Raw genomic sequence first — 57,463 nt, 5'->3', positions numbered from 1 at the left:
GCACTCGTTGCCGAGGCGGTACTTGAACTCGCCGATGCCGTAGCACTGGCGCGACTTGCCAGAGACGCTGGTGGCCGCGGGGCCGCCGCGCATGTAGCCGGTCCAGTCGACCGCGTGGGCGGAGACGCCGACTAGCGCCGCGGCGCAGGCGATGGCCGTGCGAACGACGGCCGGGGTGCGAAGTGTGGTGGTCATGGTTTGTCTCCTGAACGGCTTTTGAAATCGCAAGGCAAGGCTTCGCCCTGCGCGGGAAATACCAACGCAAACTGCGCGCTGTGGACAGCGCTTTCTCAACCAGAAAATGCGGGCGTCCGATCGATGCCGGACGCTCCCCTTATTTGTTCTTGTTGTAGACGTCGACGCAGACGGCGGCCAGCAGGACGATGCCCTTGATCACCTGTTGGTAATCGATGCCGATGCCAAGGATGGACATGCCGTTGTTCATCACACCCATCACGAACGCGCCGATGACAGCGCCGAGAACCTTGCCGACACCGCCGGACGCCGATGCGCCGCCAATGAAGCATGCCGCAATCACGTCCAGTTCGAAACCCACACCTGCCTTCGGCGTTGCGGTATTGAGACGCGCGGCGAAGACCAGCCCCGCGAGCGCGGCCAGCGCGCCCATGTTGACGAAGGTGAGAAACGCGAGCCGCTCCGTCTTGATGCCCGACAGCCGCGCCGCCTTCGCGTTGCCGCCGAGCGCGTAGATGCGCCGGCCGACGGTGGTGCGCCGCGTGACGAAGTCGTACACGAGCATCAGCGCGAACATCACGATCAGCACGTTGGGCAGGCCCTTGTACGACGCCAGCATCCAGCAGAACCAGACGATCACCGCCGCGAACGCGATGTTCTTGGCGAGGAAGAACGCCGCCGGCTCCTCCTCCATCGCGTGCCTGACGTGCCCCGCGCGCTCGCGCAGCTTCAGCACGAACAGCGCGGCCGCGACGATCGCGCCCAGCACCAGCGAGCTGATGCGCAGCGTCTGGCCGTTGAAGAAGTCGGGGATGAAGCCCGAGCTGAGCAGCTGGAAGGCGTCGGGGAAAGGCCCCACCGACTGCCCCTGCAGCAGCGCCAGCGCCAGGCCCTTGAACACGAGCATGCCCGCGAGCGTGACGATGAACGACGGGATCCTGAGATACGCGACGAACCAGCCCTGCGCGCCGCCGATCACGGCGCCCGTGATCATGCACACCGCGGACGCCGCGACGAAGTTCCAGTTGTAGTTGACCATCAGCACCGCGGCCAGGGCGCCGATGAAGCCGCTCACCGAGCCCACCGACAGGTCGATGTGGCCGGCCACGATCACCAGCAGCATGCCCAGCGCCATGATGACGATGTAGCTGTTCTGCAGGATCAGGTTGGTCAGGTTCAGCGGCTTGAGCAGCGTGCCGTCGGTCATGTACTGGAAGAACGCCATGATCGCCACGAGCGACAGCAGCATGCCGTACTCGCGGATGTTGTTCTTCAGGAATCCGCCGTAGCTGCGCGCGGGTGCCGGCGGCGACGCCTCGGGCGTCTGGGGAATCATCTTTTCTTCCATGACAGTCATAGGTTGTCCCTCCGCCTTGCGGCTTCGGGGCGAGCGCCTTCGGGCGGCCGTGCGTCGCTCATGATGCTGCGCGCGCCTCGTTCACGCCAAGCCTTGTTTGACGATCGCCCGCATGATCTTCTCCTGCGACGCCTCGGCCGCCGCGAATTCGCCGACGAAGCGGCCCTCGTTCATGACGTAGATGCGGTCGCACATGCCCAGCAGTTCAGGCATCTCCGACGAAATCATCAGGATGCATTTGCCCTCGTCGGCCAGCGCCGCCATGATCGAGTAGATCTCGAACTTCGCGCCGACGTCGATGCCGCGCGTCGGCTCGTCCAGGATCAGCAGCTCGGGCCTGGAGAACAGCCACTTGCCCAGCACCACCTTCTGCTGGTTGCCGCCCGACAGGTTGACCGTCTGCTGCATCACGCTGGCGCAGCGGATGTTCAACTTGCGCCGGTAGTCGGCCGCCGCGGCGAACTCGGCGCCGCCGTCGATCACGCCGGCCGAGGACACCGCCTTCAGGTTGGCCAGGCTGATGTTGTGGCGGATGTCGTCCTCCAGCAGCAGCCCGAGGCTCTTGCGATCCTCGGTGACGTAGGCGATGCCATGGCCGATGGCCTTCTGGATCGTCGACACGTCGATGGGCTCGCCGTGCTTGCGCACCTCGCCGCGGATGCGCTGGCCGTAGGCGCGCCCGAACACGCTCATCGCGAGCTCGGTGCGCCCGGCGCCCATCAGCCCCGCGATGCCGACGATCTCGCCGCGCTTGATCTTCAGGTCGACGCCCTTGACGACGTCGCGGTCGGCGTGCGCCGGATGCGCGACATGCCAGTCCTTGACTTCGAACACGGTCTCCCCCGCCCCGGGCGCGAGACGCGTGCGTGGCGGATAGCGGTCGGCCAGCTCGCGGCCGACCATCGCGCGGATGATCTGATCCTCGCTGACCGCATCGGCCTTGCAATCGAGCGACTGCACCGTCGAGCCGTCGCGCAGCACGGTGATCGAATCGGCCACGCGCGAGATCTCGTTCAACTTGTGCGAGATCAGGATGCAGGCGATGCCCTGCGCCCTGAACTCGAGCAGCAGGTCCAGCAGCGCCTGGCTGTCGTGCTCGTTCAGGCTGGCGGTGGGCTCGTCGAGGATCAGCAGCCGCACGCGCTTGGCGAGCGCCTTCGCGATCTCCACGAGCTGCTGCTTGCCGACGCCGAGATTGGTGATCAGCGTGGCCGGCGACTCCTTCAGTCCGACCTTGGCCAGCAGCTCGCGCGTGCGGCGCGTGCCCTCGGCCCAGTCGATGACCCCGAAGCGCTGCGGCTCGTTGCCGAGGAAGATGTTCTCGGCGATCGACAGCAGCGGCACCAGCGCCAGCTCCTGGTGGATGATGATGATGCCGATGGCCTCGCTGTCGGCGATGCCCTTGAAGTGGCGCGGCGCGCCTTCGAAGCGGATCTCGCCGTCGTAGCTGCCGTGCGGATAGACGCCGCTGAGCACCTTCATCAGCGTCGACTTGCCCGCGCCGTTCTCGCCGACGATCGCGTGGATCTCGCCGGCGCGCACCGTCAGGTCGACGTTGTCGAGCGCGACGACGCCGGGGAACGTCTTGCGGATGCCGCGCATCTCGAGGATGGCCGTCCCGGCCGGCGGCGGAGCGGCGGCCGGGACTTCCTCGCGTTGGAGGGTTTCGGTCATGTGGGCCGAAGGGGTCGCGTTACTTGATCTGGCTTTCCTTGTAGTAGCCCGAGTCGATCAGGACGTGGTGCCAGTTCGACTTGTCCACCAGCACCGGCTTGAGCAGGTACGACGGCACGATCTTGATGCCGTTGTTGTAGGTCTTGGTGTCGTTGATCTCGGGCGTCTTGCCGCCCAGCACCGCATCGACCATGCCGGCCGTGACCTTGGCGAGCTCGCGCGTGTCCTTGAAGATCGTCGTGGTCTGCTCGCCCGCGAGGATGGACTTGACCGACGGCACTTCCGCGTCCTGGCCCGTGACCACCGGCATCGCGACGCCGCCCTTGCCGTAGCCGACGCCCTTGAGCGACGACAGGATGCCGATCGACAGGCCGTCGTACGGCGACAGCACCGCGTCGACGTGCGCGCCGTTGTAGTACGCGGACAGCAGGTTGTCCATGCGGGCCTGCGCCACGGCGCCGTCCCAGCGCAGCGTCGAGACCTTGTCCATGCCCAGCTGCTTGGAGCGCACCACCAGCTTGCCGGAATCGATGTACGGCTTGAGCACCGACATCGCGCCGTTGTAGAAGAAGAACGCGTTGTTGTCGTCCGGCGAGCCGCCGAACAGCTCGATGTTGAACGGGCCCTTGGCCGTCTTCAGCTTGAGCGCGTCGACGATCGAATCGGCCTGCAGCACGCCGACCTGGAAGTTGTCGAACGTGGCGTAGTAGTCGACGTTCTTCGAGCCCTTGATCAAGCGGTCGTAGGCGATGATCTTGACGCCCTTGTCGGCTGCCTTCTGCAGCACGTTGGACAGCGTGGTGCCGTCGATCGACGCGATCACCAGCACCTTGTCGCCCTTGGTGACCATGTTCTCGATCTGCGCGAGCTGGTTCGGGATGTCGTCCTCGGCGTACTGCAGGTCGGTCTTGTAGCCGCGCGCCTGCAGCACCTTGACCATGTTGTCGCCGTCGGCGATCCAGCGGGCGGACGACTTCGTCGGCATCGCGATGCCCACGGTGCCCTTGTCCTGCGCCGAGGCACCGAAGGTCACGACGCCCAGGGCCACGGCGGCCAGCACTGTCTTGAGGAATTTCACGTCTTGTCTCCAATAGTCGGCCGTCATCGGCTCGGGTTTTCGATCATCTTCGGCTCGGTCCGCGTCCCGTCCGCGCAAGACCGCGACAGGCGCAGGGACAGCCTTCGATGGCCGCGATGGTACGAATGGCTGGGATAACTGCCTAATAGATTTTTGGCGTCTTGCCATATACATTCGGGCATCGATCAACGCACGATCTCGTGCATCCGCAGACATGTCCACCGCCGACACCCACTGGTTCATCCGCGCCCGCCTGAAGACGCGGCAGCTGCTTCTCCTCGTGGCGATGGAGGAAGAAGGCAACATCCACGGCGCCGCGCAGGTGCTCAACATGACGCAGCCGGCCGCCTCGAAGCTGCTGAAGGACCTCGAGGACATGCTTGAAGTGAAGCTGTTCGACCGGCTCCCGCGTGGCGTCCGCCCAACGTGGTACGGGGAAACCATGATTCGCCACGCGCGCATGGCGCTGGCCAGCCTGAGCCAGGCGCACGAGGAGATCGACGCGCTCAAGGCCGGCCGCTTCGGCTCGGTCAGCATCGGCACGATCACCGCGCCGGCGATCACGCTGCTGCCGGAGGCCGTGTCGCAGGTCAAGGCGGCGCATCCGTCGCTGCGCGTGGGGCTGCAGGTCGAGACCAGCGACGTGCTGATCGACCGCCTCGCCCAGGGCAAGCTGGACATGGTGATCGGCCGCCTGTTCGCCCGCCACGACAAGAGCGACCTGCGCTACGAGGCGCTGGTCGAGGAGCCGATCGCCGCCGTCGTGCGCACCGGCCATCCGCTCATGGAGCACACCAGCCTGACGCTGGCCGATCTCGCGATGGCCGGCTGGATCGTGCCGCCCGCGGGCAGCGTGCTGCGGCATCGCTTCGAGCTGATGTTCCAGGAGGAGGGCCTGCCCGCGCCGAACGACCTGATCGAGACGACCGCGCTGCTGTTCATGACCAAGATGCTGGAGCAGAGCGACCTCATCGGCGTGGTGGCGTCCGACGTCGCCTTGTACTACCAGGAGCACGGCCTGGTCGCGATCCTGCCGGTGGAGCTGCCGTGCAAGATGGACGCGTTCGGCCTGATCACGCGCACCGACCGCCTGCTGGCGCCGGCGGCGCAGGTGATGCTGCGCGCGATCAAGGCGGTCGCGCACGACGTCTACGGCAGCACGCTGACGATCGACGAGCTGGGCTGACGCGCGACCACCAGCCAGCCCCGCACGGGCTGCTTGTTTTCCTCGCGCAGCACCGCCTCGACCGGTTCGTCGACGCGCAGTCCCGCGGCCTCGAACACGCGTCGCGCGTGCGCACCGTCGTGCGCGTAGCGGCCGTGATCCTGCAGCTTGTACGGCACGCCCTCGCCCGCAGCCAGCGCCTCGAGCGTGAACACCAGCGTGCCGCCCGCGCGCAGCGCGCCGTGCACGGCTTGGGCAACCTGGCGCAGCTCGCCGAAGTAGTTCAGCGTGTCGGCGGAGACGACCAGGTCGAACGCGCCCGGATGCTCGCGCAGGAATGCCGTCAGCTCGGCCTTGCACAGCTCGTCGTAGACCTGGCGTGCGCTCGCGCGCTCCAGCATCGCGGCGGACAGGTCGCAGCCGACAAGGCGCGCCGCCCACGGCCGCAGCAGCGGGCCGCACAGGCCGGTGCCGCAGCCGATGTCGGCCACGGCCAGCGTGCCCGCCGGTGCGGGCAGCGCCGCGGCGACCGCGCCGGCGACCACCTGTGGCGCGCGGTAGTGCAGGCTGGCGAGCTTGTCGTCGAAGGTGGCGGCGAAGCCGTCGAAGACCTTCTCGACGTACGCGTCGCTCGCCCGTTCGGGCGCGCCCTCGCCGGTGCACGCGGCCAGGTGATGCTGAACGTACGGGTTGCCGGGCTCCTGCGCGAGCCAGGCGCGCAGGATGGCGACGGCCTGCGCGGTCGCGCCATTCAGGAGCAGCAGCTGCATGTAGATCTGGCGCCGCTGCTGGCCCGGCGGCAGCAGCTGCATCGCGCGCAGCGCCGCTTCGGTGCCGGGCTCGACGCGGCCGTCCAGGATCATTGCGAGCGCGAGGTTGTGCGTCGCCGGGCCGTGATCCGGATCCAGCGCCAGCGCGTTGCGGCAGGCGCGCTCGCTGCCCGCGAGATCGCCGTGCTTGCGCAGGATGCGCGCGAGATTGGACCACGCGTGCGCCGACGGCACGAGCTCGAGGCTGCGCCGGAACGCGTCGCCGGCCTCGTCGATCCGATCCAGGCGCATCAACACGTTGCCGAGGTTGTTCCAGACGCCGTCGGCCTCGGGCTGGAACTCGAGCAGGCGCCGCATCAACTCGGCGGCCTGCGCCAGCTCGCCGCGCTGGTGCTTGAGGATGCCGAGGTAGTTGAGCACCTCGACGCGCTCGGGATGGCGCTGCAGCACCGCCTCGTAGATAGGCTCGGCGCGGTCGAGGTCGCCGGCCTGGTGGCCCTGCACGGCATAGGCCAGCGCCTCCTCCAGCGTCATCGTCACTTCCCGCGCGGCGGTCGTCAGATCGGGCTCGGCGTTCATCGGTGCTCCTGGTTGGGTCGCACTATGCGCGCGGCCGGCGTCCGGCGCCATCCCGAGTGCGCGCGATCAGGCGTCGCCGAAGTGCAGGTAGCCGCGATAGTTCGGGTTCAGCCGCAGCAGCTCCGAGCGCTCGATCACCGTGGGCCGCCACAGCTGCTCGCCGACGGAAGGCGCCGATGCCGGCAGCCGCAGGCCCGAGCCGGCGAGGCGCGCGAGGCCGATCGCCGAGAACACGTTGGCCGGATACAGGCCGCGCACAGCGCCGGCGCGCACGTCCATCTCCGGCACCAGCCAGTCGGCACGGCCGCCGTCGACCTCGATCTCCTTGCCGAAGAAGCCGCGCTGGATCGCCGCTTCGGACACCGGATTGAAGTCGGGTCCCAGCGCACGTGCGTAGCCGTAGTGCATGCGGTGTTGCAGCAGCAGGCGCAGCAGCTTGTCCTGCGCGGCGTCGGAGGCCGGGGGCAGCAGCGCGAAGATCTCGAAGGCCCGCGCGCGGTCGCCCACCGACGCGCCCTCGGCCTCGAAGCTGCAGATCACCTCGCCGGACTCGTCGCGCACCGACAGCGCGTCGAGCTGCGCCGGCTTCATCTTGGCCAGCGCGCGCCGCAGCGAGGACATCTGCTGCGTGTAGCCGTGGTTGATCGAGCCCTCGAGCGGCACGAACGACGTCGACGCGAGCACCTGGTCGACCAGCGCGAGCAGCTCGCCCGCGGGACCATCCTCGCCGAAAGGTGAACACCAGGCACGCACCAGCGTGACGCTGGCCCGTTTCCTGCCAAAGAAAACCATCGAGGCGCCCTCGCGCGGCAGTTGCTGACGCGAGGGATTGTCCCCGACAACGCGGGGTCGCTCGTACAGGCTGGTGACGGCTTGTTCAGGCCCAGCCGGCGTCGACCTTGAATTCCTGCGCCGTGCACATCCGCCCGTCGTCGGCCGCGAGGAACAGCACCATCCGCGCGATGTCCTCGCCCATCAGCTTGTCGGGCAGGCACTGGTTGCGCGCGATGTCCTCCTCGCCGGCGGGCGTCAGCCACTTCGTGACCTGGCGCTCCGTCATCACCCAGCCCGGCGACACGGTGTTGACGCGGATGCGGTGCGCGCCCAGGCTCTTCGCCAGGCCGCGCGTGAGGCCGTTGACCGAGGACTTCGCGATCGCGTAGCACGGGTATTCGCTGGCCTTGGTCTGCCAGCCGGTCGACCCGAGGTTGACGATGGAACCCTGCCCCAGCCGCTTCATGCCGGGCACCACGGCCTGGATCGCGAAGAAAGCGGGGCGCTCGTTGATGGCCATGCGCGTGTCGTAGTACTCGGGCGTCACCGATTCCAGCGTGTGGCGGTCGTCGCTGGCCACGTTGTTGACGAGCGCGTGGAAGTCGCCCAGCGCCGCGGCGGCGTCGGCGATCGCCTGCTGCAGCGCGCCGACGTCGCGCACGTCGCAGGCGCGCCACCACGGCGCGCGCTGGCCGCGGGCCTCGATGCGCGACGCGAGCGCCGCGCTGGCCTCGGCGGCCACGTCGACGAAGGCCACCAGGGCGCCCTGCGCCGCGAAGGCCTCGACCATCGCGGCACCGATGCCCGAGCCGCCGCCGGTGACGAACACGCGGCGGCCGCGCAGGCTCGGAAAGCTCGCGACGTCCATCGGACCCGAGCCATGTTGCATCACGGAAGAACTTGAGGGGTTGGTCATCAATATCTCTTTTGCAATGTCAGATGCGTTTATCGTTATTTTTCCAATATCAGTGTGCGGCGATACGATGCGCCCCGTCAAGTCGAGAAGAGAAGCACATGGAGACAAAGAAGCCCGTCCGCCGCAGCCAGGCCTGGTTCGGCAAGAACGATCGCGACGGGTTCGTCCACCGGAGCTGGATCAAGAACCAGGGGTATCCGCACGATGAACTCGATGGCCGCCCCGTCATCGGCATCTGCAACACCTGGAGCGAGCTGACGCCCTGCAACGGCCACTTCCGCGAGCTCGCCGAGTTCGTCAAGCGCGGCGTCTACGAGGCCGGCGGCTTTCCGCTGGAGTTCCCGGTCATGTCGCTCGGCGAGACGCAGCTGCGGCCCACGGCGATGCTGTTCCGCAACCTCGCGAGCATGGACGTCGAGGAGTCGATCCGCGGCAACCCGATCGACGGCGTCGTGCTGCTGATGGGCTGCGACAAGACGACGCCTGCGCTGCTGATGGGCGCGGCCAGCTGCAACCTGCCGACGATCGGGCTGTCCGGAGGCCCGATGCTCAACGGCAAGTTCCGCGGCCAGGACATCGGCTCGGGCACCGGCGTCTGGAAGATGAGCGAGATGGTGCGCGCCGGCGAGATGACGCAGGAGGACTTCACCGCCGCCGAGAGCTGCATGCACCGCTCCAAGGGCAACTGCATGACGATGGGCACGGCGTCGACGATGGCGTCGATGGTGGAGGCGCTGGGCATGTCGCTGCCCGAGAACGCCGCGATCCCCGCCGCCGACACGCGCCGCAACCGGCTCGCGCAACTCACCGGACGGCGCATCGTCGACATGGTCAAGGACGACCTGACGATGACGAAGATCCTCACGCGCCAGGCCTTCGAGAACGCGATCCGCACCAACGCGGCGATCGGCGGCTCGACGAACGCGGTGATCCACCTGCTCGCGATCGCCGGGCGCATCGGCATCGACCTGAAGCTGGGCGACTTCGACGACCTGGGCCGCCAGGTGCCCTGCCTGCTCGACCTGCAGCCCTCGGGCAAGTTCCTGATGGAGGACTTCTTCTATGCCGGCGGCCTGCCCGCAGTGCTGCGCGAGATCCAGCACCTGCTGCACCTCGAGGCGCCCACCGTCAACGGCAAGACCATCGGCGAGAACATCGCCGCCGCACCGTGCTGGAACCGCGAGGTGATCCGACCGCTCGACCAGCCGTTCATGGCCGACGCCGGCATCGCCGTCGTCAAGGGCAACCTCGCGCCGGACGGCGCCGTGATCAAGCCGTCGGCGGCCTCGGCGCACCTGCTCAAGCATCGCGGACGCGCGGTCGTCTTCGAGACCATCGAGCAATTCCACGCGACGATCGACGACGAGAACCTCGACATCGACGAGCACTGCATCATGGTGCTGAAGAACTGCGGCCCGCGCGGCTATCCGGGCATGGCGGAAGTGGGCAACATGCCGCTGCCGCCCAAGGTGCTGCGCAAGGGCATCACCGACATGGTCCGCATCTCCGACGCCCGCATGAGCGGCACCGCCTACGGCACCGTCGTGCTGCACACGTCGCCCGAGGCCGCGGCCGGCGGCCCGCTGGCGCTGGTACAGAATGGCGACATGATCGAACTCGACGTCCCCGCACGCACGCTGAGGCTGGAGGTCAGTGACGAGGAGCTGGCTCGCCGCAAGGCCCTGTGGAAGCCGCTCGAGGCGCCCAAGCGCGGCTGGCAGAAGCTCTACGTCGAGCACGTGCAGCAGGCGCACCTGGGCGCCGACCTCGACTTCCTCGTCGGTGCGAGCGGCGCCGGCATCCCGCGCGACTCGCATTGATGGGCGATACCCCACCCCGCATCTTTTCCGCGCCGCGGGTCGTCGGCGATGTGCGCGCCACCCTGGGCGAAGGCCTGTGCTGGTCGACGCGCGAGAAGGCGCTGTGGTGGGTCGACATCCTCGAGCACCGCCTCCATCGCGACAGCCTCGCCGGCGCGCACGAGTCCTGGTCGTTCGACGAGACGATCTCCGCCGTCGCGGAACGCGCAACCCAGCCCGGCCTCGCCGTGACGCTACGCCGCGGCCTCGCGCTGTTCGATCCGGCGACGCATGCACTGCAGCGCCTCGACGAGCCCGAACGCGAGCGCGAGGGCAACCGCTTCAACGACGGCAAGTGCGACGCGCGCGGCCGCTTCTGGGGCGGCACGATGGACTTCGCCACCACCGCCGGCACCGGCGCGCTCTACTGCTTCGACGCCGCCGGCCACGCGACGCGCGCGATCGACCTCGGCTGGATCGTCACCAACGGCCCGGCGTGGACGCGGGACGGTCGCACGATGTTCGTCAACGACACGGTGCGCCGCCGCGTCGTGGCCTACGCCTTCGACGCCGCGACCGGCGCGGTCGGCGCGTCGCGCGAATGGCTCGTGCTGGATCCCGCGGACGGCCACCCCGACGGCATGACCACCGACGCCGCCGGCCGCCTCTGGATCGCGCACTGGGGTGGCGCCTGCGTCACCTGCCACGACCCGGCGACCGCCGCCGAACTCGCGCGCATCGAGCTGCCGACGGCCCACATCACCAACGTCGCCTTCGGCGGCCCGGACATGACCACGCTGTTCATCAGCAGCGCGCGCCACGAGTTGACCGAGGCGCAGTTGGCGGCGCAGCCGTTGGCCGGCGCGCTGTTCGCGGTCGAGACCGATGCGATGGGCGTGCCGGCGAACCTCTTCGCGGGCTGAACGCGACGAACCGGCCGCGACGCCCGCGACTTCTCCCACGCTTTTCGCCGCGTCGCGCGCGCCGGCATGCAGCGAGCGACTAGACTCCGTTCCCAAGAGGATGGACGCGCTCCGGGGAGGGCCACGCATGAATCGAATCTCGACGTCGTCGAGCCGCCGGCGCCTGGCCGCGGCCGGCGCCCTGCTCTGCGCGTTGGTCGCCGCGGCGCAGGCGCAATCGGTGGCCTTCAGCGGCATGCTGGGCGACAAGGCCTTGCTGATCATCAACGGACAGGCGCGTGGCGTGGCCGTCGGTGCCACGGTCGAAGGCGTCAAGCTGGTGCGCCTGGACGGCACGCAGGCACAGGTCGAGGCGGGCGGCAAGACGCAGACGCTGCGCCTGGGCGGCACCGCGGTGCTGGCCGGCGACACCGGTGGCCGCGGCAAGGGCACGCGCATCGTGCTGCCGGTCGGCTCCGGCGGCCACTACACCGCGATGGGCGCCATCAACGGCCACTCCGTGCCCTTCCTGGTCGACACCGGCGCCACCACGATCGCGATGGGGGCCGACGTCGCCAACCGGCTCGGCCTCGACCCGGCCGACAGCACGCAGTCCGCCGCGATGACCGCCAACGGCGCCGTCGCGACACGCACGATCACGCTGAGGCAGGTGACGATCGGCGACGTGACCGTCTACAACGTCGAGGCCATGGTGATGCCGCAGGCCATGCCGGTGGTGCTGCTGGGCAACAGCTTCCTCTCGCACTTCCAGATGCACAGCGACAACGACACGCTGGTGTTGGACAAGAAGAACTGACCAGCGCGCGGCGGCCTGTTTCCAAAGGCAAGAGCTGCCACCAGGCACCTGTTCTCGCCGCTGTCGGGCGCGTGACTTGCCGCCCCGGCGGATCACAGGAGACCCGCCATGCAACTTCGCCCCCTCGGCCAGACCGGCCTGCAGATCGCGCCCATCGTCTTCGGCGGCAACGTGTTCGGCTGGACGGCCGACGAGAATCGCAGCTTCGAGCTGCTCGACGCCTTCGTCGACGCCGGCTTCAACGCGATCGACACCGCCGATGTCTATTCGCGCTGGGTGCCCGGCCACCAGGGCGGCGAGTCGGAGACGCTGATCGGCCGCTGGCTGAAGGCCAATCCCGCGCGCCGCCGGCAGGTGCTGCTGTTCACCAAGGTCGGCTCCGACATGGGCGACGAGCACAAGGGCCTGGGCAAGCTGTGGATCGAGCGCGCGGTCGAGGACTCGCTGCGGCGCCTGAACACCGACGTCATCGACCTCTACCAGTCGCACCGGCCCGATCCCGAGACCTCGTACGAGGAGACGCTGGCGACCTACGACCGCCTGATGAAGGCGGGCAAGATCCGCGCGTTCGGCTGCTCCAACTTCGACGCGCGCCAGCTCGCCGAGGCGCAGGACTCGGCCCGCATCAACAAGCTGCCGGCGTACCAGACGCTGCAGCCCGAATACAACCTGCATGACCGCGATGCCTACGACGGCCCGCTGCGCGACCTCGCGATCAAGCTGGGGCTCGGCGTCATCACCTACTTCAGCCTGGCCTCGGGGTTCCTGACCGGCAAGTACCGCAGCGAAGCCGATCTCGGAAAGAGCCAGCGCGGCGGTGGCGTCAAGAAGTACTTGAACCCGCGCGGGCGGCGCATCCTGGGCGCGCTCGACCAGGTGTCGCAGCGGCACGGCACCAAGCCGGGCGTGGTGGCGCTCGCGTGGCTGATCGCGCGCGAAGGCGTGACGGCACCGATCGCGAGCGCGACCAGCGTCGAGCAACTGAAGGACTTCTCGGCCGCCGCCGAACTCGCGCTCAGCGACAGCGACCGGGCGCAGCTCGATCAGGCGAGCGCGCCGGACGCCGCCTGACGCGGTCCGTCGGCCGGCGGGACGGCCTGTCGCCGCAGCGGCGCGGGCCGTCGCGACGGCGTTGCCGGATCGGCATCCGGCAAGGACAGTGCGGGATCCCCACTCCTCACCAGGCCGCGAGATGACCGCCCTGCTCCACCACCTGCCCGCCCTGGCCCTCGTGGCCGCGACCGCCGCGAGCCACGCCGCGGACGCGCCCGCGACGCCGGATCTGACGGCCACCATCGCCGCGCTGGACACCGCCGCCTTCGACGCGTTCAATCACTGCGAGGCCCCGGGCCAGCTCGATCGCTACGCGAGCTTCTTCGCGCCCGACGTCGAGTTCTATCACGACCTCGGCGGCGTCAGCTGGACGCGCGACGACATGATCGCGCAGACGAAGCAGAACGTCTGCGGCAAGTTCCAGCGCGAGCGGGTGCCCGGCACGCTGAAGGTCTGGCCCATCAAGGACTTCGGCGCCCTCGCGCGCGGCGAGCACCGCTTCTGCCACTACAAGCCGGACGGCACGACGCATCCTTGCGAGGGCCAGGCCGAGTTCACGATCCTGTGGAAGCACCAGGGCAACGCGTGGATCATCACGCGCGCCTTCAGCTACGGGCATGGGTCGAATTGAAAAGGGCCGCTCGCGGGCGGCCCTTGCCTTCACACGGCAGTGATCAGCCGACCCACTTGCGCGCGTTGCCGAACATGCGCGCCCACGGGCTCGGCGCCGACGCGTCGCCGCCGCTCCAGCTCATCTGCACGTTGCGGAACACGCGCTCGGCGTGCGGCATGATGGCCGTGAAGCGGCCGTCGGCCGTCGTCACCGCTGTCAGGCCGCCAGGGCTACCGTTCGGGTTCAGCGGGTAGATCTCGGTCGGCTTGCCGTGGTGGTCGACGTAGCGCATCGCGGCCTTGACCTTGGCGGCGTCGCCGCGTTGCGAGAAGTCCGCATACCCCTCGCCGTGTGCGACGGCAATCGGCAGGCGGCTGCCGGCCATGCCCTGGAAGAAGATCGACGGCGACTCCAGCACTTCCACCAGCGACAGCCGCGCCTCGAACTGCTCCGAGCGGTTGCGCGTGAACTTGGGCCAGTCCTGTGCGCCCGGGATGATGGGCGACAGCGCGGCCAGCATCTGGCAGCCGTTGCACACGCCCAGCGCGAAGGTGTCGGACTTCCCGAAGAAGGCCTCGAACTGCTCGGCCAGCACGGGGTTGAACATCACCGAGCGCGCCCAGCCCTCGCCGGCACCCAGCGTGTCGCCGTAGCTGAAGCCGCCGCAGGCGACGAAGCCCTTGAACTGCTCCAGCGTGACGCGGCCCGAGTGCAGGTCGCTCATGTGGACGTCGTAGGTGTCGAAGCCGCCCAGCGACATCGCGTAGCTCATCTCGACGTGGCTGTTGACGCCCTGCTCCCGCAGGATCGCGACCTTCGGCCTGGCGAGGTTGAGGAACGGCGCGGCGACGTTGTCCTTCGGGTCGAACGTGAGCGACACGTGCAGGCCCGGATCGTCGGCCTGGCCCGCCAGCGCGTGTTCGCTGTCGGCGCAGGCGGGGTTGTCGCGCAGCCTCGCGATACGCCATGACGTCTCGTCCCAGGCCTGCTGCAGCTCGACCAGCGGCTTGGCGAAGACGGGCTTCGCGTCGCGCCAGACCTCGACGACGGCGCGATCGTTCGGCTTGCCGACAACGTGGCTGTGCGCCGACAACCCGTGCGCGCGCAGCACGCCCAGCGCAGCGTCGCGCTGCGCCGCGGGCACCTGCAGCAGCGCGCCGAGTTCCTCGTTGAACAGCGCCTTGAGCGTGAGTTCCTCGCGGCGTGCGGAGACCTGCGTCGCCCAGTTCTTCGCATCGCCGGCATCCGCGGCGCCGGCAGGTTCGGTCACCAGCATGTCGACGTTGAGGCTCACGCCCGTGTGGCCCGCGAAGGCCATCTCGCAGGCCGCCGCCCACAGGCCGCCGTCGCTGCGGTCGTGGTAGGCCAGCAGCAGGCCCTGCGCGCGCAGCGCGTTGACGGCGTCGACCAGCGAGACGAGCAGCTTCGGATCGTCGAGATCGGGCACCGCGTCGCCGAACTGCTGCAGCGTCTGCGCGAACACCGAGCCCGCCATGCGGTTCTGTCCGCGGCCGAGGTCGACCAGGATCAGCGCTGAGTCCTCGCGCGCGAGCTCGGGCGTGCGCGTGCCGCGCACGTCCGCGAGGCTGGCGAAGGCCGTGACGATCAGCGACACCGGCGCCACCACCTGCTTCGTCTGGCCGCCGTCGCTCCACTTCGTGCGCATCGACAGGCTGTCCTTGCCCACGGGCACGCTGATGCCGAGAGCCGGGCACAGCTCCATGCCGACGGCGCGCACCGTGTCGTACAGCGCGGCGTCCTCGCCCGGCTCGCCGCACGCGGCCATCCAGTTGCAGGACAGCTTGACGCGCGCCAGCTCGATCGGCGCGGCCAGCAGGTTGGTGATGGCCTCGGCGACCGCCATGCGGCCCGACGCCGGCGCGTGCAGCGCGGCCAGCGGCGTGCGTTCGCCCATGCTCATCGCCTCGCCGGCGAATCCCTTGAAGTCGGCCAGCGTGACGGCCACGTCGGCGACGGGCACCTGCCACGGGCCGACCATCTGGTCGCGGTGCGACAGGCCGCCGACGGTGCGGTCGCCGATGGTGATCAGGAAACGCTTGGAGGCCACCGTCGGATGGCGCAGCACGTCCATCGCGGCCTGCTCCAGCGAGACGCCGGTGAGCTTCAGTGCCGCCTCGCTGCGCTCGACGCGAGCGACGTCGCGCAGCATCTTCGGCGGCTTGCCGAACAGCACGTCCATGGGCATGTCGATGGCGCGATCGCCGCCCGCGCCGTCCTCCAGCACCAGCGCCTTGTGCTCGGTCGCGCGGCCGACGACCGCCAGCGGGCAGCGCTCGCGTTCGGCGAAGCCTCGCAGCATCGGCAGCGACTCGGGCGCGATGGCCAGGACGTAGCGCTCCTGGCTCTCGTTGCACCAGATCTCCTTGGGCGCCAGGCCCGACTCTTCGAGCGGCACCTCGCGCAGGTCGAACGTCGCGCCCACGCCCGCGCCTTCGGCGAGTTCGGGGAACGCGTTGGACAGCCCGCCCGCGCCCACGTCGTGGATCGCCAGGATCGGGTTGCCCGCACCCAGCTGCCAGCACTGGTTGATGACTTCCTGCGCGCGGCGCTGGATCTCGGGGTTGCCGCGCTGCACGGAGTCGAAGTCCAGCGCCGCGGTGTTGGTGCCGGCCGCCATCGAACTCGCGGCGCCGCCGCCCATGCCGATGCGCATGCCCGGGCCGCCCAGCTGCACGAGCAGCGTGCCGGCCGGGAACTCGATCTTGTGCGTGAGGTCGTCGCGGATCGCGCCCAGGCCGCCGGCGATCATGATGGGCTTGTGATAGCCGCGGGTGACGCCCGCGACGTCCTGCTCGAACACGCGGAAGTAGCCGGCCAGGTTCGGGCGGCCGAACTCGTTGTTGAAGGCGGCGCCGCCCAGCGGGCCGTCGATCATGATCTGCAGCGCGCTGGCGATGTGCTCGGGCTTGCCGATCGGCGAGCGCTCCCACGGTTCGCTCGTGCCGGGCAGGTTCAGGTTGCCGACCGAGAAGCCCGCCAGGCCCGCCTTGGGCTTGGAGCCGCGGCCGGTCGCGCCTTCGTCGCGGATCTCGCCGCCCGAGCCGGTGGACGCGCCCGGAAACGGCGAGATGGCCGTCGGGTGGTTGTGCGTCTCGACCTTCATCAGCACGTGCGCGGTCTCGGCGCGGCCCGCGTAGTGCGCGGGGCCCTGGCCCGTCATCGGCTCGGCGACCCAGCGCTCGATCGCGTGGCCTTCCATCACCGCGGCGTTGTCCGAGTACGCGACGATCGAGTGCTGCGAGTTGAGCTTCTCGGTGTTGCGGATCATGCCGAACATCGAGATGTCCTGCGCCTGGCCATCGATGACGAAGCTGGCGTTGAAGATCTTGTGGCGGCAGTGCTCGCTGTTGGCCTGCGCGAACATCATCAGCTCGACGTCGGTCGGGTTGCGATCCAGGCCCTTGAAGGCGTCGACCAGGTAATCGATCTCGTCGTCGGACAGGGCCAGGCCAAACTGCGAGTTGGCCAGCACCAGCGCGTCGCGTCCCTGGCCCAGCAGGTCGACATGCACCAGCGGCTCGGCAGGCTGCTTGTCGAACAGGTGGACGGCGGCCTCGCGCTCGAAGGCCACGCTCTCGGTCATGCGGTCGTGCAGCAGCATCGCGGCCTGCTGCAGCTCGTCGTCGCCGAGCGTCTTGATGCCGCCCAGCAGGCCCGTCTTGATCGTCAGGCGGAACTCGGTCACGCGCTCGACGCGGTGCAGGTCGAGGCCGCAGTTGTGGGCGATGTCGGTGGCCTTGCTGGCCCAGGGCGAGACGGTGCCCAGGCGCGGCATCACCACCACGAGCGCGGTGTCGGCGTTGGCGGACGTGGCGCCTTCGTACGCGTCGCCATAGCGCAGCAGGCTGCCCAGCTTGCGGATGGCGTCGGGCTGGGCCTGCTCGTCGGTCCAGACCCAGTGGACATGGCGCGCGGCGACCCCCGTGATGCGCGACGAGACGGACTGCAGCTTCGGCAACAGCGCCTGGGCGCGGAAGGCGGACAGGGCGTTGCCGCCCTCGAAGTGCAGAAGGTGCTTTTGCGTGGGGGACATGCGGTGTGGGCTCGCGGAGGGTGGAATCGGGGTGCGGGACGGCCTCGTGGGCCGCGCCGGGCTTGATCCGCGCGCATAACTACAGGAGTGGCGCGGGTTCGAACTCAGCAGAATCCCGCATTTTAGGGCCTGCTCGCACTGATTGCGTGCCCGCGTGGCCAAGCAGAAAGCCCGCCTTCAAGGCGCGAGCGCGCAGGCGTGGTGGGCCCACTCCAAGCGCTCGCAACGCCGAAGGCGGGCTTTCTGCTCGGCCACCCGGAGGGCCGATGGCCTGTAGGGCTTCAGGCGTCGTTGGCCGCTCCTTGCGGGCGTCCAGCCCGCCGCGTCGCGTCCGCCTAGCCTGAAGCCCTACAGGCTGTCGGCGCGGGCACGCAATCAGTGCGAACAGGCCCTTGGCGATGGGATAATTGCCGAACCATGACGATCACTCTCAAGTCCGCTGCCGACATCGAGGGCATGCGCATCGCCGGCCGCCTGGGTTCGGAAGTGCTGGACATGCTCACGCCGCACGTCAAGCCCGGCATCACCACCGAGCAGCTCGACAAGCTCGCCCACGACTACATCTTCGACGTCCAGGGCGGCATTCCCGCGCCGCTGAACTACGCGCCGCCGGGCTACACGCCGTACCCGAAGTCGATCTGCACGTCGATCAACCAGCAGGTCTGCCACGGCATCCCGAACGACCGCGCGCTGAAGGACGGCGACATCGTCAACATCGACGTCACGGTCATCAAGGACGGCTGGCACGGCGACACGAGCCGCATGTTCGTCGTCGGCAAGGGCTCGATCGCGGCCAACCGGCTGTGCCAGATCACCTACGAGGCGATGTGGAAGGGCATCGAGAAGGTCCGGCCGGGCGTGCGCCTGGGCGACATCGGCCATGCCATCCAGGTGTTCGCCGAGAACGCCGGCTTCTCGATCGTGCGCGAGTTCTGCGGCCACGGCATCGGCAAGAAGTTCCACGAGGAGCCGCAGGTGCTGCACTACGGCCGCCCGGGCACGCTCGAGGAGCTGGTGCCCGGCATGATCTTCACGATCGAGCCGATGATCAACGCCGGCAAACGCGACATCAAGGAATTCGGCGACGGCTGGACCATCGTCACCAAGGATCGCTCGCTGTCCGCGCAGTGGGAGCACACGATCGTCGTCACCGAGACGGGCTACGAAGTGCTGACGGTGTCGGCCGGCAGCCCGCCCGTGCCCGCGTTCGTGAAGAACCCGGTGCTCAACCGACTGCTCGCCGACGTCCCCAGCGGCGTCACGACGGCCTGACCTTGTCCGCCCTGCCCTCGATCATCGGCACCGAGGCGCCGCGCGCCTCCGTGGCCGAGCTGCGCGAGCGATTCCGCGCCGGCAAGGCCGCGCTGCTGGCGCACTTCGCCGAATCGCGCGCCACCGCGCCGGCCGCCACCAGCCTGCTGCGCGCGCTGGCCCGCCACGTCGACCAGACGCTGGCCGACCTGTGGACGCACGCCGGCATGCCCGCCAGCGCCGCGCTGCTGGCCGTCGGCGGCTACGGGCGCGGCGAGCTGTTCCCATATTCGGACGTCGACGTGCTGGTGCTGCTGCCCAACCCGCACGCGGGCGGCGTCGACGCCCACTCCGACGCGCTGCGCTCGACGATCGAGGCCTTCATCACGGCCTGCTGGGACATCGGCCTGGAGATCGGCTCGTCGGTGCGCACGCTCGACGAGTGCGTCACCGAGGCCAAGGCCGACGTCACCGTGCAGACCGCGCTGCTCGAGAGCCGGATGCTGACCGGCTCGCGCCGCATGTTCAACGCGTTCCGGCGCGTCAACGGCGAGGCGATGGACGCGCGCGCCTTCCTGCGCGCCAAGACCTTCGAGATGCGCCAGCGCCAGGTCAAGTACGAGGACACGCCCTACGCGCTGGAGCCCAACTGCAAGGAAAGCCCGGGCGGGCTGCGCGACCTGCAGGTGCTGGGCTGGATCTCGCGCGCGGCCGGCCTGGGCCGCACCTGGAGCGAGATGGCGTCGCACGGGCTGCTGACGCCGTTCGAGGTCAAGCAGCTGCAGCGCCACGAGGGCACGCTCAAGCTGATCCGCGCACGCCTGCACCTGGTCGCGCGCCGGCGCGAGGATCGCCTCGTGTTCGACCTGCAGACCGCCGTTGCCGAGTCCTTCGGCTACCAGGGCAACACCACGATGCGCGCGTCCGAGATGCTGATGCAGCGCTACTACTGGGCGGCCAAGGCGGTCTCGCAGCTCAACGACGTGCTGCTGCTCAACCTCGAGGAGCGCATCAACGGCTCCGAAGACCTGACGATGCAGCCGCTCAACGAGCGCTTCCTCGACCGCGGCGGCCTGCTCGAGATTGCGTCGGACGACCTCTACAAGCGCGACCCGCACGCGATCCTCGAGACCTTCCACCTGTACCAGACCACGCTGCAGCTGCGCGGGCTGTCGGCACGCACGATGCGCGCGCTGTACAACGTGCGCAACCAGATGAACGGCGCGTTCCGCAAGGATCCGGTCAACCGCGCGCGCTTCCTGGCCATCCTGCAGGCGCCGCAGCGCCAGACGCACGCGTTCCGGCTGATGAACGCGACCTCGGTGCTGGGCCGCTACCTGTGGGTGTTCCGCCGCATCGTCGGGCGCATGCAGCATGACCTGTTCCACGTCTACACGGTCGACCAGCACATCCTGATGGTGCTGCGCAACATGCGCCGCTTCTTCATCCCGGAGCACGCGCACGAGTACCCCAAGTGCACCGCGCTCGCCGCGACCTTCGACAAGCCGTGGATCCTCTACGTGGCGGCGCTGTTCCACGACGTCGCCAAGGGCCGCGGCGGCGACCACTCCGAGCTGGGCGGCAGCGAGGTGCGCCGCTTCTGCAAGGATCACGGCGTCGAGAAGGCCGATGCCGACTTCATCGAGTTCCTGGTCCGGCACCACCTGACGATGAGCCACACCGCGCAGAAGGAAGACTTGTCCGACCCGCGCGTGATCGGCGACTTCGCCGCCAAGGTGGGCGACCCGCGCCGCCTGACCGCGTTGTACCTGCTGACCGTGGCCGACATCCGCGGCACCAGCCCCAAGGTCTGGAACGCGTGGAAGGGCAAGCTGCTCGAGGATCTCTATCGCCTGACGATGCGCAAGCTCGGCGGCGACGTGCTTGCGATCGACGCCGAGATCGACGCGCGCAAGAAGGAGGCGCGCCAGATCCTCGCGCTGCACTCCGCGCTGCCCGGCACCGAGACGCCGCTGTGGAAGACGCTCGACCACAGCTACTTCGCGCGCCATGACCCCAACGAACTGGCCTGGCACGCGCGCTCGCTGTGGCGCCACATCGCCACCGACATCCCCGTCGTGCGCGCGCGCCCGTCGCCGCTCGGCGAAGGCCTGCAGGTACTGCTTTATTCGCCCGACCGCGCCGACCTGTTCGCGCGCATCTGCGGCTACTTCGACGGCGCCGGCTTCTCCATCCAGGACGCCAAGATCCACACCACCAACGCCGGCTTCGCGCTCGACACCTTCCAGGTCGTCAACCCGGCCTACGAGGACGACGGCCCGGCCGGCTACCGCGACCTGATCTCGCTGGTGGAGCACCAGGCCGCGCTGGCGGCCGCGTCCACCGGCCCGCTGCCCACGCCGCGCTCGAGCCGCGTCTCGCGCCGCGTGAAGTCGTTCCCGGTGGTGCCGCGCGTGTCGCTGCGCCCCGACGAGCGCGCGCAGCGCTGGCTGCTGTCGATCAGCGCCAGCGACCGCTCCGGCCTGCTCTACTCGGTCGCCCGCGTGCTCGCGCAGTACCGCATCAACCTGCAGCTCGCGAAGGTGTCGACGCTGGGCGAGCGGGTCGAGGATACGTTCCTCGTCGACGGCGCGGCGCTGCAGAACAACCGGCTGCAGATCCAGGTCGAGACGGAGCTGCTGGACGCGATCTCGGCGGCTTAGCGCAGCGGGCGGATCGCCGACTCGCGCGGCGCGCTCATCGCCGGTTCGCCGCGTCCTCGATCGCCTTGTCGCGAAGGCGGTCGCGCTCGTCGGGATCCATGGGCTTGAGGATGGGGCCGCCGAACGCCGCCGACGCCGCGCTGGGCGTCGGCTTGGGGAACGACGTGACGGTCATCGTGCCGCCGCTGGCCGCGACCTCGCGCGTGCCCGGCGGGCAGGCGCCGTCGATGTAGCGCGTGCCGCCCTGGCCCACGCACTTGTGCACGCCGGCCGCCTTCAGCGTGGCCGCCGTGTCGGGCGTCGTGCTCTCGGCGGGCAGGCCCACCGCGCGCACGGCGCTCGCCACGGGCGCGGTGCCGCGATAGAACCAGGCGACCGCGGCCAGCCCGAGTGCGACCACGGTCGCGATGACGATCTTCAGGTTCATGCAGAAACTCTCGGGGCCATCGGCCCCAGGCGCGCGGTCGCGCGTGACGCGATCGCGCGTGACGCGCTCGGGCGCGGGACAAGCCGCTCGAGCGGCACGGAAACGACACGGGCGACCGCCCAGCCCAGGGCCCGGGCGCCAGGGCTGCGCGCCCGGATCGAGCAAGCCTGCGGCATCACTGGGCGCGCGCCTTGTGCAGCTTGTGATACTCGAAGGTGCCGACCACGCCCTGCACGTAGAAGTACAGGAACACGAGGCCCAGCCACACGCCGCTGACCTGGCCGGCGGCGCGGAAGATCAGGTACTTCGACAACGCGAAATAGGCCAGCATCAGCACGGCGCACACGCGGCTCCTGCGCGAGATGCCGAAGGCCATGCCGAGGATGAACACGACGTCCAGCAGGTCGATCGGCCCTTGCAGGCCGAGGTTGCTCTTGCCCGTGATGATCACCATCGAGACCATCAGCAGCGTCATGGCGGCGGAGACCAGGCAGGCGATCCACGCGGTGCGGATCTTCTTCAACACCTTGTCCGGGATCTCGACGCCGCCGTCCGCGGCAACGTCGTCCACGACCGCCTTGGGCGGGCTGTAGCGCAGGTCGTCCATCGTCTCCTCCCTGGAGAGCCTCTGTTGTGCGCGCATTATCGACTCGACGGGCCATGAAAAAGGCCCCGATCGCGGGCGCGATCGAGGCCATCGGGGAAAACCAGCAGGCGGCGTTCAGCCCATGTGCAGGCCGCCGTTGACCGCGAACTCCGCGCCGGTCGTGAAGCCCGAGGTGTCGCAGGCCAGCCAGCTGACGATGGAGGCGATCTCCTCCGGCGTGCCCAGGCGCTTGACGGGGATCGTGGCGACGATCTTCTCGAGCACTTCCGGCTTGATGGCCTTGACCATGTCGGTGCCGATGTAGCCCGGGCTGACCGTGTTGACGGTGACGCCCTTGCTGGCCATCTCGAGGGCCAGCGCCATCGAGAAGCCGTGCATGCCGGCCTTGGCCGCCGAGTAGTTGGTCTGCCCGGCCTGGCCCTTGGCGCCGTTGACCGACGAGATCTGGATGATGCGGCCCCAGCCCTTCTCGACCATGTCCGCGACCACCTGCTTGGTGACGTTGAACATCGAGGTCAGGTTGGTGTTGATGACGGCGTCCCAGTCCTCGCGCGACATCTTCAGGAACATGCGGTCGCGCGTGATGCCGGCGTTGTTGACGAGGATGTCGATGACGCCGTGCTCTTCCTTCGCCTGCTTGAACGCGGAGACGGTGGAGTCCCAGTCGGCGACGTTGCCCACCGAGGCGTAGAACGTGTAGCCCAGCGCCTTCTGCTCGCCCAGCCACTTCGCATGGTCGCGGCTCGGGCCGCAGCCGGCGATGACCTTGTATCCGTCGCTGTGCAGGCGTTGGCAGATGGACGTGCCGATGCCGCCCATGCCCCCGGTGACGTATGCAACTTTCTGGCTCATGTCATGTCTCCTTGAGATTTTGGTGGGGTGCCGCGGACGGCGAATTCACTATCGCGCTTTGACATCGTGGCCGCTCTCGGGGCGAACCCCATGCGGCCCGATGGTCACGGACGCTCGATCGTCAATGCAACGCCCATGCCACCGCCGATGCACAGCGAGGCGATGCCGCGCCGGGCGCCGCGGCGCTGCATCTCGTGCAGCAGCGTGACGAGGATGCGCGCGCCGGATGCACCGATCGGGTGCCCGATGGCGATCGCGCCGCCGTTGACGTTGACCTTGCTGGTGTCCCAGCCCATTTCCTGGTGCACGGCGCAGGCCTGGGCGGCGAAGGCCTCGTTGATCTCGAGCAGGTCGAGGTCGGCGGGCTTCCAGCCGGCGCGCTCCAGCGCCTTGCGCGCGGCCGGCACCGGGCCCATGCCCATGTAGGCCGGGTCGAGGCCGGCGCTGGCGTACGACGCGATGCGGCCCAGCGGCTTCAGGCCCAGCTGGTCGGCCTTGGCGGCGCTCATCACCACGACGCCCGCGGCGCCGTCGTTGAGGCCCGACGCGTTGCCGGCCGTCACCGAACCGGCCTTGTCGAACGCGGGACGCAGCCCCGCCAGCGCCTCGGCGGTCGACTTGCGGTTGATGAATTCGTCCGCGGAAAACAGGATCGGGTCGCCCTTCTTCTGCGGGATCGCCACCGGCACGATCTCGTCCTTGAAGTAGCCGGCGTCCTGCGCGGCCGCGGCCTTGGACTGCGAGGCCAGCGCCAGCGCGTCCTGCTGCTCGCGCGAGATGGCGTACTTCTTGGCGACGTTCTCGGCGGTGATGCCCATGTGGAACTGGTTGTAGACGTCCCACAGGCCGTCCTGGATCATCGTGTCGACCAGCTTCCAGTCGCCCATGCGCTGGCCGTCGCGCGAGTTGGGCAGCACGTGGGGCGACATGCTCATGCTTTCCTGGCCACCGGCGATCACGATCTCGGCATCGCCGTCGCGGATCGCCTGCGCCGCCAGCATCACGGCCTTCAGGCCCGAGCCGCAGACCTTGTTGATCGTCATCGCCGGCACGCCGTTGCCCAGCCCGCCCTTGATGACGGCCTGGCGCGCCGGGTTCTGGCCGGTGCCGGCCTGCAGCACCTGGCCCAGGATGACCTCGCTGATCTGTTCGCCAGTCAGCTTCGAGCGCTCCAGCAATGCCTTCAGCACGGTCGCGCCGAGCTCCGAGGCCGGCACCTTGGCGAGCGAGCCGCCGAACTTGCCGACGGCGGTGCGGGCTGCGGCGACGATGACGATGTCTGTGGTCATGCTGGTTCTCCTGTCGAGGATGATACGGTATGGGGTATGTTGGCCTCTCCCCTGATCGAGGGATCTGTCAGGCCTTCTGTTGCACGTAACGGCCCGGCGCCGGCTCGATCGCCTTGTGGCCGTGGCCGCCGGCGCCGCGCGGCGCGGCCACCTCGGCGCCGCCGAACCCGGCCAGCCACTTCGACCAGCCCGTCCACCAGCTGCCCGGATGCTCGGTGGCACCGGCCATCCAGGCGTCGGCGGACACCGCCGGCTTCTCGTTCGTCCAGTGGCTGCGCTTGCCGGCCCTGGGCGGGTTGATGACGCCCGCGATGTGGCCCGAGGCGCCCAGCACGAAGCGGTTCCTGCCGCCGAGGATCCTGGTGGATTCCCACGCGCCCTTCCACGGCACGATGTGGTCCTCGCGTGAACCATAGATGAACGCCGGCGCCTTGATTTGCGACAGATCAAGCTTCTCGCCGCACACCGTCAGCGCGCCGGGTTCGCGCAGCAGGTTGTCGAGATAGGTGTTGCGCAGGTACCAGCAGTACATCGGCCCGGGCATGTTGGTGGCGTCGCTGTTCCAGTACAGCAGGTCGAACGCCGGCGGCTTCTCGCCCTTGAGGTAGTTGCCGACGACGTAGTTCCACACCAGGTCGTTGGGCCGCAGGAAGCTGAAGGTGCTGGCGAGCTCGCCGCCCTTGAGCAGCTTCGGGCCGTTGGGCGCGTCGGCGCCGATGGTCATCTCGCGCAGCTGCACCGAGGCCTCGTCGACGAAGATGTCGAGCACGCCGGTGTTGGAGAAGTCGAGGAAGGTCGTCAGCAGCGTGACGCTCTCGGCCGGATGGCGGCCGCGCGCCGCGAGCACGCCCAGGCCGGTGGCCAGCAGCGTACCGCCGACGCAGAAGCCCAGCGTGTTGATCGTCTTCGCGCCGGTGATCTCCTGCACGACGTCGATCGCGCGGATCACCGCGTTCTCGATGTAGTCGTCCCAGGTGCGCTCCTGCATCGACTCGTCCGGATTGCGCCAGCTGATCACGAAGGTGCGGTGGCCCTCGGACACCGTGTGGCGTATCAGCGAGTTCTCCGGCTGCAGGTCCAGGATGTAGTACTTGTTGATGCACGGCGGCACGAACAGCATCGGCCGCGAGTGCACCTTGGGTGTCAGCGGCTTGTACTCGATCAGCTGCAGGTAGTCGTTCTCGAAGACGACCGCGCCCTCGGTGGTGGCGACGTTGCGGCCGACCTCGAACACCGACTCGTCGGTCTGCGACAGGTGGCCCTGCTGCACGTCGCCCCACAGCTGCTGCAGGCCCTGCGTCAGGCTCTCGCCCTGCGTCGCGATGGCCTTGCGCTGCGCCTCGGGGTTGAGCGCGAGGTAGTTCGACGGGCTGGCCGCGTCGACGAACTGCTGCACCGCGAACTTCACGCGCGCCTTGGTCTTCTCGTCGCCTTGCAGGCCGTCGGCCAGTTGCGTCAGGGTGCGGGCGTTGAGCAGGTACAGCTGCGCGGTGAACGCGGCGGCCGGGTTCTTCAGCCAGTCCTCGGCCGCGAAGCGGCGGTCGCCGATCGGCTTCGGCGCGGCGGGCTTGTCGTCGCCGCCGACGGAGATCTGGTCGACCGCGCCGTTCCACAGCGCCGTCGCCTGGTTCACATACTGCTCCTGCAGCTCCGCGAGCTTGCTCTGCGGAAGCTGCAGGCCGCTGAGCGAATTCAGGAAGCCGCCGATCGCCGCGCCGAAGGCCTCGGGCCCGTGCGGATGCGTCGCCGGATGGGCCGCGGCGCGCGGCCTCCCGGCGGCGCTCGCGATCGCAGCTTCGCCGTCCTTGTCCGCGGGCACGGTCTGCGCCCTGGGGCGCGAAACGCGCTTGCGTGCGACCGTCTTGGCGGCGGTCTTGGTGGCAGGATTGCGGGCCATCGTCTGTCGTCTCCTTCGCCACGCCGCCGGCCCCGGGACGCGGCGCCATCCGGATGACGGAAGCCGTGTCGGTTCAGGCGTGGTCTTTCACAACGCGTTGTAGCGACCCGAGCTTACCGCACGATGAAGGCAAACTACCATTGCGCAGAATTGCTTACCCAACGGCGAAAGATGACCCTTCTTGAAGAAGCACGGCCGTGCTAATCGTTGCCGTCGGCTGGGGCTATGTCGTGCTCATGATGGCGCTTGCCGAGGCGCTCGAGCCGGGCGGCTCGGTGCTGGGCGCCATCGTCACCTTGCTGCTTTACGGCGTGCTGCCGTTGACGATCGTGCTGTACGTCGGCGGCGCGCGCAGGCGGGCGCGCGCGCGGCGTGCGGCTTCGCTACGCGACGTCGATCCAGGCGGCGGCGGCGAGCCGCCCGGTGACGCGGTCGCGCCGGTAAGAGAAGAACCGTGACGCGTCGCTGACGGTGCACAGGCCGCAGCCGCTGACGTCCGTGAGTCCGAGCCGGCGCAGCCGCCCCTCGGCGAGCGCCGGCAGGTCGGCCAGCCACTTGGGCACGCCGTCGACCGCGCGCGCGGGCACGAAGTGGCGCGCCTCGCCCTCCTGGAACGCCGCGGGCACGTCGGCGCCGACCTCGAACTTCGTCGGGCCGATGGACGCGCCCAGCCACGCGACGATGTCGCCCGCGGCCACCGGCACCGCCGCGCGGATCGCGTCGACGGTGGCCTCCAGCACGCCGCCGGCCAGGCCGCGCCAGCCCGCGTGCGCCGCGCCCACCGCGCGGCCGTCGCGCGTGGCGAACAGTACCGGCAGGCAGTCGGCGACCATCACCGTGCAGGCGATGCCCGGCACGGTGGTGATGCTGGCGTCGGCGCGCTCGGTCGGCGCGTCGGGCGATGTGCTCGCCGGAGTCAGCCGCACGACGCGCGTGCCGTGCACCTGCTCGAGGAACACGGGCGTCGCGCCCAGCGTCGTCGCGAAGCGGCGCCGGTTCTCGGCGACGGCGATCTGGTCGAGCGGATCGGCCGTCTGCGCCTTCAGGTTCAGCGAATCGAACGGCGCCGCGCTGACGCCGCCGGCGCGCGTCGTCATCAGCGCGCCGGTGCCCCGCGGCCACGCCGACGGCCTGAAGAACGCCTCGAGCGGGAGCGGTTCGACGATCTCGACCGGCATGTCATTCCGCGTCGGGGCAGACCGACGGCTGGGTGCTGGAGAACGCCTCGTGCGACATGCACGCGGCGTGCACGCGCATGACGTGCGGCACGTGGTCGAGCCGGCAGTTGAAGCGCTGCGCGTTGAAGATCTGCGGCACGAGCGCGCAGTCGGCCAGGCCGGGCGTCTCGCCGTGGCAGAAGGTCGACGGCTGTGCCGCCAGCTGGCGGTCGACGACCTCGAGCCCGCCTTCGATCCAGCGATGGATCCACGCGTTGCGGGCCTCCTCGCTGAGGCCCAGTTCGCCCTTGAGCCATCCCAGCACGCGCGTGTTGTTCAGCGGATGGATCTCGCAGGCGATGTCCTGCGCCAGCGCCCGCACGCGGGCGCGGCCGAGCGCGTCGCGCGGCAGCAGGGGCGGCTGGGGAAAAGTCTCGTCGAGGTACTCGATGATGGCCATCGACTGGTGCAGCTTCGTGCCGTCGTCGAGCACGAGCAGCGGCACGAGGCCGGTGCCGGAGGTCTCGAGATACTCGGGCGAGTTCTGCTCCTTCTTGACCAGGTGGATCGGCCGGTAGTCGTAGTCGAGGCCCTTGAGCGCCAGCGCGATGCGCACGCGCCAGCTGGCCGACGAGCGGAAGTAGTTGTAGAGCTCCATGGCGGCCTCTTCAGCGCAGCGTGACGACGAGCTCGCCGAGGCCCGCGATGCGGCCCGTCAGCGTCTGGCCGCGGCCCACGGCGGCCACGCCCGCGGGCGTGCCGGTGAAGATCAGGTCGCCCGGCTTGAGCGTCCAGGCGCGGCTGAGCCAGGAGATCGTCTCGCGCACGTTCCAGATCATGTCGGAGAGGTCGCCCTTCTGGCGCGGCGCGCCGTCGACGTCCAGCGAGATCGCGCCGGCCGTCAGCTCGCCGGTCTCCTCGATGCGGTGGATCGCGCCGATCGGCGCCGACTGGTCGAAGCCCTTGGCGATCGACCACGGCCGGCCGGCCTTCTTGGCCACGGCCTGCAGGTCGCGCCGCGTCATGTCGAGGCCGACGGCGTAGCCGAAGATCAGGCGCGTCGCGTCCTCCTCGGCCACGTCGCGGCCGTTGCCGGCGGCGGCGTCGCCGATGGCCACGACCAGCTCGATCTCGTGGTGCAGGTCGTTCGTGAGGGTCGGATAGTCCATCGCCACCGGCTCGCCGGCGCGCGCGGGCAGCACGGCGTCGGCCGGCTTCATGAAGAAGAACGGCGACTCGCGCGCGTCGTGGCCCATCTCGGCCGCGTGCTCGGCGTAGTTGCGGCCCACGCAGTAGATGCGGTGGACGGGAAACTCGCCGCCGCCGTGCACGGGCACGCGCGGGACGACGGGGACGGTGATGACATCGGTCATGGCGATCTTCCTCGGCAATTGGGCGACCCGGCAGTTGCCGGGTTCGAGCGGCGACGACTATGCCACCGAAGGGACGACACACCGTCGCGCAGGGTCGCCGGATACACTCGCCCGAACCGCACTGAGACCGCCCATGTTCAGTCCCCGCTCGATCAAGCATTGCCGCGCCTGCGGTGCGCCCACCGTGTACCGCGAGCCGCCCGACGACAACCGCGAGCGCGCGGTCTGCACCGTCTGCGAGACGATCCACTACGAGAACCCGCTCAACGTCGTCGGCACCGTGCCGGTGTTCGAGGGCAAGGTGCTGCTGTGCCTGCGCAACATCGAGCCGCGCAAGGGATTCTGGACACTTCCGGCCGGCTTCATGGAACTCGCCGAGACCACCGAGCAGGGCGCGATCCGCGAAACGGTCGAGGAGGCCGGCGCGAAGATCGTGCTGGGCCCGCTGTTCACCCTGCTCAACGTGCCGCACGTCGGCCAGGTGCACCTCTACTACCGGGCGGAGATGACCAGCGCGGCGCTGGCGCCCGGGCCCGAGACGATCGAGGCGCGGCTGTTCGACGAGTCCGAGATCCCGTGGGGCGAACTGGCGTTCAAGACCGTCAAGGTCACGCTGGAGCATTTCTTCGCCGACCGGCGCACAGGTCAATTTCCGGTGCATTGCGCCGATATCGCATGACGAGACGTCCGTCAATGGGTGTCCGCAACGAGACCCACCAGACATGAGCGTCCCCTCCTCGGCCGTCCCGCCCGCCCAGACCCCCGCTGCCGCGCCCATCACGGCGAGCCCGGCGTCGGTGGCCGGCGGCGCCGTGCGGCAGGACCTGGTGCATCCCGACCCGCTGCTCGACTGCCTGCTGGAGATCTGCCGCCTGCACGGCCAGCACGCCACGCGGGCGTCGCTGTCGGCCGGGCTGCCGCTGGTCGACGGCCGCCTGACCCTCAACCTCGCCGAGCGCGCGGCCGCGCGCGCGGGCATGGCGACGAAGCTGCAGCGCGCGGCGCTGGGCGACATCGATGCCGCCACCCTGCCCGTGCTGTTGCTGCTCAAGGGCGACAAGGCCTGCGTGCTGCTGGGCCGCGAGCAGGACCGCAACCGCGTGCTGCTGCCCGAGACGGGCCAGGGCACCGTGCTGCTCGACGACGCCGAGCTGGCCTCGCGCTTCGCCGGCCTGGTGCTCTACGTGCGGCCGCATTTCCGCTTCGACAAGCGCACCGAGGCGACGTCCGAGCCGGTCGAGGGCCACTGGTTCTGGAGCACGCTGCTCAGCCAGCGCTTCGTCTACAAGGACATCCTCTGGGCCGCGGCGCTGATCAACGTGTTCGCGCTGGCGTTCCCGCTGTTCTCGATGAACGTCTACGACCGCGTCGTGCCCAACAACGCCGTCGAGACGCTGTGGGCGCTGTCCATCGGCGTGCTGCTGATCCTCGGCTCCGACCTGCTGATGCGCAAGCTGCGCAGCCGCTTCGTCGACGAGGCCAGCGCGCGCATCGACGTCAGGATCTCGGCCACGCTGATGGAGCGCGTGCTGGGCATGCGGCTGGAGAAGCGGCCCGAGTCGGTCGGCTCGTTCTCGCAGAACCTGCGCGGCTTCGAGCAGGTACGCGACGTCATCACCTCCAGCACCGTCACCGCGCTGATCGACCTGCCGTTCGCGCTGCTGTTCCTCGTCGTGATCGCGTGGATCTCGCCGTGGCTGCTGATCCCGGTCATCGTGTGCTTCGGCGCCGTGCTGGGCTACGGCTGGATCGTGCAGAAGAAGCTGCATGCGCTGGCCGAGACGACGTATCGCGCCAGCGCGGTGCGCAACTCCACGCTGGTGGAGGCGCTGACCGGCATCGAGACGATCAAGTCGCAGGGCGCCGAGAGCCTGATCCAGGCGCGCTGGGAGCGCACCGCCGTGCACCTGGCCGCCACCAACGTGAAGATGCGCAGCCTGTCCTCGGGCTCGATCTACGTCACGTCGACGATCTCGCAACTGATGACGGTCGTCCTGGTCGTCGTCGGCGTCTACCTGATCGGCGAGCGTTCGTTGACGATGGGCGCGCTGATCGCCGTCAACATGCTCGCGGGCCGCGCGATGGCGCCGGCCGGCCAGATCGTGGGCCTGCTGATGCAATACCAGGGCGCGCGCACCGCGCTCGCCGGCCTCGAGAAGATCATGCAGACCGACGTCGAACGCCCGAAGGACGCCACGTTCGTCGAGCGGCGCGACCTCGAGGGCGCGATCGAGTTCCGCAACGTCGCCTTCCACTACCCGAACCGCAAGGAGAACGCGCTCGACGGCGTGAGCTTCAAGATCAAGCCCGGCGAGAAGGTGGCGCTGATCGGGCGCGTGGGCTCGGGCAAGTCGACCATCCAGCGCCTGGCCATGGGCCTGTTCCAGCCGACCGCCGGCGCCGTGCTGGTCGACGGCATCGACCTGCGCCAGGTCGACCCGGCCGACCTGCGGCGCAACATGGGCTACGTGTCGCAGGACGTGCTGCTGTTCTACGGCAGCCTGCGCGACAACATCGCCTTCGGCATGCCCTACGCCGAGGACGGCGCGGTCGTGGCCGCGGCCGAGGTGGCCGGGCTGGCCGACACCATCAATCGCCACCCGCACGGCTTCGACATGAACGTGGGCGAGCGCGGCGAGTCGCTGTCGGGCGGCCAGCGCCAGAGCGTGGGCATCGCGCGCGCGGTGCTGCACAACGCGCCGATGCTGCTGCTCGACGAGCCCACCAGCGCGATGGACTTCTCGTCGGAGGCCGCGATCACGCAACGCCTGATGGCCTTCGCCAGCAACAAGACCGTGGTGCTGGTGACGCACCGCACCTCGCTGCTGACGCTGGTCGACCGCGTCATCGTCATCGACGGCGGCAAGGTGGTGGCCGACGGCCCGCGCGACCGCATCATGGAAGCGCTGCAGAGCGGCCGCATCGCGAGGGCCGCATGAGCGCGACGGAGAACGACGACCTGGCCGCGCCGCTGCCCGGCACGCAGATGGTGATCGACGGCGTGACGGTCAACATTGCCGAGCCTCCACCGGCGCCGCTGCGCGAACGCTTCAAGAAGCTGCGCGCCGACTTCAGGATGTGGCTGGCCGGCGCTCCGCTCGCCGACGGCGAGATCCCCGGCATGGACGTCTTCGAGCGCGACGCCTCCGAGGTGATGTCGCGCCAGCACACGGCGCGCGCCCGCCGCATCTCGCGCATGGCGGTGTTCGTCATCGTCGCGCTGATCGTCTGGGCCGCGTTCGCGCGCGTCGACGAGGTGACCAAGGGCGACGGCCGCGTGGTGCCGTCGAAGCAGCTGCAGGTGCTGCAGTCGCTGGACGGCGGCGTCGTCGAGCAGATCCTCGTGCACGAAGGCGACCAGGTGCAGGCCGGCCAGGTGCTGCTGACGATAGACCCGACGCGCGCGACCTCCGCCGTCGCCGACAGCGAGGCCCAGGGCTTCGCGCTGCAGGCGCGCGTCGCCCGCCTGCGCGCGCTCGCGCAGGGCACCACCTTCCTGCCGCCGACACCGTCGGGCGAACAGGAACGCGCGCTGCTCGAAGGCGAGAAGAGGCTCTACGACTCGCGCGCGACCGAGCTGCAGACGCAGGTCTCGATCGTCAAGCAGCAGCTCTCGCAGCACGAGCAGGAGCTGACCGAGATGCAGGCCAAGCGCACCGCGGCGCAGCGCGCACTGGAGCTGTCCACGCAGGAACTGAACCAGACGCGGCCGCTGCTGGCCACGGGCGCGGTCTCCGAGGTCGACATCCTGCGCCTGGAGCGCGACGTCACCAAGAACAAGGGCGACGTCGACCAGGCCGCCGCGCAGATCGGCAAGGTGCAGGCCATGATCCAGGAGTCCAACCGCAAGATCCAGGAGACCGAGCTCGCCTTCCGCAACGAGGCCGGGCGCGACCTGGCCGAGGCGGTCGGCAAGCTCAACGCGCTCAACCAGGGGGCGCCGGGCCTGGCCGACAAGGTGGACAAGGCGCAGGTGAAGTCGCCGGTGCGCGGCCGCGTCCAGCGCCTGCTGGCCAACACCGTGGGCGGCGTCGTGCAGCCGGGCAAGGACATCGTCGAGATCGTGCCGCTGGACGACTCGCTGGTGCTCGACGCCCGCGTGCAGCCGCGCGACATCGCCTTCATCCATCCGGGCCAGAAGGCCAACGTGAAGTTCACGGCCTACGACTTCTCGATCTACGGCGGCCTGGACGCCGACGTCGAGAACATCAGCCCCGACACCGTGATCGACGAGAAGGGCAACGCGTACTACGTCGTGCGCGTGCGCACCCACCTGTCCAGTTTCGACGAGAAACTGCCGATCATTCCCGGCATGACCGCCGAGGTGGATATCCTGACCGGCAAGAAAACGGTGCTGTCGTATTTGTTGAAACCCGTGCTCAAAGTCAAGTCATACGCGTTGCGCGAGCGCTGACATATTGCCAACTATTTGGCACGCGGCATCCCGGCGTTCTGGATGCACGCCAACAGTCACTTTTTCACGCTTGTGGGGAGTTCTCGCTATCCCGCCAACTCGACTGCAATGCGTGATCGCGGTCACGAAAATCACCCGAAACGCGCCTTATAAGAATCTGGCATTGCCGGGATAATTCCTCCGAACTGTTACAGAAAGCGGCTCGCGTCGGGCGCCCTTCAAAAGAGGGCTAAGCATTTCAGCGAAATGGCCGAAACGACGACGAGCCGGTTTCCGTGACCTGCCCCTCTCGGAGTATCCACGCATGTCGTCGTCGTCCCCGCTGAACCCCCGCCCCCAGGATGCCCTCGCCGGCCATGACGCCAAGTCCGGCGTCGGCGCGCTGCAGAAGGCGGCCGGCGTCCATCCCGGGGAACAGCACCTGATCGAGCGCGGCTACGTGCCGGTGCGCCAGATCACGGGCAAGGTCGTGGGCGTCTGGGGCGACGCCCACATCCGCCATCTCGACGGCACGGTGACGCCGCTGCACGTGGGCGACGTGGTGAAGAAGGGCGAGGTCGTCCTCACCGCGCAGGACGGCATCGTCCAGCTCGAGGCCCATCCGACGACGCTGCTCGCCGGCGCGAGCGACGATGTCGAGCGCACCATCACGCAGGTCGGCAACGGCGACATCGACGTCGTGCCGGCCGCCGGCCCGAACTCCGGGGGCGCCGCCGGCAGCCTCGAGGAAGGCCTGCGCGTCGGGCGCGACTCGGAGTCGGTGACGCCCGCGTCGCTCGACTTCAACGCGCCCGCCGCCCCGCCGGCCGCGCCGCAGGTGCAGGCCGTCGCGCCGCTGCAGACCGCGCCGACCGCCAATCCCGACACCGAGTCGACCGCCGCCAACACGCCGGTCTCGTTCGACCCGCGCGCCAACGACACGTCGACGTCCGGCCTGACCATCACGGCCGTCGCCGGCCACGCGATCAACCCGGCGACGCCGGTGACGCTGCCGCAGGGCACCGTCACGATGAACGCCGACGGCAGCCTCACGTTCACGCCCAACCACGGCTTCAGCGGCTCGGTATCTTTCACCTACACCGACGCCAGCGGCAACGGCGCGACCTCCACGTCGACCGTCACCGTCAACGTCGCCGCCCCGCTCGACCACCAGCCGGTGGCCGTGGCCGACACGTTCGCCGGCACCGAGGACCACGCCATCGCCGGCAACCTGGCCGGCAACGACACACCGTCGGCCGACGGCGGCAACACCTGGTCGCTGGCCAGCGGCGCCGCGCACGGCAGCGTCACCGTCAACGCCGACGGCACGTTCAGCTACGCGCCCGCCGCGCACTACAGCGGCCCGGACTCGTTCACGTACACGATCACGGACGTCGACGGCTCCACCTCCACCGCCACCGTCACGCTGAACATCGCGCCGGTGCCGGCGGCCGTGGCCGACACGGTCACCGTCGGCGAGAACTCGCCGTCCTCGGGCAACCTCGCGGCCAACGACACCGCCTCGCCGGACGGCAGCAGCGTCTGGTCGCTGGCCACCGGCGCCGCCCACGGCAGCGTCGTCGTGCACGCGGACGGCACCTACACGTACACGCCGGCCGCCGGCTTCCACGGCACGGATTCGTTCACCTACACGATCACCGACGCGGCGGGCTCGACGTCCACCGCCACCGTCACGCTGACCGTCACGCCGGCCACGCCCGTGGCCGCGCCCGACGTCGTCGCCGCGCTCGAAAACGCGCCGGTCAGCGGCAGCCTGGCGGCCAACGACACGCCGGTCGCCGGCGAGGCCAACACCTGGACGCTCAGCGGCGCGCCCAGCCACGGCACGGTCGTGGTCAACACCGACGGCACCTACACGTACACGCCGGCGCCCGGCTTCGCCGGCACGGACAGCTTCACGTACGCCGTCACCGATGGCTCGGGCCAGGCGTCCACCGCCACCGTCACGCTCAGCGTCGCCCCGGCGCAGGTCACGGCCTCGGCCGGCAGCGGCAGCGTCGCCGAGAACGGCTCGGTCAGCGGCAGCGTCGCCGGCGACGCGAGCAGCGTCCCCGGCGATGCCAACACGTTCGGCCTCGGCGACACGCATCCGGCGCACGGCACGGTGGTCGTCAACGCCGACGGCAGCTACACGTACACGCCGACGACGGGCTACTCGGGCACCGACACGTTCTCGTACGTCGTCACCGACGCGTCGGGCGCCACGTCCACCGCGACCGTCACGCTGACCGTCACGCCGCTGTCGGTCAGCGCGAAGGCCGACACCAACGCCGGCAGCGAGAACAGCGCGATCAGCGGCAGCGTCGCGGCCGACGCCAACGCAGTCGCGGGCGACCCGAACACGTTCAGCCTGGGCGCGACGCATCCGGCGCACGGCAGCGTGGTCGTCAACGCCGACGGCAGCTACACCTACACGCCCGCGGCGGGCTATTCCGGCACCGACGCGTTCTCGTACGTCGTCACCGATGCGTCAGGTGCGAGCTCCACCGCCACGATCACGCTGACGGTCAATCCGACGCCGATCACGGCCTCGCCCGACCACGCCACGCTCAACGAGAACGACACGGTCAGCGGCAACCTCGGCGGCGACGCGACGGTGGTCGCCGGCGATCCGAACACCTTCAAGCTCGGCACGGGCCCGGCCCACGGCACGGTCACGGTCAACGCCGACGGCACGTACACGTACGCCCCCGCGGTCGGCTACAGCGGCCCGGACAGCTTCACCTACGTCGTCACCGACCACTCCGGCCAGACGTCCACCGCCACGGTGACGCTGAGCGTGACCCCGCTGGCCTTCACGGCCGCGCCGGACAGCAACAGCGGCAACGAGAACAGCCCGATCAGCGGCACCGTGGCCGGCGACGTCACGCAGGTGGCGGGCGATCCCAGCACCTTCAAGCTGGGCACGGGCCCGGCGCATGGCACGGTGGTCGTCAATGCCGATGGCAGCTACACGTACACGCCGGCGGCCGGCTACTCCGGCACCGACCACTTCACCTACGTCGCCACCGACGCGTCGGGGCAGACCTCGACGTCCACCGTCACGCTGACGGTGCTGCCGCTTGCGGTCACGGCCAATGCGGATGCGAAGTCCGGTGTCGAGAACAGCCCGATCAGCGGCACCGTCGCAGGTGACGCGAGCAATGTCGCGGGCGATGCGAACACGTTCTCGCTGGGCGCGACGCATCCGGCGCATGGCACTGTCGTCGTCAATGCTGACGGCAGCTACACCTACACGCCGACCACCGGCTACTCGGGCACCGACAGCTTCAGCTACGTCGTGACCGACGCTTCGGGCGCGACGTCCACCGCAACGGTCTCGCTGACCGTCAATGCGCTGCCGGTCACGGCCACTGCGGACGCGAAGTCCGGTGTCGAGAACAGCCCGATCAGCGGCACCGTGGCCGGCGACGTCACGCAGGTGGCGGGCGATCCCAACACCTTCAAGCTGGGCACGGGCCCGGCGCATGGCACGGTGGTCGTCAATGCCGATGGCAGCTACACGTACACGCCGGCGGCCGGCTACTCCGGCACCGACCACTTCACCTACGTCGCCACCGACGCGTCGGGGCAGACCTCGACGTCCACCGTCACGCTGACGGTGCTGCCGCTTGCGGTCACGGCCAATGCGGATGCGAAGTCCGGTGTCGAGAACAGCCCGATCAGTGGCACCGTCGCGGGCGATGCCAGCACGGTTGCGGGCGATGCGAACACGTTCTCGCTCGGCGTGACGCATCCGTCGCACGGCAGCGTCGTCGTCAACGCCGATGGCAGCTACGCGTACACGCCGACGACCGGCTACTCGGGCACCGACAGCTTCAGCTACGTCGTGACCGACGCTTCGGGCGCGACGTCGACGGCAACGGTCACGCTGACCGTCAATGCGCTGCCGGTCACGGCCACTGCGGACGCGAAGTCCGGTGTCGAGAACAGCCCGATCAGCGGCACCGTCGCAGGTGACGCGAGCAATGTCGCGGGCGATGCGAACACGTTCTCGCTGGGTACGACGCATCCGTCGCACGGCAGCGTCGTCGTCAACGCCGACGGCAGCTACACGTACACGCCGACGACCGGCTACTCGGGCACCGACAGCTTCAGCTACGTCGTGACCGACGCTTCGGGCGCGACGTCCACCGCAACGGTCACGCTGACCGTCACGCCCCTGCCGATCGCCGCCAAGGACGACACCGGCTCCAGCGCCGAGAACGGCGCGATCACCGGCACGGTCGCCGCCGACGCGACCGCGATCCCGGGCGATGCGAACACGTTCTCGCTGGGCGCGACGCATCCGGCGCACGGCACTGTCGTCGTCAATGCTGACGGCAGCTACACCTACACGCCGACGACCGGCTACTCCGGCACCGACAGTTTCTCGTACGTCGTCACCGACGCCTCCGGCGCGACCTCGACCGCAACGGTCACGCTGACCGTGACGCCGCTGCCGATCACCGCCACCGCGGACGCGAAGACGGGTATCGAGAACAGGCCGATCAGCGGCACCCTCGCGAGCGACGCGACCAACGTCGCCGGCGATCCGAACACGTTCAGCCTGGGCGCGACCCACCCGTCGCACGGCACGGTCGTGGTCAATGCCGACGGCAGCTACAAGTACACCCCGACCACCGGCTATTCGGGCACCGACAGCTTCAGCTACGTCGTGACCGATGCCTCGGGCGCGACCTCGACCGCCACGGTCACGCTGACGGTTGCGCCGCTGCCGATCACGGCCACTGCGGATGCGAAGTCCGGTGTCGAGAACAGTCCGATCACGGGCACCGTCGCGGGCGATGCCAGCACGGTCACGGGCGATGCGAACACGTTCTCGCTGGGCGCGACGCATCCGTCGCACGGCAGCGTCGTCGTCAATGCCGACGGCAGCTACACGTACACGCCGACGACCGGCTATTCCGGCACCGACAGCTTCTCCTACGTCGTCACCGATCATTCGGGCGCGACGTCGACCGCCACCGTCACGCTGACCGTCGCGCCGCTGGCCATCAGCGCCGGCCCGGACAGCAAGAGCGGCAACGAGAACGCGCCCATCACGGGCAGCGTCGCCAGCGACGCCAGCGTCGTGCCTGGCGACGCGAACACGTTCGCGCTCGGCGGCACGCATCCGGCCCATGGCAGCGTGGTCGTCAACGCGGACGGCAGCTACACCTACACGCCCACCAACGGCTATGTCGGCACCGACAGCTTCTCGTACGTCGTCACCGATGCCTCGGGCGCGACGTCGACGGCCACGGTGTCGCTGAGCGTCGTCGCGTTGCCGATCACCGCGAAGCCGGACACCAACAGCGGCAACGAAAACGGCACCATCACCGGCTCGCTCGCCGGTGACGCCACCGCCATCGCGGGCGACGCGAACACGTTCACGCTGGGCGGCGCGCATCCGGCGCACGGCAGCGTCGTGGTCAACGCGGACGGCAGCTACACCTACACGCCGACGACCGGCTACTCGGGCACCGACAGCTTCTCGTACGTCGTCACCGACCATTCCGGCCAGACCTCGACCGCCACCGTCTCGCTGACGGTCAACCCGCTGGGCTACTCGGCTTCGCCGGACGCGAAGTCGGGCAACGAGAACAGCCCCATCAGCGGCAGCCTCGCCAGCGACGTCACGCAGATCCCGGGCGACCCGAGCACGTTCAGCCTCGGCACGACGCATCCGACACACGGCACCGTCGTCGTCAACGCCTACGGCAGCTACACGTACACGCCGACGACGGGCTACTCGGGCACCGACAGCTTCACCTATGTCGCCACCAATGCGTCCGGCCAGGTCGCGGGCGCGACCGTGACGCTGACCGTCAATCCGCTGCCGATCGCCGCTACCGCGGATGCCAAGTCGGGCGTCGAGAACACCACGATCAGCGGCTCCGTCGCCACCGACGCGACCACCATCGCGGGCGACGCCAACACCTTCACGCTGGGCACGACCCATCCGACGCACGGCAGCGTGGTGGTCAACGTCGACGGCAGCTACACGTACACGCCGATCACCGGCTACTCGGGCACCGACAGCTTCAGCTACATCGTCACCGATCACTCTGGCGCCACGTCGACGGCGACAGTCACGCTGACCGTCACGCCGGCGGCCATCGCGGCGACCGCTGACAGCAAGTCCGGCGTCGAGAACACGACGATCAGCGGCTCGGTTGCCAGCGACGCGACCACCATCGCGGGCGATGCGAACACGTTCGCGCTGGGCACGACCCATCCGACGCACGGCAGCGTCGTGGTCAATGCGGACGGCAGCTACACCTATACGCCGTCGACTGGCTACACCGGCACCGACAGCTTCAGCTACATCGTCACCGATCACTCTGGCGCCACGTCGACGGCGACAGTCACGCTGACCGTCACGCCGGCGGCCATCACGGCGACCGCTGACAGCAAGTCCGGCGTCGAGAACAGCACGATCAGCGGCTCGGTTGCCAGCGACGCGACCACCATCGCGGGCGATGCGAACACGTTCGCGCTGGGCGCGACCCATCCGACGCACGGCAGCGTGGTGGTCAACGCGGACGGCACCTACACCTACACACCGGCCACGGGCTATTCCGGCAGCGACTCGTTCTCGTACATCGTCACCGACCATTCCGGCGCGACATCGACGGCCACCGTCACCTTGACGGTCACGCCGCTGGCCATCACCGCGACGAGCGACACGGCCGCCGGCCCGGAGAACAGCGCGATCAGCGGCAGCGTGGCCAGCGATGCCAGCACGGTCGCTGGCGACGCGAACACGTTCACGCTCGGCAGCACGCACCCGGCGCACGGCAGCGTCGTCGTGAATGCGGACGGCACGTACACGTACACGCCGACGGTTGGCTACTCCGGCACCGACAGCTTCAGCTACATCGTCACCGACCACTCGGGGGCGACGTCGACCGCCACGGTCACGCTGACGGTCTCGCCGCTGGCCATCACGGCCAAGAACGACGTGGCCTCCGGACCCGAGAACAGCCCGATCAGCGGCAGTGTCTCCAGCGACGCGACCATCATCGCTGGCGACGCCAACACGTTCACGCTGGGCGCGACGCATCCGGCGCACGGCTCCGTCGTCGTCAACGCGGACGGCAGCTACACCTACACGCCGACCACGGGCTACTCCGGCACGGACAGCTTCAGCTATGTCGTCACCGATCACTCGGGCGCCACGTCGACCGCGACCGTCACGCTGACCGTCACGCCGCTGGCCGTCACGGCCAAGAACGACACGGCGTCCGGCACCGAGAACGCCCCGATCACGGGCTCGCTGGCGAGCGATGCCAGCACTGTTGCCGGCGACGCGAACACGTTCGCGCTGGGCGCCACGCACCCTGCGCACGGCACCGTCGTCGTCAACACCGACGGCACCTACTCGTACACGCCGACCGCAGGCTACACCGGCACCGACACGTTCAGCTACGTCGTCACCGATCATTCCGGCTCGAACTCCACCGCGACCGTCACGTTGACGGTGACGCCCCAGGCCATCACGGCCAAGAACGACGTGGCCTCCGGCGCGGAGAACAGCGCCATCAGCGGCTCGGTCTCCAGCGATGCGACGATCGTCGCGGGCGACGCGAACACGTTCGCGCTCGGTGCCACGCATCCGGCGCACGGCAGCGTCGTCGTCAACGCCGACGGCAGCTACACGTACACGCCGACGACCGGCTACTCGGGCACCGACAGCTTCAGCTACATCGTCACCGACCACTCGGGCGCGACCTCGACCGCGACGGTCACGTTGACCGTCACGCCGCTGGCGATCACCGCGACCGCGGACAGCAAGTCGGGCGCCGAGAACAGCGCGATCGGCGGCTCGCTCGCTGCTGACGCCAGCACGGTAGCCGGCGACGCCAACACCTTCACGCTCGGGTCGACCCATCCGACACACGGTTCGGTCGTCGTCAACGCGGACGGCAGCTACACGTACACGCCGTCGAACGGCTACACCGGCACGGACAGCTTCAGCTACATCGTCACCGACCACTCGGGTGCGACCTCCACGGCCACGGTCACGCTGACGGTCACGCCGCTGCCCATCACGGCCAAGAACGACAGCGCCTCCGGCCAGGAGAACGGCACCATCGCCGGCTCGCTCGCCGGCGACGCCACCGCCATCGCGGGCGACGCAAACACGTTCACGCTGGGCGGCACGCATCCGGCGCACGGCAGCGTCGTGGTCAACGCGGACGGCAGCTACACCTACACGCCGACGACCGGCTACTCGGGCACCGACAGCTTCTCGTACGTCGTCACCGACCATTCCGGCCAGACCTCGACCGCCACCGTCTCGCTGACGGTCAACCCGCTGGGCTACTCGGCTTCGCCGGACGCGAAGTCGGGCAACGAGAACAGCCCCATCAGCGGCAGCCTCTCCAGCGACGTCACGCAGATCCCGGGCGACCCGAGCACGTTCAGCCTCGGCGCGACACATCCCGCGCACGGCACGGTCGTCGTCAATGCCGACGGCAGCTACACGTACACGCCGACGACGGGCTACTCGGGCACCGACAGCTTCACCTATGTCGCCACCAATGCGTCCGGCCAGGTCGCGGGCGCGACCCTGACGCTGACCGTCAATCCGCTGCCGATCACTGCCACTGGGGAGGCGAAGTCCGTCGTCGAGAACGGCGCGATCACGGGCAGCGTGGCCAGCGACGCCAGCACGGTTGCGGGCGACGCCAACACGTTCACCCTGGGCGGAACGCATCCGGCGCATGGCTCGGTCGTCGTCAACACGGACGGCAGCTACACGTACACGCCGTCGACCGGCTACATCGGCACGGACAGCTTCAGCTATGTCGTCACCGACCACTCGGGCGCGACCTCGACGGCCACGGTCACGTTGACCGTCACGCCGGCGGCCATCACCGCCACTGCGGATGCCAAATCGGTTGTCGAGAACAGCGCGATCACGAGCAGCGTCGCGAGCGATGCCAGCGTCATCGCAGGCGACGCCAACACCTTCACGCTCGGTGCAACGCACCCGACGCATGGCACTGTCGTTGTCAACGCCGACGGCAGCTACACGTATACGCCGACCACCGGCTACACCGGCACCGACAGCTTCAGCTACATCGTCACCGACCACTCGGGGGCGACCTCGACGGCCACGGTCACGCTCACCGTCACGCCTGCGGCCATCACGGCGACCGCGGACAGCAAATCGGGTGTCGAAAACACTGCGATCACGGGCAGCGTCGCGAGCGATGCCAGCGTCATCGCAGGCGACGCCAACACCTTCACGCTCGGTGCGACGCACCCGACACATGGCACTGTCGTTGTCAACGCCGACGGCAGCTACACGTATACGCCGACCACCGGCTACACCGGCACCGACAGCTTCAGCTACATCGTCACCGATCACTCGGGCGCGACGTCGACCGCGACGGTCACGCTGACGGTAACGCCGGCGGCCATCACTGCCACTGCGGATGCCAAGTCGGTTGTCGAGAACAGCGCGATCACCAGCAGCGTGGCGAGCGATGCCAGCGTCGTCGCAGGCGACGCCAACACGTTCACGCTCGGCGGAACGCACCCGGCACATGGTTCGGTCGTCGTCAATGCCGACGGCAGCTACACGTATACGCCGACCACTGGCTACACCGGCACCGACAGCTTCAGCTATATCGTCACCGACCACTCGGGTGCGACGTCCACGGCAACGGTCACGCTCAACGTCACGCCTGCGGCCATCACGGCGACCGCAGACAGCAAATCGGGTGTCGAAAACACTGCGATCACAGGCAGCGTCGCGAGCGATGCCAGCATCGTCGCGGGCGACGCCAACACGTTCACGCTGGGCGCCACCCATCCGACGCACGGCAGCGTCGTGGTCAACGCGGACGGCAGCTACACCTACACGCCGTCGACCGGCTACACCGGCACAGACACGTTCAGCTACATCGTCACCGATCACTCCGGCGCAACGTCGACCGCGACGGTCACGCTGACGGTGACGCCGGCGGCCATCACTGCCACTGCGGATGCCAAGTCGGTTGTCGAGAACAGCGCGATCACCAGCAGCGTGGCGAGCGATGCCAGCGTCGTCGCAGGCGACGCCAACACCTTTACGCTCGGTGCGACGCACCCGACGCACGGCAGCGTCGTGGTCAACGCGGACGGCAGCTACACCTACACGCCGTCGACCGGCTACACCGGCACAGACAGCTTCACCTATGTCGTCACCGACCACTCGGGCGCAACCTCGACGGCCACGGTCACGCTCACCGTCACGCCTGCGGCCATCACGGCGACCGCGGACAGCAAATCGGGTGTCGAAAACACTGCGATCACGGGCAGCGTCGCGAGCGATGCCAGCACGGTTGCGGGCGACGCCAACACGTTCACGCTCGGCGCGACGCATCCGACGCACGGCAGCGTCGTGGTCAACGCGGACGGCAGCTACACCTACACCCCGTCGACCGGCTACACCGGCACAGACACGTTCAGCTACGTCGTCACCGATCACTCCGGCGCCACGTCGACGGCGACAGTCACGCTCACCGTCACGCCGGCGGCCATCACCGCCGCCGCTGACAGCAAATCGGTTGTCGAAAACAGCACGATCAGCGCATCGCTCGCCAGCGACGCGACCAGCGTCGCGGGCGACGCGAACACGTTCACGCTCGGTGCAACCCATCCGACGCACGGCTCGGTCGTCGTCAACGCCGACGGCAGCTACACGTACACGCCGGCCACGGGCTACACCGGGACCGACACCTTCAGCTACGTCGTCACCGACCACTCGGGTGCGACGTCGACGGCGACCGTCACACTGACCGTCACGCCGGCGGCCATCACCGCCGCCGCTGACAGCAAATCGGTTGTCGAAAACAGCACGATCAGCGCATCGCTCGCTAGCGACGCGACCACCGTCGCGGGCGACGCAAACACGTTCACGCTGGGCGCGACGCATCCCACGCACGGCTCGGTCGTCGTCAATGCCGACGGCAGCTACACGTACACGCCGACAACCGGCTACACCGGCACCGACAGCTTCAGCTATGTCGTCACCGATCAATCGGGCGCGACATCGACGGCCACCGTCACGCTGACCGTCACGCCGGCGGCCATCACCGCCGCCGCTGACAGCAAATCGGTTGTCGAAAACAGCACGATCAGCGCATCGCTCGCTAGCGACGCGACCACCATCGCGGGCGACGCGAACACGTTCACGCTGGGCGCGACCCATCCGACGCACGGCTCGGTCGTCGTCAATGCCGACGGCAGTTACACGTACACGCCGACCACCGGCTACACCGGCACCGACAGCTTCAGCTATGTCGTCACCGACCACTCGGGGGCGACGTCGACCGCGACGGTCACGCTGACGGTGACGCCGGCGGCCATCACTGCCACTGCGGATGCCAAGTCGGTTGTCGAGAACAGCGCGATCACCAGCAGCGTGGCGAGCGATGCCAGCGTCGTCGCAGGCGACGCCAACACGTTCACACTCGGTGGCACGCACCCCGCGCATGGCTCTGTCGTAGTCAACGCCGACGGCAGCTACACATACACGCCGGCCACCGGCTACACCGGCACCGACAGCTTCAGCTACATCGTCACCGATCACTCCGGCGCAACGTCGACTGCGACGGTCACGCTGACCGTCACGCCGGCGGCCATCACCGCCACTGCGGATGCCAAATCGGTTGTCGAGAACAGCGCGATCACGAGCAGCGTCGCGAGCGATGCCAGCGCCATCGCAGGCGACGCCAACACCTTCACGCTCGGTGCAACGCACCCGACGCATGGCACTGTCGTTGTTAACGCCGACGGCAGCTACACGTATACGCCGACCACCGGCTACACCGGCACCGACAGCTTCAGCTATATCGTCACCGACCACTCCGGTGCGACGTCGACGGCGACAGTCACGCTCACCGTCACGCCGGCAGCCATCACGGCGACCGCTGACAGCAAGTCCGGCGTCGAGAACACCACGATCAGCGGCTCGGTCGCTACTGATGCCACGACGGTGGCGGGCGACGCCAACACGTTCACGCTCGGCGCTACCCATCCGACGCACGGCAGCGTCGTGGTCAACGCGGACGGCAGCTACACCTACACCCCGTCGATCGGCTACACCGGCACAGACACGTTCAGCTACATCGTCACCGATCACTCCGGCGCAACGTCGACTTCGACAGTCACGCTGACCGTCACGCCGGCGACCATCACCGCCACTGCGGATGCCAAGTCGGTTGTCGAGAACGGCGCGATCACGAGCAGCGTGGCGAGCGACGCGACGACGATCGCGGGCGACGCCAACACGTTCACGCTGGGCGCCACCCATCCGACGCACGGCAGCGTCGTGGTCAACGCGGACGGCAGCTACACGTACACGCCGACCACGGGCTACACCGGCACCGACACGTTCAGCTATGTCGTGACGGACCACTCGGGTGCCACGTCGACGGCCACCGTGACGCTCACGGTGACGCCGCTGGCGATCACTGCGAAGAACGACGCCGCGTCCGGCCCCGAGAACGGCGCGATCAGCGGCTCGGTCGCGAGCGATGCAGCGATCGTGGCGGGCGACGCCAACACCTTCACGCTCGGATCGACCCATCCGACGCACGGCACTGTCGTGGTCAATGCGGACGGCACGTATACCTACACGCCGACGACGGGTTACTCCGGCACGGACAGCTTCAGCTACGTCGTGACCGACCACTCGGGTGCCACGTCGACGGCCACCGTGACGCTCACGGTGACACCGCTGGCGATCACCGCGAAGAACGACGCCGCCTCGGGCCCCGAGAACAGCGCCATCAGCGGCACCGTGGCCAGCGATGCCACGACCATTGCCGGCGACGCGAACACGTTCACGCTCGGTGCCACGCACCCGGCGCACGGCACCGTCGTCGTCAACGCCAACGGCAGCTACACGTACACGCCGGCGACCGGCTACTCCGGCACCGACAGCTTCAGCTACATCGTCACCGACCATTCAGGTGCCACGTCTACCGCGACCGTCACGCTGACCGTCACGCCGGCCGCCATCACGGCGACCGCGGATGCCAAGTCGGGCGTCGAGAACACGACGATCAACGGCTCGGTCGCGAGCGACGCGACCACCGTCGCCGGCGACGCCAACACCTTCTCGCTCGGCGCGACGCATCCCACGCATGGCAGCGTCGTCGTCAACGCGGACGGCAGCTACACGTACACGCCGACCACCGGCTATACCGGAACCGACAGCTTCAGCTACATCGTCACCGACCACTCGGGGGCGACGTCGACGGCCACCGTCACGCTGACCGTCACGCCGGCGCCGATCACCGCTGTCGCGGACGCCAAGTCCGTCGTCGAGAACAGCGCGATCACGAGCAGCGTCGCGAGCGACGCCAGCGTCGTCGCAGGCGACGCCAACACGTTCACCCTCGGCACGATCCATCCGACACACGGCAGCGTCGTCGTCAACGCGGACGGCAGCTACACCTACACGCCGACCACCGGCTACACGGGCACCGACTCGTTCAGCTACGTCGTCACCGATCACTCGGGGGCGACGTCGACCGCCACGGTCACGCTGACCGTCACGCCGCTGGCCATCGCCGCCAAGGCCGACACCGGCACGGGCAACGAGAACGCCGCGATCGCGGGCACGCTGGCAGGCGACGCCACCGTGATCGCGGGCGATGCGAACACGTTCACGCTCGGTGCCACGCATCCGACGCACGGCACGGTCGTGGTCAACACGGACGGCACCTACACCTACACGCCGACCTCCGGCTACTCGGGCAGCGACAGCTTCAGCTACGTCGTCACCGATCATTCGGGCGCGACGTCCACGGCCACGGTCACGCTGACGGTCAATCCGATCAACCCGACGGCCAACGCCGACGCGTTCACGGTCACCGCCAACGGGCCCTCGGCGACGCTCAACGTCAAGACCAACGACACGCCGGTCGCGGGCGAGACCAACGCCTGGTCGGTCAAGACCAATCCGGCGCACGGCACGCTCACGCCTGCGTCGGACTTCGCCACGTCGGGCAACTTCGTCTACACGCCCACCGCGGGCTTCACCGGGACCGACACGTTCACCTATGTGATCACCGACGGCTCGGGCCACACGTCGACGGCCACCGTCACGCTGACCGTGGCAGCCGAGAAGCCGCCGGTGGCGAACGCCGACACCTACAGCACCGCCGAGAACACGCTGCTGGTCCTCAACGGCGCGGCGGGCGCGGCCAACCACGCGCTGACGACCAACGACACCGACGCCAACGGCGACACGCTGACCGTCACGCAGATCAACGGCACGGCGATCGCCGCGGGCGGATCGGTGGTCGTCACGGGGGGCACCGTGATGGAGGACGCCAACGGCGTTATCTCGTTCAACCCGACGACCAACTACACCGGCAACGCGACGCTCACCTACACGATCTCCGACGGACACGGCGGCACGTCGACGGCCAACGTCACGATCAGCGTGACCGCGGGCACCGACGATCCGACCGTCACCGCGCAATCGCTGGGACGCTGGCAGTTCAACGAAGGCACCGGCACGTCGACGAAGGACACCTACAACAACTACACCGGCACGCTCACCGACCTGACGCCGGCCGCGGGCGGCACGGCGCCGACGTGGGTCACGGGCCACAACGGCACCGCCGGCACGGCGGTGAACTTCGACGGCAAGGGCGGCATCGTCAGCGTGCCGCTGGCGGACACCGCGCCGCTGACCAGCACCGGCTCGCTGTCGGTGTGGTTCAACACCACGCAGGTCGGCTCCACCATCGGCTGGTCGAGCCCGTCCATCATCGGCTCCGAGCACCAGGGCGATGCGAACGACATCCAGTGGGGCACGATCAACAACAGGGGCCAGATCGGCCTGGGCCTGGGCAACGACCCGACCGGCGTCTACTCGACGCAGGCCGTCAACGACGGCGCCTGGCACGAGCTCACGATCACCCGCACCGTCAACTCGGACGGCACCAGCGCGGTGTCGGTCTACATCGACGGCGTGCTGAGCAACAGCGCCACGCTGGCGGCGCAGTCGCAGATCCCCGGCGGCATCCCGGCGAACTACCTGGCGGGCTTCGGCTACACCAACGCCTGGCAGTCGACGACCAGCGGCGGCACGACCACCAACTCGGACGGCACAACCGGCGACGTCTACTACAAGGGCTCGCTCGACGACGCCGCGATCTACAGCCACGCGCTGACCGCGGACCAGACCAAGGCGATCTACCTCGTCCAGAACGGCTTCGAGAACACGGCCGTGGCCAACGACGGCGACGCGATCAAGCTGGCCGTCACCGACACGCACGCCACCGCCCTGCACGTCATCGGCCTCGAGAACGGCATGACGATCAGCGACGGCAGCGGCCACACCGTCACCAGCACAGGCAACTCGCAGGTGATCGACGTGACGGGCTGGACCCTGGGCTCGCTGCAGCTCACCAACGTGGGCACGGGCTCGGCCAACCTCGAGTTCGACGCGATCAACACGAACGCATCGACCGGGCAGTCGGAAGACACCTCGACCTACCTGAGCGTGGTCAACGGCACCTCGCTGATCGCCGGAACGACCGGCACCCAGACGCTGACGGCCACCGGCACCACGGCGGCCTACATCGTCGCGGGCACCGGCAACGACACCCTCGTCGGCAACAACGCCGACGACCGCCTGATCGGCGGCGCGGGCAACGACACGATCACGGGCGGCAACGGCAACGACCTCATCGAGGGCGGCGCCGGCAACAACACGCTCACGGGCGGCGGCGGCAACGACACGTTCCGCTGGGAACTGGCCGACCATGGCACGGCCGGCACCCCGCTCGTCGACACGATCAACGACTTCAGCTCCGCCGCGGGCAACAAGGACGTGCTGGACCTGCGCGACCTGCTGGGCGGCGAGAACCACAACGGCACGGATCCGGGCAACATCGCCAGCTTCCTGCACTTCGACCATTCGGGCAGCGACACGATCATCCACGTCAGCACGACGGGCGGATTCGCGAGCGGCTACACGAGCGCGAACGAGAACGAGACGATCATCCTGAAGGGCGTGGACCTGACGTCGGCCGGCACGCAGACCGACTCGCAGATCATCCACCAGTTGCTGACCAACGGGCAGTTGCACCTCGGCTGAGCATCGCGAGCACGACGCCGTCGACTCGCTTCGCAACCCGGGCCGCCGGCATGCCGCTGGCCCGGTCGACGACGCGGGCCGCGCGCGTTCGTTGCGATTCCCGCCGGGATGTTTCCGGCCGTCACACTCTCGTGGTTCGCCGGGGCGTCGGGTCGCTCGCCCGCAGCCAGCAAGCCTTCGGTCGCTTGCAGGACGCTGATGGCTCGCTGAATGTGTCCGCCATGTGAAGGCAAGGCGCGCCGTCGGTGGTTATCTTCGAAGGATGCGATTCCTCAGCCCCGACAGACCTTCGACACTCGATTCGCGCGCCCTCGCAGCCGGCCCGATGAACATCCTCCGGCGCCGCCGGCAACCCGACGATGGCCGACCGCCGCGCACGGCCGTGCTGATGCGCGACGTGGGCATCGGCGACCTCGTGTGGCACGCGCCCTATTTCCAGAAGATCGCCGCCCAGAGCGAGGGCAGTCGCGTCACGCTGTTCGTGCCGCCGTCGACGCATGCGCGAGACCTCGTCGGCCACGAGCCGTGGGTGCACGACGTGGTGGACTTCGACCGCCGGCCGCGCCACCTCGAGCGACGAACCGGCCGCCACAGCGGGCTGCGAGGCTTGCTGGAACTGGCGCAACAGTTCGCCGATCGCGCCCACGAACGCGTCGTCATCTTCACCCCGCGTCCGCTGCCCGCCTCGTTCGCGAGCTGGTGGGCCGGCGTGCCGCATCGCATCGGCTTCGGCGCGCCGACGCAGCGATGGCTTCTTTCGCGCGCGAGCCGGTTCGACCGCTACGACGGGCCCGGCGTCGCCGCGTACTGGCACGCGACGGCGCTGTGCAACACGCACGGCTGGTGCGACGGTCCCCTGGTGCCGCGCCTCAACGTGCGCCACGACGCCCTCGATCGCATGCGCGCGGCATTGGCCACCGTGGCGGGTCCGCGATGCGCGCTGGCGATCGGCAGCTCGGAGTCGTTCAAGCAGTGGGGCACGGCCCGCTTCGCGGCGCTGGCCGAACTGCTGGCAGGCCGCGGCCATGGCGTCCTGCTGGTCGGCGGTCCGGCGGAACGCGCGATGGCCGACGAGATCCTCGGCGCGCTGCCGCCGCCGCTGCGCTCGCGCGTGCTCCCGATGACCGATCGGAGCGTCGCCGACACGGTCGCCGCGATGACGCTCGTCGACATCTGCATCGGCAACGACACCGGCGCCGCCAACATCGCCGCGGCCGTCGGAACGCCCACCTGGGTGATCCTCGGCCCGCGCCCGTTGCTCCAGCACAATCCCGCCAAGCTGCGCATGATCCGCGCACCGAGCCTCGAGGACATCGAGCCGCGCCAGGTGCTCTCGCAGGTCTTCCACGAGAGCGACGCCGACCGGCACCCGCATCGGCCGCAGGCGTGACGAAAGTCGGCCATGACCTGCCGGTCGCCAACGACAGCTTCCGGCTATGCTTCCATGCCCACCTTCCTTGCGGAATAAGCCATGACACCGCTGCTGCGTGCCGTCGCCTTGCTGCTGCTATCGGCGGGGCTCCCGGCGCACGCCCAACAGAGCCCGCTCGGGCGTGATCGGCATGCAGGCCAGTGCAGTCCCGACGACAAGGACTACGACGAGCTCAACCTCAGGAATTGCACCGCCATGCTGAACAGACCGGGACTCCCGGCTGCAGAGAGGGCCCTGGTGCTCAACGTCAGAGGCAACACATTCGATGCCCTGAAAAAGTACGACCTGGCCATCGCGGACTACAAGGAAGTTGTTCGACTGGCGCCGTCGTTCGCCGCGGCCTACGCGAACATCGCACTCGAATACTGTCGCAAGCGGGACTACCGGACGGCACTGCAGTTCTACGAAGAAGCGCTGAAGGTCGATCCCGACAGCGGCTGGGCGCGCTACGGCAAGGGCGTGGCATTGAGCCGCCTCGGCGATGCGCAGGGCGCGCGTATCGAACTCGATCGCGCGAACAGGTCAGACCCCGAAATTGCCGCCGTGTACAAGCAAATCGGGATGGAACCGCAACCATAGCCGGCCGGGTGACCGTTTGCTGGTCGATCGCGCGCGATCGGCCAACAACTGGCGTTCGTCGACGGCAGCCATCGGGAAGGTCACCGAGCCTGGGTTTGCCGAATTGCCCCCCGAAACAAGCGCGCGATTTCGGGTAGGCTGCATGCCATCCAGAGCCGGAGTTCTCGATGACGAAAGCAGAAGAACGCCAATGATCGCTCGCAGATGCCAGCCCCGCCTCGACCTGGTCGTTGCCCTTGTCCTCGCCGGATGCGTATCGGCGGCCTGGTGCGCCGTTATTCCGCCAGGGACGGTTCTGGACACGCGTCAGGAAATGGTGCGAAACACAGGGTTCGAGCCCGATTCCCTGGATCCATCGATCTCCCAGACGGACGGATCGATTGCGATCCTGAGCGACGTGTTCGAGAGCCTGACTGCGTTGGACGGCCACGACCAGGTGGTGCCTGGCATGGCCGAGTCCTGGCGGCGCGTGGATGCCCTCACATGGGTGTTCAAGTTGCGGCCGAACGCAATGTGGAGCGACGGCACGCCGGTCACCGCGGGCGATTTCGTCTACAGCTGGCGCCGTTTTCTCGACCCCAGGATGGCTGCCTTCCTGGCCTCGTCCATCGGAGTGGTCGTATCGAATGGCGCCGAGATCGTAGCCGGCAAGAAGCCGCCGACCGCGCTGGGCGTGCGCGCCGTCGACAGCGCCACCCTGGAGGTGACGACGGCCGTGCCGACGCCGTACCTCCCGCAACTGCTGGCGGTGCCGCAGTTTGCGCCATTGCCGCGCGCAACGATCGAGAAGCTGGGCAAGGACTGGACGAAGCCCGGCAACATGGTCAGCAACGGGCCGTATCTGTTGCGCGACTGGCAGGTCAACAGCAAGGTTGTTCTCGTCAAGAATCCGCGCTACTGGGACGCTCCCAACGTCGTTCTCACGCGGGTCACCTACCTCCCTGTGGAGGACGCCACGGCCGACCTGAAGATGTACCAGACGGGCGAGAACGACATGACGCAGACGCTGCCGCCCGGGAGCTTTCAGGCGCTGAAGGCGCAGTACCCAAAGGAGATTCACAACAGCATCGTGTTCGGATTGCGTTATTACGCCTTGAACAACAACGACCCGCTGCTCAAGGACGTTCGCGTGCGCAAGGCACTGTCCATGGTGATCGATCGCGACATCCTGGCGACGAAGGTCACCGCCGACGGTCAAGTGCCAGCGTACGGGTTGATGGTCAAGGGCGTCGTCGGCGCTGACGTCGTCAGGTACGACTGGGCGGGGTGGCCGATGGCTCGACGCGTCACGGAGGCGCGCAAGCTGCTCCTCGAGGCCGGCGTCCAGCCGGGCACGCATCTGAAGTTCACGTACAACGCCAGCGAATACCACAGGAAGGTGGGCTTGTTCACGGCGTCGGAGTGGAAGACGAAGTTGGGATTGGAGACGGAAATGGACAGCCTCGAGTTCAAGGTCCTGGTGCGCAGGCGCCAGGATGCGCAGTACCAGATCGCACGGGACGGGTGGATCCCGTTCACGCCTGACCCGACCGGCATGTACACGCTGGTGCGCTGCGGGTCGGAGGCGAACGACAGCAAGTATTGCAACCGGCATGCGGACGACCTCGTACACCAAGGCGAACTGACCACGGACCCGTCCAAACGCCAAGCCTTGATGACAGAAGCGGCGCGGCTTGTCATGGAGGACTATCCCCTGATTCCGCTGGTGCAATATAGCGTCCCGCGTCTTGTGAAGCCCTACATCGGTGGCTACGACGAAGTCAATGTCCAGGACGTTCATCGCAGCAAGGATCTCTTCATCGTGAAGCACTGACGCAGAGGGATCGCCCTCACAAGCAGCCGTCGGCCACCAGGAGACAATCGCGCGCAACTGCTACCGGGCAAGCTGGCTGCAGGATCACACCATGATCGTTGCCCATGGATTCAAACCTCGAGATTGATTGCGACCGACACGGCCGCTCCATAGCTGCCGCTGTTTGCGGTCACGTCCTTCAGCGTGGGTGCCCGCTGGGATTCGTGGAGAACAGCTCCGATCCTTTGAATCTGCAAGGCTGGTGCTTCGCTTGCGAACATGTCTACTCACAAGAAGAAGACAAGACGGCGCGCTTCCTGGCCTTCTGCAATCACACCGAGGTGTGCTCCGGGTGCTACGACGAAATCAAGTCCCGGCACCTCTTTCCGAGGGCAGAGTCGGGGCCCAGCCACTGACGCAAGTCGGCCACAAACTGACGTTCACCGATGTCCATGCGATCGCCTGCCTGGCTCAAACATCCCCTACGCAAGATCGCTCGCAGCTTGATCAATGGATGACTCCGACCTCCTCGCACTGCTTCTTCGCATGTTCGCAGCTTGTCCGACGGCACCTTTGTGCCTTGACATCGTGAACGGCCCGCCCCCGCAGGCTAGTTTCCGAAGCTCGAACTCGTCTTTCTGGCACCCAGTGGAGGTGTCCACGATGAACCGTTTGATTGACGCGATGAAGCGCGCGGCCGGCCTGCCCACCGAGAATCGCGCCATTCCCGGCACAGGTGCACTGACTCTTTCAGGTCATTACTTCGAGTTCAACCTGTGTCCTCAGTTCGATGGAATCGTCGTGACGGTTCAGCACCTCCGCCGACGAGCCCCGGCGCACGCAGTCGATCAGTCCTCGGGTCAGGCGGAGATCTCGGTCGAGCGGGGAATTACCAACGTCACGAAGCCTGGGTCGCCCTGGGCAAGGTTCAAAGCGCTGCTGGGCCGGCTCGGCATGCTGTAAGCCAGGGGGCGCCGTCAAAACGGCGTGAGCGGGTCACCGAATGACCTTGGCATTGAGGTCGCGCGCCGGGCAGAAGAAGACGATCGCTGACGACCGCTTTGAGGTAGGCTGGCATCCCATGGCATATTCCGCGCTGGAGTTCGCCGCCAAGCCGCCGGCTCGGTCGCTCGTGTCTCCGGATCAAGCACCGTCCCTGACGAAGCGCCTTGTGAAAGAGCAATCGAGGCGCTGCGTCGCACTGGCTTTCGTCACGGTCGGATTGATATCCACGGCTTGCGCAGCTGCGCCGGAACGGCCGCAAGGTGCGAACTGCCGCTTGACCGCACCGCCGCGCAACGCGGGGGAGATCGATGCCCCCCGTCAAATTGTGTTCGTCTACCCGCGAACAAAGGACATCGGCATGGGCTACCTGGGCTGCCAGACCGCTTGGGCTCGGGGCGAACATGGAGCGTGGGATATTGTCTCCCTCGTGCGGATCGAGCAGCGGGCCGTCGTCGAGGTGTGGCCGCCACCGCCGGACGGCGAATCGCCTTCGCACTGCATTTATAGCCACGGACGCATTCTTCCGGATAGCCCTCCGCCTTGCCGAACCCTTCAGACGATCTCTTTTCCTGCCGGCTGCATCGCTCGAAGCCTCAAGCTGCACGTCTATCCAGCGATGCCAAAGGGATGTGACGAGGGCTGACACGCGCCGCGTCCGTGCTCGGACAAGAGCTGCCCGTCGCGAACGGCGGGTTTGTGGTGCGCTGTCCAGTCAGACTTCACGCTCACCACACAGACGTCCATGACAATGGTGGGAAATAGTTCAGTCGCGTTGCCGCGCCTCGAAACCTCAAGCCAAGAGGGCGTGATGTCACTCAGCAGGAGCGAAGTCATGGAAGTCGAGATTGGAAAGAAGCTCAGCGCCTGGAGCCCGGTGATCATGTCGATCGGAGCACTGGTGCTGGTCGGAGTTCAGATCGCGATGCACGGTACACAACCGGTGCCCGACGAAGGTGCGTTGGCCCACCTGTGGCAACTGCTCGTTCTCGGCCAATTACCCATCATCGGATTCTTTGTGTTCCGCTGGTTGAGGGCCTACCCCCGCCAGGGTGCAACCATTCTCGTCGCCCAATTGCTCGCGGCGGCATCGGCCCTTGTGCCGGTGCATGCGATGGGCTGGTAGGCTTCACCGCTGTCGACCACAAGCTGTCTTCCACGAACGCCCGCCGTCAGGTACTTTGTTCGCGCTGGGCTGAGCAATCGGAATCAGAGAACTGTGGGTTCGATGTGTGTAGCCGGCGCCCGAGGCGCTATCAGCGCTCACTCCCGAGTTTGCCGAGCGCTATCGATGCTCCGGGCAGCCTCGACTCAGGTGACGCAAGGCGCTTATTTTGCGGAAAAGCTTCCGTACCCAACTTTCGCCGGAACCTCCGTCCCAGAGGAAGCGTCGCGAAGATGCAGGCGAACTTCGATGCTTCGCGCCTGCGGCGCGTCCGCTCCAGGCACGATCTCATACGTCGCGCCGGCCACTGCGGTGAATGACAGGGTCATCGCGAGGACCGTCTGTCCGACGTCGTACCTGATTCCGAATTGATGCGGGCCGGGCGTCAGTTCGTAGCGCTTCGGCGCACGGTCGCTTCGCGCGTTTCCGTCCACCTGAGTCACCAATACCCGACCATCCCAGTCGTCCTTGAGTTCCACCACTCCGAGTGATGCAGACGCCGCACCGATTGCTTCCGGGCTTCGATACACCTGAGCACAGGCCGCAACGAGGAGGCCGGTCGCCAGGATTAGGAGACGATTCAGTACTTGGCGTGGATGTTGCATGACATGACGCGGCTTGGCCGCATCGGAGAAGTTCGGTCGAATTGTGGCTCAAGTGGGCATCACCCGGGCCGAGGGCGCACGCGCGATCGACGACGTAAGGTACTGCCCTTGCCGAGATGCCACCTTGCTAATGCTGCGTCGAAGCGACCAGCTGAGCGGGCTGGCTGAACGACTCTAACGGGTCGGCAGCGTTACGATTGACCTGGCCGCTTTGGGCAGCACGCGGCCACTAGCTGCCCCTCGCGTCGGACCGCTCTCGCGAAGGGACGCTTGTTGAACTCGGCCTCTTCTAACGGCCGGGGGCCACTGTAGGTTCATGTTGCCTCTGCAGTCTCGGGCACGCTGTGCTTCGGGCACAATATCTGGAGAATAAATGCACGGAGTGCGCGGGGGGATGAGGTGAGACAGGGTTCGGTGCGTCTTATTTGGAGGAAGTTGGCATTTGCGCTTACCCTATCGATGCTTCTTGTCGGATGTGCCACGGGCGTCACGAATTTCGATGACCAGGCCTCGATCGATCCGCACTCCGGTTACGTGCTCCTTCGGCCGCATTGGGACGATGCCGGGGATACAGAGGCTGATCTGCAGATCAAGCTTGTGCACTACTATTCTGATGGATCCAAACAGGCTATTGTCTACACCATGCCTGCCGGGGCCACTCAAGTTGCGACGCTTGAGCCCGGGTACTACAAGATGGTTTATGCCATTGCAGGGCGGACCGGTGTTGCACCCCTGTGGAATACCGGCTTCGTAGTGAAGACTGGGCAGGTGTCCTATCCGGGTGACTGGTGGTTTCACCAAGCAACCGTAGGTTACGCCAACGTACTAGCCCCTCGCAAACAGAACTTTCACCAGCACAAACTCATTGCCGCGCACAGCGAGGTTGAGCGCGACCCTGAGGCCGAGCGGCTTTATCAGGGACACTATCCGCGTCTGTCGCAAGTATTGCCGCTCGTTTACACCGGACCCTAGCGCGTCGTCGGTCGTGGCGTCGGCCTACGATGGAGGCTGTGTGAAAACCCCGGTCCGGGAATAGAGGTGACGGCGTAGAGTTCCCCGGCATATCGAAGCAGGAGATCGATATGCCAAGATTCATCGAAGGCCAAGATCGGC

Annotated in this window: 37 protein-coding genes; 20 read left to right on the top strand and 17 right to left on the bottom strand. The window is 68.3% G+C overall.

Going from position 1 to position 57,463, the window contains the following annotated elements; genetic code table 11:
- From LPC04_RS28425 to chvE, 4 genes are all read right to left on the bottom strand, one after another.
- Positions 1-195: hypothetical protein (locus tag LPC04_RS28425; protein WP_420854784.1), on the bottom strand; the 195-nt coding region annotated here is incomplete at its 3' end.
- 139 nt (positions 196-334) lie between these two features.
- Positions 335-1,531, bottom strand: a complete 1,197-nt coding sequence (mmsB, locus tag LPC04_RS28420) for a multiple monosaccharide ABC transporter permease (RefSeq protein ID WP_275685715.1) — start codon at positions 1,529-1,531, stop codon at positions 335-337.
- Positions 1,532-1,633: 102 nt separating this feature from the next.
- Entirely contained in the window at positions 1,634-3,154 is a 1,521-nt protein-coding gene (gene mmsA, locus LPC04_RS28415) for a multiple monosaccharide ABC transporter ATP-binding protein (RefSeq protein WP_275685716.1), read from the bottom strand.
- 91 nt (positions 3,155-3,245) lie between these two features.
- Complete coding sequence (gene chvE, locus LPC04_RS28410) at positions 3,246-4,331, bottom strand: multiple monosaccharide ABC transporter substrate-binding protein (protein ID WP_420854783.1); 1,086 nt, start codon at positions 4,329-4,331, stop codon at positions 3,246-3,248.
- 187 nt (positions 4,332-4,518) lie between these two features.
- Here chvE and LPC04_RS28405 point away from each other — a divergent pair, with 187 nt between their 5' ends.
- Complete coding sequence (locus LPC04_RS28405; RefSeq protein ID WP_275685713.1) at positions 4,519-5,490, top strand: LysR family transcriptional regulator; 972 nt, start codon at positions 4,519-4,521, stop codon at positions 5,488-5,490.
- Here the strand turns inward: LPC04_RS28405 and LPC04_RS28400 are convergent.
- From LPC04_RS28400 to LPC04_RS28390, 3 genes are all read right to left on the bottom strand, one after another.
- Positions 5,454-6,818, bottom strand: coding sequence for a tetratricopeptide repeat protein (locus tag LPC04_RS28400; protein ID WP_275685712.1), 1,365 nt, complete (start codon positions 6,816-6,818; stop codon positions 5,454-5,456). The genes LPC04_RS28405 and LPC04_RS28400 overlap by 37 nt on opposite strands.
- A 66-nt stretch (positions 6,819-6,884) precedes the next feature.
- Positions 6,885-7,610 (bottom strand): hypothetical protein, encoded by a 726-nt coding sequence (locus LPC04_RS28395; protein WP_275685711.1) that lies wholly within the window; start codon positions 7,608-7,610, stop codon positions 6,885-6,887.
- Between the two features lie 85 nt (positions 7,611-7,695).
- A complete protein-coding gene (locus LPC04_RS28390) occupies positions 7,696-8,481 on the bottom strand; it encodes an SDR family NAD(P)-dependent oxidoreductase (RefSeq protein ID WP_420854785.1) in 786 nt (261 codons plus the stop codon).
- Between the two features lie 125 nt (positions 8,482-8,606).
- Between LPC04_RS28390 and LPC04_RS28385 the strand changes: the two genes are divergently transcribed.
- From LPC04_RS28385 to LPC04_RS28365, 5 genes are all read left to right on the top strand, one after another.
- On the top strand, positions 8,607-10,328 hold the full coding sequence (locus LPC04_RS28385; RefSeq protein ID WP_275685709.1) for an IlvD/Edd family dehydratase: 1,722 nt from the start codon (positions 8,607-8,609) through the stop codon (positions 10,326-10,328).
- Positions 10,328-11,230 (top strand): SMP-30/gluconolactonase/LRE family protein, encoded by a 903-nt coding sequence (locus LPC04_RS28380; RefSeq protein ID WP_420854782.1) that lies wholly within the window; start codon positions 10,328-10,330, stop codon positions 11,228-11,230. The genes LPC04_RS28385 and LPC04_RS28380 overlap by 1 nt, the downstream gene beginning before the upstream one ends.
- 127 nt (positions 11,231-11,357) lie before the next feature.
- Positions 11,358-12,026, top strand: coding sequence for a retropepsin-like aspartic protease family protein (locus LPC04_RS28375; protein WP_275685707.1), 669 nt, complete (start codon positions 11,358-11,360; stop codon positions 12,024-12,026).
- Positions 12,027-12,134: 108 nt separating this feature from the next.
- The gene (locus LPC04_RS28370; RefSeq protein WP_275685706.1) at positions 12,135-13,097 is read left to right on the top strand and encodes an aldo/keto reductase; all 963 of its coding nucleotides are present in this window, start codon (positions 12,135-12,137) and stop codon (positions 13,095-13,097) included.
- Positions 13,098-13,218: 121 nt separating this feature from the next.
- On the top strand, positions 13,219-13,710 hold the full coding sequence (locus LPC04_RS28365) for a nuclear transport factor 2 family protein (RefSeq protein WP_275685705.1): 492 nt from the start codon (positions 13,219-13,221) through the stop codon (positions 13,708-13,710).
- 43 nt (positions 13,711-13,753) lie between these two features.
- Here LPC04_RS28365 and purL read toward each other — a convergent pair whose 3' ends face one another.
- Positions 13,754-17,746: a phosphoribosylformylglycinamidine synthase gene (purL, locus tag LPC04_RS28360; protein WP_275685704.1), complete on the bottom strand. Its 3,993-nt coding sequence runs from the start codon at positions 17,744-17,746 to the stop codon at positions 13,754-13,756.
- Between the two features lie 417 nt (positions 17,747-18,163).
- Between purL and map the strand changes: the two genes are divergently transcribed.
- Positions 18,164-19,018, top strand: coding sequence for a type I methionyl aminopeptidase (gene map / locus LPC04_RS28355; RefSeq protein WP_275685703.1), 855 nt, complete (start codon positions 18,164-18,166; stop codon positions 19,016-19,018).
- Between the two features lie 2 nt (positions 19,019-19,020).
- Complete coding sequence (locus tag LPC04_RS28350; RefSeq protein ID WP_275685702.1) at positions 19,021-21,660, top strand: [protein-PII] uridylyltransferase; 2,640 nt, start codon at positions 19,021-19,023, stop codon at positions 21,658-21,660.
- 34 nt (positions 21,661-21,694) lie between these two features.
- Here LPC04_RS28350 and LPC04_RS28345 read toward each other — a convergent pair whose 3' ends face one another.
- From LPC04_RS28345 to phaC, 5 genes are all read right to left on the bottom strand, one after another.
- Complete coding sequence (locus LPC04_RS28345; protein ID WP_275685701.1) at positions 21,695-22,087, bottom strand: hypothetical protein; 393 nt, start codon at positions 22,085-22,087, stop codon at positions 21,695-21,697.
- Between the two features lie 175 nt (positions 22,088-22,262).
- Positions 22,263-22,694, bottom strand: coding sequence for a hypothetical protein (locus LPC04_RS28340; protein ID WP_275685700.1), 432 nt, complete (start codon positions 22,692-22,694; stop codon positions 22,263-22,265).
- Positions 22,695-22,808: 114 nt separating this feature from the next.
- The gene (phbB, locus tag LPC04_RS28335) at positions 22,809-23,546 is read right to left on the bottom strand and encodes an acetoacetyl-CoA reductase (RefSeq protein ID WP_275685699.1); all 738 of its coding nucleotides are present in this window, start codon (positions 23,544-23,546) and stop codon (positions 22,809-22,811) included.
- Between the two features lie 104 nt (positions 23,547-23,650).
- Positions 23,651-24,835 (bottom strand): acetyl-CoA C-acetyltransferase, encoded by a 1,185-nt coding sequence (locus tag LPC04_RS28330; RefSeq protein WP_275685698.1) that lies wholly within the window; start codon positions 24,833-24,835, stop codon positions 23,651-23,653.
- 67 nt (positions 24,836-24,902) lie between these two features.
- Complete coding sequence (gene phaC / locus LPC04_RS28325; protein WP_275685697.1) at positions 24,903-26,732, bottom strand: class I poly(R)-hydroxyalkanoic acid synthase; 1,830 nt, start codon at positions 26,730-26,732, stop codon at positions 24,903-24,905.
- A 197-nt stretch (positions 26,733-26,929) separates the two neighbouring features.
- Between phaC and LPC04_RS28320 the strand changes: the two genes are divergently transcribed.
- The gene (locus LPC04_RS28320; protein ID WP_275685696.1) at positions 26,930-27,190 is read left to right on the top strand and encodes a hypothetical protein; all 261 of its coding nucleotides are present in this window, start codon (positions 26,930-26,932) and stop codon (positions 27,188-27,190) included.
- On the opposite strand, the gene pgeF is transcribed toward LPC04_RS28320, so the two are convergent.
- From pgeF to LPC04_RS28305, 3 genes are read right to left on the bottom strand one after another with little or no spacing between them, the layout of a single operon-like run.
- Entirely contained in the window at positions 27,116-27,910 is a 795-nt protein-coding gene (gene pgeF, locus LPC04_RS28315; protein WP_275685695.1) for a peptidoglycan editing factor PgeF, read from the bottom strand. The two genes, LPC04_RS28320 and pgeF, sit on opposite strands and share 75 nt — an antisense overlap.
- A 1-nt stretch (position 27,911) precedes the next feature.
- Positions 27,912-28,547 carry a maleylacetoacetate isomerase gene (maiA, locus tag LPC04_RS28310; RefSeq protein WP_275685694.1) on the bottom strand — a complete coding sequence of 212 codons (636 nt, stop codon included), beginning with the start codon at positions 28,545-28,547 and terminating at the stop codon, positions 27,912-27,914.
- Between the two features lie 10 nt (positions 28,548-28,557).
- On the bottom strand, positions 28,558-29,262 hold the full coding sequence (locus tag LPC04_RS28305; protein WP_275685693.1) for a fumarylacetoacetate hydrolase family protein: 705 nt from the start codon (positions 29,260-29,262) through the stop codon (positions 28,558-28,560).
- A 133-nt stretch (positions 29,263-29,395) separates the two neighbouring features.
- Between LPC04_RS28305 and LPC04_RS28300 the strand changes: the two genes are divergently transcribed.
- From LPC04_RS28300 to LPC04_RS28255, 10 genes are all read left to right on the top strand, one after another.
- Positions 29,396-29,941 (top strand): NUDIX hydrolase, encoded by a 546-nt coding sequence (locus LPC04_RS28300; RefSeq protein ID WP_275685692.1) that lies wholly within the window; start codon positions 29,396-29,398, stop codon positions 29,939-29,941.
- 43 nt (positions 29,942-29,984) lie between these two features.
- Positions 29,985-32,201, top strand: coding sequence for a type I secretion system permease/ATPase (locus LPC04_RS28295; RefSeq protein ID WP_275685691.1), 2,217 nt, complete (start codon positions 29,985-29,987; stop codon positions 32,199-32,201).
- Positions 32,198-33,676 (top strand): HlyD family type I secretion periplasmic adaptor subunit, encoded by a 1,479-nt coding sequence (locus LPC04_RS28290; protein WP_275685690.1) that lies wholly within the window; start codon positions 32,198-32,200, stop codon positions 33,674-33,676. Before LPC04_RS28295 ends, LPC04_RS28290 begins: the two co-directional genes overlap by 4 nt.
- A 304-nt stretch (positions 33,677-33,980) precedes the next feature.
- Complete coding sequence (locus LPC04_RS28285; protein ID WP_275685689.1) at positions 33,981-49,775, top strand: Ig-like domain-containing protein; 15,795 nt, start codon at positions 33,981-33,983, stop codon at positions 49,773-49,775.
- A gap of 325 nt (positions 49,776-50,100) precedes the next feature.
- Complete coding sequence (locus LPC04_RS28280) at positions 50,101-51,165, top strand: glycosyltransferase family 9 protein (protein WP_275685688.1); 1,065 nt, start codon at positions 50,101-50,103, stop codon at positions 51,163-51,165.
- Between the two features lie 81 nt (positions 51,166-51,246).
- On the top strand, positions 51,247-51,786 hold the full coding sequence (locus LPC04_RS28275; RefSeq protein WP_275685687.1) for a tetratricopeptide repeat protein: 540 nt from the start codon (positions 51,247-51,249) through the stop codon (positions 51,784-51,786).
- 190 nt (positions 51,787-51,976) lie between these two features.
- On the top strand, positions 51,977-53,599 hold the full coding sequence (locus LPC04_RS28270; RefSeq protein ID WP_275685686.1) for a peptide ABC transporter substrate-binding protein: 1,623 nt from the start codon (positions 51,977-51,979) through the stop codon (positions 53,597-53,599).
- Between the two features lie 642 nt (positions 53,600-54,241).
- Positions 54,242-54,541: a hypothetical protein gene (locus tag LPC04_RS28265; protein ID WP_275685685.1), complete on the top strand. Its 300-nt coding sequence runs from the start codon at positions 54,242-54,244 to the stop codon at positions 54,539-54,541.
- A 40-nt stretch (positions 54,542-54,581) separates the two neighbouring features.
- Positions 54,582-55,226, top strand: coding sequence for a hypothetical protein (locus LPC04_RS28260; RefSeq protein ID WP_275685684.1), 645 nt, complete (start codon positions 54,582-54,584; stop codon positions 55,224-55,226).
- A gap of 189 nt (positions 55,227-55,415) precedes the next feature.
- Positions 55,416-55,706: a hypothetical protein gene (locus tag LPC04_RS28255; protein WP_275685683.1), complete on the top strand. Its 291-nt coding sequence runs from the start codon at positions 55,416-55,418 to the stop codon at positions 55,704-55,706.
- 203 nt (positions 55,707-55,909) lie between these two features.
- On the opposite strand, the gene LPC04_RS28250 is transcribed toward LPC04_RS28255, so the two are convergent.
- Positions 55,910-56,224, bottom strand: coding sequence for a hypothetical protein (locus tag LPC04_RS28250; protein WP_275685682.1), 315 nt, complete (start codon positions 56,222-56,224; stop codon positions 55,910-55,912).
- A 561-nt stretch (positions 56,225-56,785) separates the two neighbouring features.
- Here LPC04_RS28250 and LPC04_RS28245 point away from each other — a divergent pair.
- Positions 56,786-57,322, top strand: a complete 537-nt coding sequence (locus LPC04_RS28245; protein ID WP_275685681.1) for a hypothetical protein — start codon at positions 56,786-56,788, stop codon at positions 57,320-57,322.
- Positions 57,323-57,463: the final 141 nt, after the last annotated feature.

Source organism: Scleromatobacter humisilvae, assembly GCF_023231945.1.
In the GTDB taxonomy this organism is placed as follows: Bacteria; Pseudomonadota; Gammaproteobacteria; order Burkholderiales; family Burkholderiaceae_C; genus Scleromatobacter; species Scleromatobacter humisilvae.
Note: the sequence above shows the minus strand (reverse complement) of the source record. Positions and strands in the feature narration are given on the sequence as shown.

Bases quoted from the DNA above. Each gene is read 5' to 3' on its own strand.
- mmsB (WP_275685715.1), bottom strand. From the start codon at position 1,531: ATGATTCCCCAGACGCCCGAGGCGTCGCCGCCGGCACCCGCGCGCAGC.
- mmsA (WP_275685716.1), bottom strand. From the start codon at position 3,154: ATGCGCGGCATCCGCAAGACGTTCCCCGGCGTCGTCGCGCTCGACAAC.
- chvE (WP_420854783.1), bottom strand. From the start codon at position 4,331: ATGACGGCCGACTATTGGAGACAAGACGTGAAATTCCTCAAGACAGTG.
- LPC04_RS28405 (WP_275685713.1), top strand. From the start codon at position 4,519: ATGTCCACCGCCGACACCCACTGGTTCATCCGCGCCCGCCTGAAGACG.
- LPC04_RS28400 (WP_275685712.1), bottom strand. From the start codon at position 6,818: ATGAACGCCGAGCCCGATCTGACGACCGCCGCGCGGGAAGTGACGATG.
- LPC04_RS28395 (WP_275685711.1), bottom strand. From the start codon at position 7,610: ATGGTTTTCTTTGGCAGGAAACGGGCCAGCGTCACGCTGGTGCGTGCC.
- LPC04_RS28390 (WP_420854785.1), bottom strand. From the start codon at position 8,481: ATGCAACATGGCTCGGGTCCGATGGACGTCGCGAGCTTTCCGAGCCTG.
- LPC04_RS28385 (WP_275685709.1), top strand. From the start codon at position 8,607: ATGGAGACAAAGAAGCCCGTCCGCCGCAGCCAGGCCTGGTTCGGCAAG.
- LPC04_RS28380 (WP_420854782.1), top strand. From the start codon at position 10,328: ATGGGCGATACCCCACCCCGCATCTTTTCCGCGCCGCGGGTCGTCGGC.
- LPC04_RS28375 (WP_275685707.1), top strand. From the start codon at position 11,358: ATGAATCGAATCTCGACGTCGTCGAGCCGCCGGCGCCTGGCCGCGGCC.
- LPC04_RS28370 (WP_275685706.1), top strand. From the start codon at position 12,135: ATGCAACTTCGCCCCCTCGGCCAGACCGGCCTGCAGATCGCGCCCATC.
- LPC04_RS28365 (WP_275685705.1), top strand. From the start codon at position 13,219: ATGACCGCCCTGCTCCACCACCTGCCCGCCCTGGCCCTCGTGGCCGCG.
- purL (WP_275685704.1), bottom strand. From the start codon at position 17,746: ATGTCCCCCACGCAAAAGCACCTTCTGCACTTCGAGGGCGGCAACGCC.
- map (WP_275685703.1), top strand. From the start codon at position 18,164: ATGACGATCACTCTCAAGTCCGCTGCCGACATCGAGGGCATGCGCATC.
- LPC04_RS28345 (WP_275685701.1), bottom strand. From the start codon at position 22,087: ATGAACCTGAAGATCGTCATCGCGACCGTGGTCGCACTCGGGCTGGCC.
- LPC04_RS28340 (WP_275685700.1), bottom strand. From the start codon at position 22,694: ATGGACGACCTGCGCTACAGCCCGCCCAAGGCGGTCGTGGACGACGTT.
- phbB (WP_275685699.1), bottom strand. From the start codon at position 23,546: ATGAGCCAGAAAGTTGCATACGTCACCGGGGGCATGGGCGGCATCGGC.
- LPC04_RS28330 (WP_275685698.1), bottom strand. From the start codon at position 24,835: ATGACCACAGACATCGTCATCGTCGCCGCAGCCCGCACCGCCGTCGGC.
- phaC (WP_275685697.1), bottom strand. From the start codon at position 26,732: ATGGCCCGCAATCCTGCCACCAAGACCGCCGCCAAGACGGTCGCACGC.
- pgeF (WP_275685695.1), bottom strand. From the start codon at position 27,910: ATGCCGGTCGAGATCGTCGAACCGCTCCCGCTCGAGGCGTTCTTCAGG.
- maiA (WP_275685694.1), bottom strand. From the start codon at position 28,547: ATGGAGCTCTACAACTACTTCCGCTCGTCGGCCAGCTGGCGCGTGCGC.
- LPC04_RS28305 (WP_275685693.1), bottom strand. From the start codon at position 29,262: ATGACCGATGTCATCACCGTCCCCGTCGTCCCGCGCGTGCCCGTGCAC.
- LPC04_RS28300 (WP_275685692.1), top strand. From the start codon at position 29,396: ATGTTCAGTCCCCGCTCGATCAAGCATTGCCGCGCCTGCGGTGCGCCC.
- LPC04_RS28295 (WP_275685691.1), top strand. From the start codon at position 29,985: ATGAGCGTCCCCTCCTCGGCCGTCCCGCCCGCCCAGACCCCCGCTGCC.
- LPC04_RS28290 (WP_275685690.1), top strand. From the start codon at position 32,198: ATGAGCGCGACGGAGAACGACGACCTGGCCGCGCCGCTGCCCGGCACG.
- LPC04_RS28285 (WP_275685689.1), top strand. From the start codon at position 33,981: ATGTCGTCGTCGTCCCCGCTGAACCCCCGCCCCCAGGATGCCCTCGCC.
- LPC04_RS28280 (WP_275685688.1), top strand. From the start codon at position 50,101: ATGAACATCCTCCGGCGCCGCCGGCAACCCGACGATGGCCGACCGCCG.
- LPC04_RS28275 (WP_275685687.1), top strand. From the start codon at position 51,247: ATGACACCGCTGCTGCGTGCCGTCGCCTTGCTGCTGCTATCGGCGGGG.
- LPC04_RS28270 (WP_275685686.1), top strand. From the start codon at position 51,977: ATGATCGCTCGCAGATGCCAGCCCCGCCTCGACCTGGTCGTTGCCCTT.
- LPC04_RS28265 (WP_275685685.1), top strand. From the start codon at position 54,242: ATGAACCGTTTGATTGACGCGATGAAGCGCGCGGCCGGCCTGCCCACC.
- LPC04_RS28260 (WP_275685684.1), top strand. From the start codon at position 54,582: ATGACCTTGGCATTGAGGTCGCGCGCCGGGCAGAAGAAGACGATCGCT.
- LPC04_RS28255 (WP_275685683.1), top strand. From the start codon at position 55,416: ATGGAAGTCGAGATTGGAAAGAAGCTCAGCGCCTGGAGCCCGGTGATC.